The organism is Kitasatospora sp. NPDC058492 (genome assembly GCF_042720685.1).
Classification (GTDB): domain Bacteria; phylum Actinomycetota; class Actinomycetes; order Streptomycetales; family Streptomycetaceae; genus Kitasatospora.
Map to the genome: position 1 here is coordinate 1 of NZ_JBHXMU010000076.1, position 40,985 is coordinate 40,985.

31 protein-coding genes, 1 pseudogene and 1 riboswitch are annotated in these 40,985 nt (G+C 72.3%); of the genes and pseudogenes, 8 read left to right on the forward strand and 24 right to left on the reverse strand.

Annotation, left to right across the window (positions count from 1 at the left end):
* The 15 genes and pseudogenes from ACFWPI_RS34260 to ACFWPI_RS34330 all read right to left on the reverse strand — a co-directional run.
* The coding region (locus ACFWPI_RS34260) for a thiamine pyrophosphate-binding protein (protein ID WP_380377638.1) at nt 1-224 on the reverse strand (224 nt) is incomplete at its 3' end.
* A gap of 333 nt (nt 225-557) precedes the next feature.
* Nucleotides 558-3,491 carry a putative bifunctional diguanylate cyclase/phosphodiesterase gene (locus ACFWPI_RS34265; RefSeq protein ID WP_380377640.1) on the reverse strand — a complete coding sequence of 978 codons (2,934 nt, stop codon included), beginning with the start codon at nt 3,489-3,491 and terminating at the stop codon, nt 558-560.
* 533 nt (nt 3,492-4,024) lie between these two features.
* Nucleotides 4,025-7,066, reverse strand: a complete 3,042-nt coding sequence (locus ACFWPI_RS34270) for a helix-turn-helix transcriptional regulator (RefSeq protein ID WP_380377637.1) — start codon at nt 7,064-7,066, stop codon at nt 4,025-4,027.
* Nucleotides 7,067-7,200: 134 nt separating this feature from the next.
* Nucleotides 7,201-7,359: a hypothetical protein gene (locus ACFWPI_RS34275; RefSeq protein ID WP_159398431.1), complete on the reverse strand. Its 159-nt coding sequence runs from the start codon at nt 7,357-7,359 to the stop codon at nt 7,201-7,203.
* A gap of 257 nt (nt 7,360-7,616) precedes the next feature.
* Nucleotides 7,617-9,128 carry an Asp-tRNA(Asn)/Glu-tRNA(Gln) amidotransferase subunit GatB gene (gene gatB, locus ACFWPI_RS34280; protein WP_380377634.1) on the reverse strand — a complete coding sequence of 504 codons (1,512 nt, stop codon included), beginning with the start codon at nt 9,126-9,128 and terminating at the stop codon, nt 7,617-7,619.
* A 77-nt stretch (nt 9,129-9,205) separates the two neighbouring features.
* The gene (locus ACFWPI_RS34285; RefSeq protein WP_350884604.1) at nt 9,206-9,481 is read right to left on the reverse strand and encodes a hypothetical protein; all 276 of its coding nucleotides are present in this window, start codon (nt 9,479-9,481) and stop codon (nt 9,206-9,208) included.
* Nucleotides 9,478-10,971, reverse strand: a complete 1,494-nt coding sequence (gatA, locus tag ACFWPI_RS34290; protein WP_063347731.1) for an Asp-tRNA(Asn)/Glu-tRNA(Gln) amidotransferase subunit GatA — start codon at nt 10,969-10,971, stop codon at nt 9,478-9,480. Before gatA ends, ACFWPI_RS34285 begins: the two co-directional genes overlap by 4 nt.
* A 5-nt stretch (nt 10,972-10,976) precedes the next feature.
* Nucleotides 10,977-11,273, reverse strand: a complete 297-nt coding sequence (gatC, locus tag ACFWPI_RS34295; RefSeq protein WP_030057414.1) for an Asp-tRNA(Asn)/Glu-tRNA(Gln) amidotransferase subunit GatC — start codon at nt 11,271-11,273, stop codon at nt 10,977-10,979.
* Between the two features lie 496 nt (nt 11,274-11,769).
* A pseudogene (locus ACFWPI_RS34300) lies at nt 11,770-13,257 on the reverse strand (putative bifunctional diguanylate cyclase/phosphodiesterase); the annotation flags it as partial.
* A 358-nt stretch (nt 13,258-13,615) separates the two neighbouring features.
* Nucleotides 13,616-15,910 carry an NAD-dependent DNA ligase LigA gene (gene ligA, locus ACFWPI_RS34305; protein WP_380377639.1) on the reverse strand — a complete coding sequence of 765 codons (2,295 nt, stop codon included), beginning with the start codon at nt 15,908-15,910 and terminating at the stop codon, nt 13,616-13,618.
* A gap of 22 nt (nt 15,911-15,932) precedes the next feature.
* On the reverse strand, nt 15,933-16,943 hold the full coding sequence (locus ACFWPI_RS34310) for a methionine synthase (RefSeq protein WP_380377632.1): 1,011 nt from the start codon (nt 16,941-16,943) through the stop codon (nt 15,933-15,935).
* Between the two features lie 35 nt (nt 16,944-16,978).
* Nucleotides 16,979-17,668: an SDR family oxidoreductase gene (locus ACFWPI_RS34315; RefSeq protein WP_380377630.1), complete on the reverse strand. Its 690-nt coding sequence runs from the start codon at nt 17,666-17,668 to the stop codon at nt 16,979-16,981.
* Nucleotides 17,669-17,681: 13 nt separating this feature from the next.
* Nucleotides 17,682-18,206 carry a TIGR00730 family Rossman fold protein gene (locus tag ACFWPI_RS34320; RefSeq protein ID WP_380377629.1) on the reverse strand — a complete coding sequence of 175 codons (525 nt, stop codon included), beginning with the start codon at nt 18,204-18,206 and terminating at the stop codon, nt 17,682-17,684.
* Nucleotides 18,207-18,253: 47 nt separating this feature from the next.
* A complete protein-coding gene (gene mnmA, locus ACFWPI_RS34325; RefSeq protein ID WP_380377627.1) occupies nt 18,254-19,390 on the reverse strand; it encodes a tRNA 2-thiouridine(34) synthase MnmA in 1,137 nt (378 codons plus the stop codon).
* A gap of 51 nt (nt 19,391-19,441) precedes the next feature.
* Entirely contained in the window at nt 19,442-20,623 is a 1,182-nt protein-coding gene (locus ACFWPI_RS34330; protein WP_380377625.1) for a cysteine desulfurase family protein, read from the reverse strand.
* Nucleotides 20,624-20,881: 258 nt separating this feature from the next.
* Here ACFWPI_RS34330 and ACFWPI_RS34335 point away from each other — a divergent pair, with 258 nt between their 5' ends.
* Entirely contained in the window at nt 20,882-21,670 is a 789-nt protein-coding gene (locus ACFWPI_RS34335; RefSeq protein ID WP_380377623.1) for an IclR family transcriptional regulator, read from the forward strand.
* Here the strand turns inward: ACFWPI_RS34335 and ACFWPI_RS34340 are convergent.
* Nucleotides 21,576-22,235, reverse strand: a complete 660-nt coding sequence (locus ACFWPI_RS34340; protein ID WP_063347738.1) for a trimeric intracellular cation channel family protein — start codon at nt 22,233-22,235, stop codon at nt 21,576-21,578. The two genes, ACFWPI_RS34335 and ACFWPI_RS34340, sit on opposite strands and share 95 nt — an antisense overlap.
* A gap of 601 nt (nt 22,236-22,836) precedes the next feature.
* Between ACFWPI_RS34340 and ACFWPI_RS34345 the strand changes: the two genes are divergently transcribed.
* The gene (locus ACFWPI_RS34345) at nt 22,837-24,042 is read left to right on the forward strand and encodes a cytochrome P450 (RefSeq protein ID WP_380377621.1); all 1,206 of its coding nucleotides are present in this window, start codon (nt 22,837-22,839) and stop codon (nt 24,040-24,042) included.
* Nucleotides 24,039-25,310: an MFS transporter gene (locus tag ACFWPI_RS34350; RefSeq protein ID WP_380377619.1), complete on the forward strand. Its 1,272-nt coding sequence runs from the start codon at nt 24,039-24,041 to the stop codon at nt 25,308-25,310. The genes ACFWPI_RS34345 and ACFWPI_RS34350 overlap by 4 nt, the downstream gene beginning before the upstream one ends.
* 145 nt (nt 25,311-25,455) lie before the next feature.
* Here the strand turns inward: ACFWPI_RS34350 and ACFWPI_RS34355 are convergent, their stop codons facing one another.
* From ACFWPI_RS34355 to ACFWPI_RS34385, 7 genes are all read right to left on the reverse strand, one after another.
* Nucleotides 25,456-26,502, reverse strand: a complete 1,047-nt coding sequence (locus tag ACFWPI_RS34355) for an ABC transporter ATP-binding protein (protein WP_063347740.1) — start codon at nt 26,500-26,502, stop codon at nt 25,456-25,458.
* A 34-nt stretch (nt 26,503-26,536) separates the two neighbouring features.
* Nucleotides 26,537-27,607 carry an ABC transporter ATP-binding protein gene (locus tag ACFWPI_RS34360; RefSeq protein WP_380377617.1) on the reverse strand — a complete coding sequence of 357 codons (1,071 nt, stop codon included), beginning with the start codon at nt 27,605-27,607 and terminating at the stop codon, nt 26,537-26,539.
* On the reverse strand, nt 27,604-28,614 hold the full coding sequence (locus tag ACFWPI_RS34365; RefSeq protein ID WP_063347742.1) for an ABC transporter permease: 1,011 nt from the start codon (nt 28,612-28,614) through the stop codon (nt 27,604-27,606). Before ACFWPI_RS34365 ends, ACFWPI_RS34360 begins: the two co-directional genes overlap by 4 nt.
* 100 nt (nt 28,615-28,714) lie before the next feature.
* Nucleotides 28,715-30,490 carry an ABC transporter substrate-binding protein gene (locus tag ACFWPI_RS34370; RefSeq protein WP_063347743.1) on the reverse strand — a complete coding sequence of 592 codons (1,776 nt, stop codon included), beginning with the start codon at nt 30,488-30,490 and terminating at the stop codon, nt 28,715-28,717.
* Nucleotides 30,491-30,541: 51 nt separating this feature from the next.
* Nucleotides 30,542-31,531 carry an ABC transporter permease gene (locus tag ACFWPI_RS34375; RefSeq protein ID WP_380377615.1) on the reverse strand — a complete coding sequence of 330 codons (990 nt, stop codon included), beginning with the start codon at nt 31,529-31,531 and terminating at the stop codon, nt 30,542-30,544.
* Between the two features lie 442 nt (nt 31,532-31,973).
* Nucleotides 31,974-32,897, reverse strand: a complete 924-nt coding sequence (locus ACFWPI_RS34380) for an enhanced serine sensitivity protein SseB C-terminal domain-containing protein (protein ID WP_380377613.1) — start codon at nt 32,895-32,897, stop codon at nt 31,974-31,976.
* 117 nt (nt 32,898-33,014) lie between these two features.
* Nucleotides 33,015-33,851, reverse strand: a complete 837-nt coding sequence (locus ACFWPI_RS34385; protein WP_380377612.1) for an enhanced serine sensitivity protein SseB C-terminal domain-containing protein — start codon at nt 33,849-33,851, stop codon at nt 33,015-33,017.
* 348 nt (nt 33,852-34,199) lie between these two features.
* Nucleotides 34,200-34,305: riboswitch (glycine riboswitch) on the forward strand.
* Nucleotides 34,306-34,506: 201 nt separating this feature from the next.
* On the opposite strand from ACFWPI_RS34385, the gene gcvT reads away from it, so the two are divergent.
* The 4 genes from gcvT to ACFWPI_RS34405 all read left to right on the forward strand — a co-directional run bounded on the left by gcvT (nt 34,507) and on the right by ACFWPI_RS34405 (nt 39,132).
* The gene (gene gcvT / locus ACFWPI_RS34390; RefSeq protein ID WP_380377611.1) at nt 34,507-35,658 is read left to right on the forward strand and encodes a glycine cleavage system aminomethyltransferase GcvT; all 1,152 of its coding nucleotides are present in this window, start codon (nt 34,507-34,509) and stop codon (nt 35,656-35,658) included.
* 211 nt (nt 35,659-35,869) lie between these two features.
* On the forward strand, nt 35,870-36,244 hold the full coding sequence (gcvH, locus tag ACFWPI_RS34395) for a glycine cleavage system protein GcvH (protein WP_063347747.1): 375 nt from the start codon (nt 35,870-35,872) through the stop codon (nt 36,242-36,244).
* A 93-nt stretch (nt 36,245-36,337) separates the two neighbouring features.
* On the forward strand, nt 36,338-37,606 hold the full coding sequence (glyA, locus tag ACFWPI_RS34400) for a serine hydroxymethyltransferase (protein WP_063347748.1): 1,269 nt from the start codon (nt 36,338-36,340) through the stop codon (nt 37,604-37,606).
* A 158-nt stretch (nt 37,607-37,764) separates the two neighbouring features.
* Nucleotides 37,765-39,132 (forward strand): L-serine ammonia-lyase, encoded by a 1,368-nt coding sequence (locus tag ACFWPI_RS34405; RefSeq protein ID WP_380336663.1) that lies wholly within the window; start codon nt 37,765-37,767, stop codon nt 39,130-39,132.
* Nucleotides 39,133-39,296: 164 nt separating this feature from the next.
* On the opposite strand, the gene ACFWPI_RS34410 is transcribed toward ACFWPI_RS34405, so the two are convergent.
* Nucleotides 39,297-39,899 (reverse strand): NADPH-dependent FMN reductase, encoded by a 603-nt coding sequence (locus tag ACFWPI_RS34410; protein WP_380336666.1) that lies wholly within the window; start codon nt 39,897-39,899, stop codon nt 39,297-39,299.
* Between the two features lie 140 nt (nt 39,900-40,039).
* On the opposite strand from ACFWPI_RS34410, the gene ACFWPI_RS34415 reads away from it, so the two are divergent.
* On the forward strand, nt 40,040-40,783 hold the full coding sequence (locus ACFWPI_RS34415; protein ID WP_380377608.1) for a TetR/AcrR family transcriptional regulator: 744 nt from the start codon (nt 40,040-40,042) through the stop codon (nt 40,781-40,783).
* The last annotated feature ends 202 nt before the right edge of the window (nt 40,784-40,985 follow it).

Consider the following 40,985-nt stretch of genomic DNA (forward strand, 5'->3'; position numbering starts at 1 on the left):
TCGTGGCGGACCAGGATGTGGCGCACCTTGGCCGAGTCCATCAGCGGGTCGTACGCGGGAAGGATGGCCCCGCCCGGGATGCCGAAGACGGTGTCGGCGCCCACGGCCTCCAGCGAGCGGATGAGCGACTGGGCGCCGGTCATGGTTTCGACGACGTGCTGGGGAGCGGGAGCGTGGGCGGCCGTGGTGTCCCCGCGGCGGGGGGATGCGGCGTGCTCAGTCATCTGCCTGTCTCTTCTCGGAATGTGCCGGCCCGGTGGTTTCGGGCCCCGGTGGTGCGAGGGTGGGGTCCCGGTTTCGGGCCGATCGCCGGCTCTGCCTCAATCGTCCCGCTTCCTCCCCGCGAATCGGGGCGGATCGGGCGGTCGGGGCCAGGGGTCTTGCGGTGGTGGAACAGCGTCAGTGCAACAAAAAACCCCTCGTGCCAAGGGCATGCGAGGGGTGGCGCGTCGGTCTGTCACAAGCGGGGGGTGTGAACCCGCTCAGCCGACGCGCCCGCCAAGTACGAGAATTCGGGTGCGCATGGCAACGACCCTCCTCCTGTCCGGGGGCACGTGTCAAGCAGGTGGGATGACCGTCTCGCCATGCGGACCTGGCCCTGGACCGGTCACCGCGCGGCGTTCGGGCAGGTCGGGGGCACCGTGGTGATGCACGACACGCCCCCCGCCGCCCTCCCCGCGGCCACCCGTCCGGGCCTCCGCGGCCAGGTACGCGCGCCGGGCCGAGACCGAGCCGAGCGGTCTGGGCAGCGGGTAGCCTCGGCGCACCAGCGCCCGGCGCAGCCGGGTCTCGTCCAGCGGCGGCGCGAAGGCCGAACCCTGGCCCTGCCGGCAGCCCAGCTCCTGGAGCGCGGCGACCTGGCGGGGCAGGTCCACCCCCTCGGCGCCGGTGACCAGGCCGAGGTCGTGGCCGAGCCGCAGGGCGTGCCCGGCGAGCGTGCGGCTGAGCGCGGACTCCCCGAGGTCCTGCACCAGCGTGCGGTCCAGCTTGAGGCCGTCCAGGGGCAGCCGGGCCAGCTCGCCGAGCGAACCGCTGCCGGCGCCGTAGCCGGCCAGCACGGTGGTGACCCCGAGCCGGCGCAACGCGGCCAGCCGGCGGCCGAGTTCGTCGGCGAGCGAGTCCGGGCCCATCCGGGCCACCTCGATCACCAGCTCGCCGGCCGGCAGCCGGCTGTCGCGCAGCGCCGCGGCCACCGTCTCGTACAGGCCGGGCGAGCACAGCCGCTCGGTGGAGAGCCGGACGGCGACCGGGACGGGCGCGGGGCCGCTGCGGCTGCGGCCGGACTGGCCGCGCCGGTTGGCCGCGGCCGTCACCGCCTCCTGGACCAGCCAGCGGGAGAACCGGGTGGCCGCGTCGCCGTGGTCGGCCGAGCGCAGGAACTCGGCCGGGGTGAGCAGCAGGCCGCCCGCCGAACGCCAGCGGGCCTGCGCCTCGACGCCGGTCACCGCGCCGCTGCCGAGGTCCACCACGGGCTGGTGGAGCAGGGTGAAGCCGCCCTCCCGGACGGCGGCCCGCAGCCGCTCCTCCAGTTCGGTGCGGCGCTCCAGATCGGCCCGCATCGCGGGGTTGTAGAGCACCACCCGGCCCTTGCCCTCGGACTTGGCCCGGTACATCGCGAGGTCGGCGTTGCGCATCAGCTCGTCGGTGGCCGCCCTCGGGTCGGCGGCCGGGCCGCGTTCGGGGGTGCCGAAGGCGATGCCGATGCTGGCGGCGACACCGAGTTCGGCGCCGCCGATCCAGTACGGCTCGGAGAGCGCGATCCGCAGCCGCTCGGCGAGCTCCTGGACCTGGAGCCGGCCGAGCGGGCCGCAGACCAGCGCGGCGAACTCGTCGCCGCCGAACCGGGCGACGGTGTCCCCGCAGCGGACGGCCCCCTGGAGCCGGCGGGCCGCCTGCACCAGCAGTTCGTCGCCCACCTGGTGGCCGGCCGTGTCGTTGACCGCCTTGAAGCCGTCCAGGTCGAGGAAGAGCACCGCGACCCCGGCGCCGCCCTCGCCCTGCTGGCCGCGGGCGCCGAGGGCGGCCCGCAGCCGCTGGGCGAACAGCGCCCGGTTGGGCAGGTCGGTGAGCGGGTCGTGGAAGGCGTTGTGCTGCAACTGGGCCTGGAGTATCACGCGTTCGGTCACGTCCCGGCTGTTGAGGATCAGGCCGTCACGGTGCCGGCTGACCGTCGACTCGACGTGCAGCCACTCGCCGCCGCCGGAGCTGATCCGGCACTCCACCCGGGCGGACGGCTCGGCGGTGCCCGGGGAGCGGTGGGCGGTGAGCCGGACCCTCGCCAGGTAGCGGCGGACCTCGGCGAGCACCCGGTCCACGTCCTCCGGGTGGACCAGGTCCAGCAGGTTGCCGCCGACCAGTTCCTCCGGGTCCCGCCCGTAGACGCCGAGTGCGGCCGGGGAGACGTAGGAGAGCACGCCGTTGGCGCCGGCGATCATGATGACGTCGCTGGAGCCCTGCACCAGGGAGCGGAAGTGCGCCTCCTTGTGGGCGAGTTCCTGGGCGAGCGAGAGGTTGTCGAGCAGCATCACGCCCTGGCGCAGGATGAGCGCCAGGCCGACGGTGCAGGCCGCCGCGGCCACCACCCGGTCCAATTCCCGCCCGCCGAGGGCGTTGTAGAGGATCCCGGCGGTGCACACCGCGGCGGCCGCGTACGGGGTGAGCGCGCTGAAGGTGGTGGCCACCCGGCGGCGCGGCAGGCCTCCGGCCGAGGGGTGCTCGCGCAGCGGGCGGCGCCAGCGCGGCGACCACGGCGCCCAGGCCAGCAGCAGGCTGCCGGAGAACCATCCGGCGTCCAGCAGTTCGCCCGATCGGTAGCTGCTGCGCAGCTCCGGGGAGGTGAACAGGGCGTCGCACAGGACGGTGACGGCCAGCGCCACCATCGCGGTGTGCACGGCCGCCCGATTGCCGTCCCGGCCGCCGAAGCGCAGCCCGACGACCAGGCTGACCAGCAGGATGTCCAGCACCGGGTAGGCCAGGTTGAGGGCCAGCCGCAGTGGCGAGCCGACCTCGCCGGCGGCGATCCGGCCGAGCGCCAGGCTCCAGCTGAGGGTGAACAGCGAGCCGGCGATCAGCCAGCCGTCGAGCAGCAGGCAGAGCCAGCCGGCGGCCGAGCGCGGGCGCTGGGCGAGCACCAGGACACCGGTGATGGCGAGCGGGGAGAACAGCAGGAAGGCGTACTCGGCGAGCGAGTCCTGCGGCAGCGGGCTGCGGGCGACCAGTTCGTACCAGCCCCAGGTGCCGTTGCCGCAGGCCACCATGAGCGAGGAGAGGCCGAACAGCAGCCAGGCCGGGCGGGCGCGCCCGCCGGCTGTGCAGCCGTACACCAGGCAGGACAGCGCGGCCGCGAGCGCCGCCGCGGCCAGGCCGAAGTCGCCCATGAAGATGGAGAGTTGGAAGGATCCCCAGCCGGTGGCGGCGCCCAGGGCGTAGGCCAGGCAGAGCGCGCCGAGGACGAGGCCGGGCAGCGTCCGGCTCTCCCGGAGCCGGTTCAGCGGGCCGCGCCGGCCGGGGGCGGGCGGGCCGGCTGCGGCTGCGCCGGGCGCGGACGTGTCGGGCTCGGACGCGTCGGCGGGTGGCACGCCCGGCCGTCCGGCCCCGGGCAGCACCGTATCGGTGGAGCTCACTCGGCCTCTCCCCCTCCGGCCCGGGGCCTGGCGCCCCGGCCACGGGCCACCGGCCGCGCGCCTCTCGGTCGTACGCGGTGGCCTGGCGCCCCGTCAGGACGGAGGCCCAGGGGGTGGGCGGCCTTCCGGTCACCACACCGCACCGATGTTCCCGATCGGGACCCTACACCAAATCCGTCACTCAATGACACATGCACTCAACTTAGAGTAATGGCGAGGGGGTGGGGAAATGCACCCGATTCCGGCGGATCGGCCCGGTTGGCGGCGGCGCGCGACCAGGGGCTCACGCGGCGCGCACGGGAGCACGCGACGGCGCCCGGCCCCGAGCCGCCCGGACCGGAGACGGTCAGGAGGCCCGGCGCCGGGCGCTCGGGTCAGCGGGAGGCCCGGGGGGACAGGGCCTACGCCGGATCGTCCGGGAACAGCCGCAGCCGGTGCGCCAGCGCTGCCGCCTCACCCCGGCCGGTGACCGCGAGCTTGCCCAGGATGTTGGAAACGTGCACGCTCGCGGTCTTCGGAGAGATGTACAACTCCTCCGCGATCTGCCGGTTGCTCCAGCCGCGCGCCAGCAACCGGAGCACGTCCCGCTCACGGGGGGTGAGGCCGAAGGACTCCCCGGCGGGCGGGGTCGCGGCCGGCCCGGCGGCCGGGCGCGCGGCCGCCGCCGGGGTCAGCGTCAGCCCGGCCCGGTCGGCCAGGCCCGCGACCTCCGCCAGCAGCGGACGGTCGCCCCGGACGGTGGCCAGCTCCCGCGCCTCGCGCAGCAGTTCGGCCCCGGCCTCGCGCCGCCCGGCCAGCACCTCGGCCTCGCCGGCCCGCAGCAGGGCGACCGCCAGCGGGTACGGCAGCCCGGTCGGCCGCAGCGCGGCGACCGCGGCGGCCCACTGCTCCGGGGTGTCGGCGGCCTCGGCGCGGGCCAGTTCGCCCTCCAGCAGCCGGGCCCAGCCGTGGTGCATCGGCGCCCGCGGCCGCAGCCGGGCCGCCCGCGCGGCGATCGCGGCCAGTGCCTCGGCCCGGCCCGCCGCGGCCTCCGGCAGGCCCCGGCTGTCCGCCTCCACCGTGGCGGCCTCGACCAGCAGCGGGTACACGTCGGACTCGTGGCCGAGCCGCCCCTCCTCCGCCAGCGCGGTGAGCAGTTCCTCCCGGGCCTCCAGCGGCCGACCGGCGAGCGCGGCGATCCGCACCGCCAGCCGGCTGATCGGCACGCTGTGCTGGAGCTGGCCGACCCGGTTGGCCGACCGGGCCTGCGCCAGCATGGTCGCCGCGCCGGCCAGGTCCCCGCGCAGCAGCGCGAGGTCGCCGCGCATCCGGTCCAGGAACTCGGCGTGGGTGCCGGTCAGGCTGGTCAGCTCGCAGGCGTCGAGTACCTCGGCGGCCTCCCGGATCCGCCCCAGGTCGGTCAGCGCCTCGGCCAGGTTGCCGGTCAGGATGGTGCCGATGTTGCGCAGCAGGCCGTTGCCGTCCGCGTAGACCAGGCCCTCGCGGGCCAGCACCACCGCCTCCTCGGCCCGGCCCACCCCGCGCTGCATGCTGGCCAGGTTGTTGACGCCGCGCAGCAGCAGGTCGGGCACGCCCAGCCGGCGGGCCGCCTCGACCGCCCCGGCCAGTTCGGCCAGCCCGCCGTCGGCGTCGCCGTGCACGTCGTAGCGCAGGCCGCCGAGCGTCATCCGGGCGTGCACCTCGACGGAGTGCGCGCCGACCTCCTGGGCGATCCGGATCGCCCGCTCGGCCAGCTCGATGTGCTCGGGGCCGGGCTTCTTGAGCATCGCCACCCCGGCGCCGAGCGCGAACACCTCGGCCTGGACGGCGGACGGCGGCAGGTGGTCGACCAGCCGGTGCGCGTGCAGGATCTCCTCGTCGTCGCCGGAGCGGCGCAGATTGCCCAGCATCCGGGCCCGGTTGATCCGGAACCAGGCCGCGCGCACCGGGTGCACCGCCTCGTCGACCAGCCGCAGCCCCCGCCTGGCGAGGCTCAGGCCGCGCTCGCGGTCGCCGCAGCGCCGGGCCGCGACCACCGCCTCGGCCAGCACGTCGACCAGCTGGATCCGGTCGCAGTCCCCGTCGGCGGTGCTGTGGTCGCAGGAGCCCGGCGGGTAGGTCTCGGCCCAGTCGTACGGGCGCAGGGTGTGCGCCAGCACCTCCTCGGAGACCATGTCCCACAGTTCCAGGGCCCGTTCCAGCATGCCCAGTTGCTCGGCGAAGGCGTTGCGGCGGCGGGCCGCCCGGGCGGCGTCCAGGGCGGTCGGCAGGGCGCGGGCCGGGTCGTGCGCGTGGTACCAGTAGTTGGCCAGCCGGGCGGGCAGGGCGTCGCAGGAGACCAGCTGCGGCTGCGCCTCCACCGCGAGTGCGAACTTGCGGTTGATCCGGTGCCGTTCACCGGGCAGCAGGTCGTCCGAGACCGCCTCGCGGACCAGCGCGTGCCGGAAGCGGTAGCCCTCGCCCTCGCCGTCCGGGCGCAGGATGTTGGCGCCGACGGCCGCCCGCAGCGCCTCGATCAGCGCCTCCTCGTCGTCGTCCAGGACGGCCGCCAGCAGGGCGTGCTCGACGTGCGAGCCGCCCTCGGCGGCGATCCGCACCACCCGCTGGGCCTCCTCGACCAGGCTCTCCACCCGGACCAGCAGGATGTCGCGCAGCGAGTCGGTGAGCCCTGCGCCGCAGCCGTCCTCGAAGGCGGTGGCCAGCTCCTCGACGAAGAACGGGTTCCCCTCGGAGCGGCGGTGGATGCGGTCCACCAGCTTCCGGTCGGGGTCGGCGGTGCCGAGGATGCCGGCCAGCTGGGCGGCGACCTCGCCGCGGCCGAACCGTTCCAGCTCCAGCCGCTGGACGGTGCGCAGCCGTTCGAGCTCGGCCAGGAAGGGGCGCAGCGGGTGGCGGCGGTGCAGGTCGTCGGAGCGGTAGGTGGCGACCAGCAGCACCCGGGACCGGTGCAGGGTGCGGACCAGGAAGGCGAGCAGTTCGCGGGTGGAGCGGTCGGACCAGTGCAGGTCCTCGACGGCGAACACGAGGGTACGCTCCGCGCCGAGCCGCTCGAACAGCCTCGCGGTGTGCTCGAACAGCCGGGCCCGGCCGTACTCGTCGTTGGGTTCGCCGTCGGCCTCGCCGAACTCGGGCAGCAGCCGGGCCAGGTGCCCCTCGCTGCCGACCGCCGCGGCCTCCAGCTCGGCGCCCAGCGAGCGGTGCAGCCGGCGCAGCGCGGCGGCCAGCGGGGCGTACGGCAGGCCCTCGGCGCCGATCTCCAGGCAGCCGCCGAGCGTGGTGACCGCTCCCCCGGCGGCGGCCCGCTCCAGGAACTCCTCCAGCAGCCGGGTCTTGCCGACGCCCGCCTCGCCGCCGATCAGCACGGCCTGCGGGCTGCCGGAGCCGGCCCGGCGCAGCGCGTCGGTCAGTTCGGTGATCTCGCTGCCGCGGCCGACGAAGACGGGACTCACCGATATCTGCTGCATGGAGGCGAGCATGCCATAGCCGGAGGTGGCGGGCCGAGGGGTTATCTCCCCTGGCGAACGCCCGGAGGGGGAGGCGCTCCCCTGCTGCGCCTCCCCCTCCGAAACTCCCTCGGCACCGTCGTGGTGCCGGTCCGTCAGCATTCGCGCTGGCGCGCGGGGCGCCGCTGGAAGCGGGCGGCCACCGGACGCTGCCGCAGGCGGCGCCCCTCCTTGGCCTCCCGGACCAGGCGCTCGTGCTCGGCGCGGACGGCCAGCTCGTGGGCGTGCTGCTGGATGAGCTCGTACTCGATCACTTCGGTTCCCCCTGTGGGTTTCACTGCGTTTCGCTGTCGAGTAAGACTTTCCTCTCCCAGCGGGGGGTGCCGCATCGGAAGCCCTACCGATCTTCCGGGCCCCAGGTGCCTTAGATCGGGGCCCCGGGAACGACAAAGGCCCGGTCTTACCTCGATTTAGAGGTGAGACCGGGCCTTAGGCCTTACTTAGAGGGCCTTAGATGCCTTAGGCGCCTTAGGAAGCTCAGGCGGAGACGCCCAGCTTCCCCGGGCTGCGCCTACTGCCCCTCGACGGCGAGCCGCTCCAGGATCAGGTCCTTGACGCGGGCCGCGTCGGCCTGGCCGCGGGTGGCCTTCATGACCGCACCGACCAGCGCGCCGACCGCGGCGACCTTGCCGTCGCGGATCTTGGCGGCGATCGCCTCGTTCTCGGCGATGGCCTGGTCGACGGCCGCACCGAGCGCGGAGTCGTCCGAGACGACGGCCAGGCCGCGCTTCTCGACGACCTCGTCCGGCTCGCCCTCGCCGGCCAGCACGGCCTCGATGACCTGGCGGGCCAGCTTGTCGTTCAGCTTGCCCTCGGCGACCAGCGCGGTGACCCGGGCGACCTGCGCCGGGGTGATCGGCTGCTCGCTCAGCTCGGTGCCGGTCTCGTTGGCCCGGCGGGCCAGCTCGCCCATCCACCACTTGCGGGCCTGGTCGGCCGGGGCGCCGGCGGCGATGGTCTCCTGGATCGGCTCGACGGCGCCGGCGTTCAGCACCGACTGCATGTCCTTGTCGGACAGGCCCCACTCGGCCTGCAGCCGGGCCCGGCGTACCCGCGGCAGCTCGGGCAGGCCTGCGCGCAGCTCCTCGACCCAGGCGCGGGCGGGGGCGATCGGCACCAGGTCCGGCTCGGGGAAGTAGCGGTAGTCCTCGGCGTTGTCCTTGATCCGGCCCGAGGTGGTGCTGCCGTCCTCCTCGTGGAAGTGCCGGGTCTCCTGGATGATCGTGCCGCCGTCGGTCAGCACGGTGGCGTGCCGCTGGATCTCGAACCGGGCGGCCCGCTCCACGCTGCGCAGCGAGTTGACGTTCTTGGTCTCCGAACGGGTGCCGAAGGTCTCGGTGCCGTTGGGGCGCAGCGACAGGTTGACGTCGCAGCGCATCTGGCCCTTGTCCATCCGCGCCTCGGAGACGCCCAGCGCCTTGATCAGCTCGCGCAGCTCGGCGACGTACGCCTTGGCGACCTCGGGGGCGCGCACGCCGGCGCCGGTGATCGGCTTGGTGACGATCTCGATCAGCGGGATGCCGGCCCGGTTGTAGTCGAGCAGCGAGTGGGTGGCGCCGTGGATGCGGCCGGTGGCGCCACCGACGTGGCTGGACTTGCCGGTGTCCTCCTCCATGTGGGCGCGCTCGATCTCCACGCGGAAGGTCGAGCCGTCCTCCAGCTGCACGTCGAGGTAGCCGTTGAAGGCGATCGGCTCGTCGTACTGCGAGGTCTGGAAGTTCTTGGGCATGTCCGGGTAGAAGTAGTTCTTCCGCGCGAACCGGCACCACTCGGCGATCTCGCAGTTCAGCGCCAGGCCGATCTTGACGGCCGACTCCACGCCGATCGCGTTGACCACCGGCAGCGAGCCGGGCAGGCCCAGGCAGGTCGGGCAGGTCTGGCTGTTCGGCTCGGCACCCAGCTCGGTCGAGCAACCGCAGAACATCTTGGTCTTGGTGCCCAGTTCGACGTGGACCTCAAGGCCCATCACCGGGTCGTACGACGCGAGAGCGTCCTCGTAGGAGACCAGGTTCATGACGCTCACAGCGTCCCCTTCACTAAAAGACTTGGGAGGTACGGGCCCGGCCGCCGCTCGCGCGGGGCCGGGCCGGGGCGCTCAGCTCAGCCCAGCAGGACGTCGTCGGAGCCGAGCTGGCGCAGCTCGCGCACCAGCAGGGCGGTACCGGTGATCAGCGCGGCGGCGCCGACCAGGGCGTTGACCAGCTTGAGGGTGTCGCTCTCCTCGCGGGCCTTGCGGACGTCCTTGACGACCGAGACCGCGCCGAAGGCGCTGGTGCCGATGGACAGCCAGAGGCCCGGCTTGCTGTGCTTGAAGCCCTTCAGGGACGACGGGGCCTTGAGGGACGACGGGGCCTTGGCCTTCTCGATCTTGCTCACAGTGCCGGTGCCTCCTCCAGCAGGGTGTGCCCCCACTTGTCGTTGAGTGCGGCCTCGACGGCGCCGCCCACCCGGTACAGGCGGTCGTCCGCCATCGCGGGTGCGATGATCTGCAGGCCGACCGGGAGATTGTCCTCCGGGGCCAGACCGCAGGGCAGCGACATGGCCGCGTTGCCCGCGAGGTTCGACGGAATCGTGCAGAGGTCGGCCAGGTACATCGCCATCGGGTCGTCGGCGCGCTCGCCGATCGGGAAGGCGGTGGTCGGCGTGGTCGGCGAGACCAGCACGTCCACGCCCGCGAAGGCGGCGTCGAAGTCGCGCGAGATGAGCGTGCGGACCTTCTGGGCCGAGCCGTAGTAGGCGTCGTAGTAGCCCGAGGAGAGGGCGTAGGTGCCGAGGATGATGCGGCGCTTGACCTCGGGGCCGAAGCCGGCCTCGCGGGTCAGGGCGGTGACGTCCTCGGCCGAGCGGGAGCCGTCGTCGCCGACCCGCAGGCCGTAGCGCATCGCGTCGAAGCGGGCCAGATTGGACGAGGCCTCGCTGGGCGCGATCAGGTAGTACGCCGGCAGCGCCAGGGTGAAGGACGGGCAGGAGACCTCGACGACCTCGGCGCCCAGCTCGCGCAGCAGCTCCACCGACTCGTTGAAGCGCTCCATCACGCCGGCCTGGTAGCCCTCGCCGGCGAACTCCTTGACCACGCCGATCCGCATGCCGCGCACGTCGCGCAGCTTGGCGGCCTCGACCACGGCCGGGACGGGCGCGTCGATCGAGGTGGAGTCCAGCGGGTCGTACCCGGCGATGGCCTCGTGCAGCAGCGCCGCGTCCAGCACGGTGCGGGCGCACGGGCCGCCCTGGTCCAGCGAGGACGAGAAGGCGACCAGGCCGTAGCGGGAGACCGAGCCGTAGGTCGGCTTGACGCCGACGGTGCCGGTGACGGCGCCGGGCTGGCGGATCGAGCCGCCGGTGTCGGTGCCGATCGCCAGCGGGGCCTCGAAGGCGGCCAGCGCGGCGGCCGAGCCGCCGCCGGAGCCGCCGGGGATGCGGGAGAGGTCCCACGGGTTGCCGGTCGTGCCGTAGGCGGAGTTCTCGGTGGAGGAGCCCATCGCGAACTCGTCCATGTTGGTCTTGCCGAGGATGACCACGCCGGCGTCCTTGAGACGGGTGGTCAGCGTGGCGTCGTACGGCGGGATCCAGCCTTCGAGGATCTTGGAGCCGCAGGTGGTCGGCACGCCCTTGGTGGTGAAGACGTCCTTCAGCGCGAGCGGGACGCCGGCCAGCGGGCCCAGCTCCTCGCCCTTGGCGCGCTTCTCGTCGACGGCCTTGGCGGCGTTCAGCGCGCCCTCGGTGTCGACGTGCAGGAAGGCGTTGACCTTCTTGTCGACGGCGCCGATGCGGTCCAGGTGCGCCTGCGCCACCTCGACGGCGGACACCTCGCCCTTGGCGATGGCGGAAGCCGTCTCAGCGGCGGTGTACTTGATCAACTCGGTCATCTCGGTCAGTCCTCCCCGAGGATCTGGGGCACGCGGAAACGCTGCTCCTCGGCGGCGGGGGCGCCGGACAGCGCCTGCTCCGGGGTGAGCGACGGCCGCACCTCGTCCGCGCGCATCACGTTGGTCAGCGGGAGCGGGTGGGAGGTCGGCGGGACGTCCTGTCCGGCGACCTCGGAAACGCGGGCGACCGCGCCGATGATCACGTCGAGCTGCTCGGCGAAGTGGTCCAGCTCTTCGGGCTTCAGCTCAAGACGCGACAGCCGGGCGAGGTGGGCGACCTCCTCGCGCGTGATGCCAGGCATGCAGCGATCCTCAGGGTGAGTTCTGGTGAGGCCCGGCGCCGCGCGCAGGCGGTGCCGGGCCCGGGCAGGAGCAACCGGTCCGGTGCTCCGTCCTCGTGGTCTTTGGACCCCATCCTATGGGGCCCGGCCCGGCCACCGGCCAACGAGTAAGCGTGTGCGCCCGTCACTGCGGCCTGGTGCGGGCCCAACTCTGCGTGCCCGGCGCCTTGATCTCGATCTGCGCGGCCGACACGGGCTGGGGCGCGGGCGCGGCCTGGACCGTCTGAACGGCCTGCACAGCCTGCGGGAGCGTCGGGGGCAGCACGGGGGGCAGCACCGGCGGGAGGGTCGACGGCAGCACCGGCGCGATGGCCTGCTGGACCACCGGCTGGACGGCCGGCGGCAGCACCGGCTGGACCGGCAGGCCCTGGCCCCCCTGCACCGCGTGGAGCGCCGACGGCAGCCGGCCCGGCGGGGGGACCAGCCGCTCCACCGGCGGGGCGCCGGTACGGTGCACCCGCAGCCAGGCGGTGGCCTGCTCGGCCGGCAGCGCGGCCGACACCAGCCAGCCCTGGACGGCGTCCACGCCCATGCAGTGCAGCCGCTCCCAGGTCTCGTCGTCCTCGACGCCCTCGGCGACCACGGTCAGGCCCAGCGAGTGGGCGAGCTCCACCGAGCAGCGCACCACCGCCGCGTCGTGGTCGTCGATGACCATCCGGGAGACGAAGGAGCGGTCGATCTTCAGCTCGCCGACCGGCAGGCTGCGCAGCCGCACCAGCGAGGAGTGGCCGGTGCCGAAGTCGTCCAGGGACATCCCGACGCCGTAGCCGCGCAGTTCGGCGAGGGTGTCGGCGGCCCGGCGGGAGTCGTCCAGCAGCAGCCGTTCGGTGATCTCCAGCTGGAGCGCGTGGGCCGGCACCTGGTGGCGGACGAGGTGGCCGGCGACGCGCTGGGCGAAGCCGGGGTTGAGCACGTCGCGCGGGGAGACGTTGACCGCGACCTGCACCTGGAGGCCCTGCTCCCGCCAGTAGGCGAGCTGCCCGACGGCGGCCTCCAGCACGTAGTCGGTGAGCCGGGGCATCAGGCCGCTGGACTCGGCGAGCCCGACGAACTCGTCCGGCGAGACCCGGCCCTGGCCGGGGCGCTCCCAGCGCAGCAGCGCCTCCAGGCCGACCACCCGGCCGTCGAAGGCCACCTTGGGCTGGTAGTGCAGCTGCACCTCGCCGGTCTCCAGGGCCCGCCGCAGGTCGCCGAGCAGCCCTATCCGGTACGGCGTGTCGGCGTCCTGGGTCTCGTCGTACTGCGCGACGCCGCTGCAACCGCGCTGGGCGTGGCCCATCGCCACGTCGGCGCGGCGCAGCAGCGCCTCGGCGTCCTGGGCGTGCTGCGGGTAGACGCAGACGCCGGCGCTGGCCTCCAGCACGAGCAGCAGCCCGTCCAGCCGGATCGGCGCGGCGAGTTCGGCGATCAGCGCCTTGGCAACCCGCTCCAGGCTGTCCGGGCAGTTGATGCCGGGCAGCAGCACGGCGAACTCGTCGCCGCCCATCCGGGCCACCATCGGGCGGCCGCGCCGGTAGTTCCGGGGCAGGCCGGCGAAGACGTCGTCGATGGACTCCCGGGTGGCGCTGCCGGCCGGGCCTCCGGAGCGCAGCGCGCGGTGCAGCCGACGGGCGATGTGCACCAGCAGCCGGTCGCCGGCGGTGTGACCGAGGGTGTCGTTGAGCGATCGGAAACGATCGAGATCGAGCAGGATGAGACCGACGCTGTAACCTTCCGCACGCTCCGCGATCGCCTCCTGGGCAGCCATCAACAGGGCCTGACGGTTGGGCAGATCCGTCAGCGGGTCGGTCAGCTGGTCACGGGCGCGGTCGCGGGCGATCCGCCAGGCGGCGACCAGCACCGCCAGCGGCACCGCGAACAGCGGCAGCAGTTCGGGCTCGTACCGGTAGACCAGGACGGCCAGCGGGATGAGCGGCGCGGCACCGGCCAGCAGCACGCCGAGCAGCAGGACCGCACCTGCCACCCCCTGCGGCGGGCGTGTGGGCGCACCGCCGGTCGTACGATCCATAAGCCCTGTCCTCCGTCGGGCCCGCCCCGTCAGGCCGCCTTACGGTGAGGCACCGTGCCGGTACCGACAGCTGCCGGGCATGGAGCGACCCCGCGGAGCACCGGCTCAGCCGGTGCCCCCACCCCTGCTGACACTCTGTTGCGCTCCAGGGTATGCCGGGGTCCACCCGGTGGGCAGACTTTCGGACAACCGGAAACGCGCCACCGCGCCCGGGTGTCGCACAGTGACACAATGCCCGCTTTCACGGTGCGACACCCGGTGACGTTGCATCAGGACGATAACAAGACGGGTTCGGTCACGCTCCGCTCGGGTCGGCCTCCGGGGCGGCCTCGGCGGGGGCCTTCCCGACCTCGGGCAGGCCGAGGTGGGCGCGGGCCGCGGCCGCTCCGTCGGCGAGCAGCACGGCGAAGCCGGCGTCGTCCAGGACCGGCAGCCCGAGCTGAACGGCCTTGTCGTACTTGGACCCTGGGTTGTCACCGGCCACGACAAAATCTGTCTTCTTCGATACCGAACCGGTCACCTTCGCGCCGCGCGAGGTCAGCGCCTCCTTGGCCCCGTCCCGGGTGTGCCCGGCCAGGGTGCCGGTGACCACGACGGTCAGGCCCTCCAGCGGGCGCTCCGCCTCCTCCTCGTCGGCGGGCTCCTCGGTGAAGCGGACGCCGGCCGCGCGCCACTTCTCCAGGATCCCCCGGTGCCACTCCTCCTGGTACCACTCGACGACGGAACGGGCGATGATCGGCCCGACCCCCTCGACGGCGGCCAGGTCCTCCTCGGTGGCCGAGAAGATCCGGTCGAGGTCCCGGAACTCCCGCGCCAGCTCCTGCGCCGCGACCGGCCCGACGTGCCGGATCGAGAGGCCGTTGAGGAACCGCCACAGCGGACGTTCCTTCACCCTCTCCAGATTCTCCAGCAGCACGCCCGCCGTCTTCTTGGGCTCGCCCTTCTGGTTCGCGAAGAAGGTGGCCTTCTTCTCCTTGCCGGTGCGGTCGTCCAGCTTGGGCATGCCCGTCTTCTGGTCGCGGACCAGCACCTCGATCGGCAGCAACTGCTCCATCGTCAGGCCGAAGATGTCGCCCTCGTCCCGCACCGGCGCCTCGGCCGGCTCCAGCGGCTGGGTCAGCGCGGTCGCCGCGACATAGCCCAGGCCCTCGATGTCCAGCGAGGAACGGCCGCCCAGGAAGGCGATCCGCTCGCGGATCTGCGCCGGGCAGAACTGCGCGTTGGGGCAGCGCAGATCGATGTCCCCCTCGGACATCGGGCGCAGCTCGGCCCCGCACTCGTGGCAGTGCGAGGGCATCACGAACTCCTGCTCGGTGCCGTCCCGCAGGCTCTCCACCGGGCCGAGGATCTCCGGGATGACGTCGCCGGCCTTGCGCAGCACGATGGTGTCGCCGAGCAGCACGCCCTTGGCCTTGACGACCTGCTGGTTGTGCAGCGTCGCGTACTGCACCATCGAGCCGGCCACCTTCACCGGCTCGGCCAGCACCGCGTACGGGGTGGCCCGGCCGGTGCGGCCGATGCCGACCTTGATCGCGGCCAGCCTGCCGGTGACCTCCTCCGGCGGGTACTTCCAGGCGATCGCCCAGCGCGGCGACTTGGAGGTGGAACCGAGCCGCCCTTGCAGGGCGATCTCGTCCACCTTGACCACGACGCCGTCGATCTCGTGCTCGACCGAGTGCCGCTGCTCGCCGAAGTGCCCGATGAACGCCCGCACCTCGTCGAGCGTCCCGACCACCTTGTTGTGCCGGGCCGTCGGCAGGCCCCACGCGCGCAGCAGGTCGTAGGCGTGCGACTGGCAGTCGATGTCGAAGCCGACCCGGGCGCCGATGCCGTGCACCACCATGTGCAGCGGACGGGACGCGGTGACCAGCGGGTCCTTCTGGCGCAGCGAACCGGCGGCGGCGTTGCGCGGGTTGGCGAACAGGTGGAGCAGCGCCTGCGGACGCCTGCCCTCCTTGGCGCGCTCCTCGTTCTCCGCCCGGCGGCGCTCGTTCTCCGCCGCCAGCGAGGCGTTCAGTTCCTCGAAGGCCTCGGTGGGCAGGTAGACCTCGCCGCGGATCTCGACCAGCTCGGGCAGGTCGTCGCCGGTGAGCTGCTGCGGGATCTCCTTGATGGTGCGGACGTTGGCGGTGATGTCCTCGCCGACCCGGCCGGTGCCCCGGGTCGCGGCCAGGACCAACTGGCCGCGCTCGTAGGTGAGGTTGACGGCCAGGCCGTCCACCTTGAGCTCGCACAGGTAGTGGTAGTCGATGCCGTCCAGCTCGCGGGCGACCCGGTCCGCCCAGGCCGCCAGCTCCTCGTCGTCCATGGCGTTGTCGAGGCTGAGCAGCCGCTCGCGGTGCTCGACCTTGGTGAAGCCCTCCGCGACGTCGCCGCCGACCTCCTGCGTCGGCGAGTCCGGCGTCACCAGGGCCGGGTGCGCGGCCTCGACCGCCTCCAGCTCGCGCATCAGGACGTCGAACTCGGCGTCGCTGACGACCGGGGCGTCCTGCACGTAGTACCGGGCGCGGTGCTCGGTGATCTCCACGACCAGCTCGGCGTGCCGCCTGCGCACCTCCGCAGGGACGTCCTCCCAGCCCTCGACAGCCACCACCGCAAGCCCTCCTACGTTCTCATTCCGGGTTGTCCACCAGGCTCTGCGCCGCCCGCGCCGCAAGCGACAGCGCCTTGCGCGCGTACGCCGGGGACGCCCCGGCCAGCCCGCAGGTCGGCGTCACCAGCACGCGGCAGCCCAGCAGCTCCGGGGCGAACCCGAGCCTGCGCCACAAGGTCCTGACACCCTGGACACTACCGGCCGGGTCGGACACCTCCTGGTCAGTGGAGGGCACGACACCAGCGAGGATCGCCGTGCCCGCCTCGACCGCCTCGCCGAGGTCGTCGTCCTCCCGCTCGGTGAGGAGGGAGAAGTCGAGGGAGACCCCGGCCACCCCGGCCCGACGCAGCAGCGGGATCGGGACCTGCGGGGCGCAGCAGTGCACCACGACCGGCACGTCCAGGCCGCGGATCGTCTCGCGCAGCACCTCCTCGGCGACCTGCCGGTCCACCGAGCGCAGCCGCTGGAAGCCGCTGGCGGTCTTCACCGAACCGGCCAGCACGGCGGGCAGCGAGGGCTCGTCGAGCTGGAGGACCAGCTGCGCGCCGGGCACCCGCCGGCGGACGTCCGCCAGGTGGCGGCGCAGGCCCTCGGTGAGCGAGCCGGCGATGTCCCGGCAGGCGCCGTGGTCGGAGAGCGCCTTCTCGCCGTGCCTGAGCTCGATGCTCGCCGCCAGCGTCCACGGGCCCACGGCCTGGAGTTTGAGCGCGCCCTGGTAGCCCTGGGTGAACTCCTCCAGCGCGTCCAGGTCCTCGCCCAACCAGGAGTGCGCGCGCCGGGTGTCCCGGCCGGGGCGGTCGGCGAACCGCCAGCCGGACGGTTCGGTCTGTGCGAACAGCTCGACCAGCAGGCCGGCGCCGCGGCCGATCATGTCGGCGCCCGGCCCCCGGGCGGGGAGTTCGGGCAGGAACGGCAGCTGCTCCAACGCGCCGGTGGAGGTCTTGGCGGCCTCCCGCGCGTCGGTGCCGGGCAGCGAACCGACGCCGGTGGCGGCGCCGCGCAGGTCGGGGAAGGTGTCTCCGGTGCTCACCCGCCCGAGCCTAGTGCGCCGCCGCCCCGGCGAGGTCAGCGCCCGGGGCGGACGGTGATGTCGGTGAGCTCCGCGTCGCGGGAGGCGTCCAGGGCGGCGAGGATCGCCTTCACCACCGACTCCGGGGCGATGAAGCGGTCCTCGTCGTAGGCCTTGCCCTCCTGCTGGTGCACCTTGGCCTGCATCGCGGTGGCGGTGCGGCCCGGGTAGACCGAGGTGACCCGGACGCCGTTCGCGTGCTCCTCCTGGCGCAGCGCGTCGGCGAGCGCCTTGAGGCCGTGCTTGCTCGCCGCGTAGGCCGACCACTCGGCGGAGGCGCTCAGGCCCGCACCGGAGTTGACGAACACCACGTGCCCCTTGACCAGGCGCAGCGAGGGCAGCAGGAGCCGGGTCAGCTCGGCGGGGGCGACCAGGTTGACGGCCAGGGTGCTCTGCCAGGCCTTGACCGGCAGCTCGCCGACCGCACCCAGCTCCACCATGCCCGCGACGTGCAGGAGGGAGTCGAGCTCGACGGGCAGCGCCTGGTGGCCGAGGGCCCAGGAGAGCTTGGCCGGGTCGCCGAGGTCGCCGACCAGGGTCTGCGCCCCGGGGAAGCGCTCGCGCAGTTCGGCGGCGCGGCGGACGTCGCGGGCGAACAGCCAGAGGTCGTCGCCGCGCTCGGCGAGACGCTCGGCCAGGACGGCGCCGATGCCGGAGCCGGCGCCGGTGATCAGATGTGCAGCCATGGTGCTGATCTAATCAGGCCTTGAGCTGCTCAAACACCTGAGCCGGGGTGTCGGCGAAGCTGATCAGCTCGGCGAGCGGGCGCGGCAGGAAGCCCTCGGTGTCCATCCGCTCCATCTGCGCGCGCAGGCCCGCGTAGAAGCCCTCGGTGTCCAGGACGATCACCGGCTTGTCGAACATGCCGTGCTTCTTGAGCTCCAGCACCTCGGTCACCTCGTCGAGGGTGCCCAGCCCACCGACCAGCACGACGATCGCGTCGGCCCGGGCGGCCAGCTCCGCCTTCCGCTCGGCGAGGTCCTCGGTCATCACCAACTCGTCGGCGCCGACGTACCCCTTGTGCCTCAGCATCTCGACGAGCACCCCGACCAGCCTGCCGCCCGCCGCCTTCACCTCATCGGCCAGCAGCCCCATCAGCCCGGCGTTCGAGCCGCCCCACACCAGGGTGTGCCCGCCCTCGCCGAGGAGCCGCGCGAACTCGGCGGCGGGAGCGGAGTAGCGGTCGTCGAGCGAGTACGCGGAGCAGAAGACGCAGATATTCATAGTGCTACCTGGTCTATCACGCGGGCCGGGCCTCGCTCACCCCGGTTTCAGGCGCGGACGGCCGGGCGCTCGGTGGCGGCGATGGTGGCGGAGCCGACGACGCGGGTGCCGTCGTACAGGACGACGGCCTGGCCGGGGGCGATGCCGCGGACGGGGGTGTCCAACTGCACCCGCAGCTCGCCGTCCACGACCGACGCGCTCACCGGCACCTCCTCGCCGTGGGCGCGCAGTTGGGCGGTGTACCGGCCGTCGGCGAGCGGCTCGGTGCCGCACCAGCGCGGCCGGATCGCGGTGAGCGCGGTGACGTCCAAACCCTCCAGCGGGCCGACGGTCACGGTGTTGTCGACCGGCGAGATGTCGAGGACGTAGCGGGGCTTGCCGTCCGCGGCGGGCCGGCCGATCCGCAGGCCCTTGCGCTGGCCGATGGTGAAGCCGTACGCGCCGTCGTGCTCGCCGAGCTTGGTGCCGTCGGCGTCGAGGATGTCGCCGGTGGCGGTGCCGAGGTGCTTGGCCAGGAAGCCCTGGGTGTCGCCGTCGGCGATGAAGCAGATGTCGTGGCTGTCCGGCTTCTTGGCGACGGCCAGGCCGCGGCGCTCGGCCTCCTCGCGGATGGCGTCCTTGGTGGTGTCGCCGAGCGGGAAGAGGGAGTGGGCGAGCTGGTCCGCGTCCAGCACACCGAGCACGTAGGACTGGTCCTTGGCGGCGTCGACGGCGCGGTGCAGCTGGCGCTCCCCGGACGGCAGGTCGACGATCCGGGCGTAGTGGCCGGTGCAGACCGCGTCGAAGCCGAGCGCGATCGCCTTGTCGAGCAGCGCGGCGAACTTGATCTTCTCGTTGCAGCGCAGGCAGGGATTGGGGGTGCGGCCGGCCGCGTACTCGGCGACGAAGTCGTCGATGACGTCCTCGCGGAAGCGCTCGGCGAGGTCCCAGACGTAGAACGGGATGCCGATCACGTCGGCCGCGCGCCACGCGTCCCGGGAGTCCTCGATGGTGCAGCAGCCGCGGGCCCCGGTGCGGAAGGACTGCGGGTTGGCGGACAGCGCCAGGTGGACGCCCGTCACCTCGTGCCCCGCCTCGGCGGCGCGGGCGGCGGCGACGGCGGAGTCGACGCCGCCGGACATCGCCGCGAGCACGCGCAGACGGCCGGTGGACGGAGCGGTCGGGGCACCCGGGAAGTCAGTCATGGTGACTACAAGAGTACGGGGCCGCCGTACATGCCCGACCGCCCGGAGGAACTACCGCCGCACCGCCGCCAGACCCGCGTTGCGGGCCCGCTGGACGGCCGGGGCGATGGCCGCGACCAGCGCCGTCACGTCCTCGCGCACCGAGGTGTGCCCGAGCGAGAACCGCAGCGAGGCCCGGGCCAGCGCCGGGTCGACGCCCATCGCGAGCAGCACGTGGCTGGGCTGCGGCACCCCGGCCGAGCAGGCCGAGCCGGTGGAGCACTCGATGCCCTGGGCGTCGAGCAGCATCAGCAGCGCGTCGCCCTCGCAGCCGGGGAAGGAGAAGTGCGCGTTGGCGGGCAGCCGCCCCTCGGCGGCCGGGTCGCCGTTGAGCACCGCGGCGGGGACGGCGGCCAGCACGGCGGCGATCAGCTCGTCGCGCAGCGCGCCGAGCACGACCGCGTGCTCCGGCTGGCGCTCGACCGCGAGGGCCGCGGCGGTGGCGAAGCCGGCGGCGGCGGGCGCGTCCAGGGTGCCGGAGCGGACGTCGCGCTCCTGGCCGCCGCCGTGCAGCAGCGGGACGGGCGCGGCGCCGCGCGAGAGCAGCAGCGCGCCGATGCCGAACGGGCCGCCGATCTTGTGCCCGGTGACGGTGAGCGCGGTGAGCCCAGACTCGGCGAAGGAGACCGGGACCTGCCCGAGCGCCTGCACCGCGTCGGCGTGCATCGGGATGCCGTACTCGGCCGCGACGGCGGCGAGTTCGCGCACCGGCTGGACGGTGCCGACCTCGTTGTTGGCCCACATCACGGTGACCAGCGCGACCGAGTACGGGTCCCGCTCGATCGCCTCGCGCAGCGCCTGCGGGTGCACCCGGCCGAGCGGGTCGACCGGCAGGTACTCGACGTCGGCGCCCTCGTGCTCGGAGAGCCAGTGCACCGCGTCCAGCACCGCGTGGTGCTCGACCGGGCTGCACAGCACCCGGGTGCGGGCCGGGTCGGCGCCCCGGCGGGCCCAGTACAGGCCCTTGACGGCGAGGTTGTCGGACTCGGTGCCCCCGCCGGTGAGCACGATCTCGCTCGGGCGGGCGCCCAGCGAGTCGGCCAGCGACTCGCGGGCCTCCTCGACCACCCGGCGGGCCCGGCGGCCGGCCGCGTGCAGGGACGAGGCGTTGCCGACCACCCCCAGGTGCGCCGACATCGCGGCGATCGCCTCGGGCAGCATCGGCGTGGTCGCCGCATGGTCCAGGTATGGCATAACCATCCGATTGTAGAGGGCGCTCCCCGGGCCCCGTCCCGGTGTGCGCACCGATCCGGCCACCGGACGACTCCCGGACGTTACCCGGAGCGCGCGCCCACCGGACACCGGTGTCCGGCACCCGTTTGACCCGTCGCGCGGCCGAGCGGTTAGCCTGACGGACGCTTCCCGCGGACGGGCCCCGGCCCGGCCCGCGGGCACGGCCCGGGATCACGTCCCACTCTCACTTCCCATCGGCGTGGACAGGAGCGGTGCGCCATGTCGCAGTCGGTCGACCGCGCCCTGACCCTGCTCGGGTCGCTCGGCGACGGGCCGGTCACCCTGGAGCAGGCCGCGACCAGCATCGGGGTGCACAAGTCCACCGCGCTGCGGCTGCTGCGCACCCTGGAGGAGCACGGCTTCGCGCAGCGCCAGCCCGATCTGCGCTACCGCCTCGGCGGCCGGGTGCTCTCCCTGGCCCACCGGGCGCTGGAGGAGATCGACGTCCGGCAGGTCGCCGCGCCGTACCTGGCGGCGCTCAACGCGCGCTGCGGCTACACCGTCCAGCTGGCCGTGCTCCAGGACGGCGAGGTGCTGTACCTGGACGAGGTGGCCGGCAGCTGGGCCGGGCCGGGCACCGCCCGGGCGTCCCGGATCGGGCGGCGGGCGCCGGCCGGCGGGACGGCGATCGGCCGGGTGCTGCTGGCCGGGCTGCCCGAGGACGGCACCCCCGACGGGGAGTTGCCGGCCGAACTGGCGGCGGTGCGGCTGCGGGGCTGGGCGGTGGAGTCGGCCGAGCACCGGGAGCCGGTGACGTGCGTGGCCGCGCCGGTGGCGGGCAGCGGCGGCCGGACGGTCGCGGCCTGCGCGCTGAGCGCCCCGGCGAGCCAGGTGCCGCCGGCCGAACTCGCCCGGATGGTGCCGGAACTGCTCTGCACGGCGGAGGCGATCTCGCTCGCGTACGGCGGCTCGCCTACTCCTCGCTGGTGCGAGAACCGTTGCGGCGCCAGGCCCGCGGGGCGCGCCAGCCGTACTTCAGCGCGAGCATCCGCAGCCCGAAGGCGGTGAGCGCGGCGGCGGTGCCGGTGGCGCCGGTCAGCCGGTCGACGCCGATCAGCACCGCTACCAGGGCGGCGCCGACCAGGGCCGGGACGGCGTAGATCTCCCGGTCCCAGCGCAGCAGCGAGGGGATCTCGCCGGCCAGCACGTCGCGGATCACCCCGCCGCCGGCCGCGGTGACCATGCCGAGGGCGACGGCCGACACCGCGCCGAGCCCGTAGTCGTGCGCCTTGGCGGTGCCGGTGACGCAGAACAGGCCGAGGCCGAGGGCGTCCAGGGTCTGCACCGCCCGGTTGATCCGCTCGACCTCGGGGTGCAGGAAGAACACCACCAGCGCGGCGACCAGCGGGGTGATGAAGTACCCGAGGTTGCTGAACGCCGCGACGGGCGTCGCCCCGATCACCAGGTCCCGGATCACACCGCCGCCGAGCGCGGTGACCTCGGCCAGCACCGCGATGCCGAAGATGTCCATGTTCTTGCGGACGGCGAGCAGCCCTCCGGAGAGGGCGAAGACGAAGATGCCGACGAGGTCCAGCGACTGCTGCACGTCGGAGGGGAAGATCTGCGAGGTCACCGAACAACTATGACCCGTACGGACCCCTCCCCCCCTCCGCGTACGGCCGCGGGCCCGGGCGACAACCACCACCGGTCCGGACACTCTGCGCAGAGTTGACGTGAACACCAAATTTCGACATATTCGCGAAATAATGCAGGTCGTACGGTATGGGGAATACAATTCGCATTTCCCTCCCGAATTCGATGCACGCTTTGCCCGGGTTGGCTGGTTTGGGAAATTGATCCCGGAATTAACTCATGGACGGAGCCGAATGGCGGTGGTAGTTTCATTTCCATCGAGAGAAGCACCAGGGCTTCGAACATGAACAACCGGAGAGGAGACTCCCGTGCGCTACAACGACTGAAATCCCTGATGCCGATTGCACCGGCATCCCCGATGTCCGAACGTCGACAGTCCGCGCCAATGGCCGGGCGATTCAGCTCGGGTAGGTGAATTTCCATGCGTTACAACGACTAATTATATTGCCCGAACCGCGGCAGAGCCCGGTATCGTCGGCGAGAATTGGCGCCGGACCCGGATTCGTCCGGGTCCGGCGCACGCTCTTGGCCCAGCGAGAACATGGGCCTCATAGGCCGTTCAAGAATCCTAGGAATTGTCCATGAAACTCCCGGTCCGCTATGACCCCCTCGACAGCTCGACTCTCGCCGATCCCTATGCGGTCTACGCGGAGCTGCGCGCGTCGGAGCCCGTGCACTGGCACGAGAAGATGCAGAGCTGGGTGCTGACCCGGTACCGCGACTGCCAGATGGTCCTGCAGGACCCCGCGGTGTTCGCGACGGACTGGCGGCGGGCCGGCGAGTCGGTCTCCGAACCGTGGCTGAGCCTGCAGACCCTCGACCCGCCGGACCACGGCCCGCTCCGCAGCCTCTTCATGAACGCCCTGCGCGCCCAGGACCTGGAGGCCGTCGGCGAGCAGGGCAAGGCTCTCGTCGGGTCGCTGCTCGACGGACTGGAGGGCAGGGCGGAGTTCGACCTCATGTCGGAGGTCGTCGAACCGCTCGCACTGGCGACCATCTCGGAGCTCATGGGCATCGAGCAGCCGGACGTCAGGACCTTCGCCGCGATATCGGATGCCATCGTGCGGAGCATGGACGCCGGATTGGCGCCCGAGACCGCCGGGGACGGAATCGAGACCGGTGCGGAACTCAGGAAACTCGGCATCGAGGCGCGCGGCCGACTGAGCGAAATGGTCGAGTCCTGGTTCACGGCCAATCCGCGCCCCGGACTGCTGGCCCATGTCGCCGGCAACCGCGCCGAGGTGGATGTCGCCGACGCCTTTGTCCGGAACACGGTGCGGGTCGTCTTCCAGTCCGGCTACAGCTCGATCGTCGCCGGTGCCGGAAATGCCATGCTGGCCCTGCTGGAGAACCCCGACAAATTCGAGGCGATGCGCGACCCGGCACTGCTGTCGAGTGGTTTCGACGAACTCATGCGCTATGACGCCTCGGTTCAGGGGACCAGCCGCATCGTCACCGAGCCCGTCACCATCGGATCCGTCCAGCTCAAGCGTGGAGACGTCGTCGTGGTGCTTTTCGGCGCCGCAAACCGCGATCCCGAAAAATTCACCAGCCCCGACGAAATCATTCTGGACCGGACACCGAATCAGCACATGGCATTCGGCCGGGGCCCGCACACCTGCGTCGGGAACCTGTTCACCCAGGTCACGCTGCAGGCGCTGATCAAGGCCATTCTGCGGCGCCCCACACGCCTGCGGATGGCCGGGGAGCCGCTGCGCCAGCGCACCGCGACCATGCGCTACCTGGCGACGCTGCCGGTCACCTTCCAGGCGGCTGCCGCCACGTGACGAAAACGGATACGGCAGCTCCCCCGTCCCGGACGAGCGCTGCCCGGCTGGCCCTCGCCAGGGCGGTCCCGCCGGCCGGGCCGGTGCGCGGACTGACGCTGTCCACGTTCCTGACCACCCTCGGGGACGGGCTGTTCGCCACCGTCAGCGTGCTGTTCTTCACCCGGGTGGTGGGTCTGCGGATGGTGGACGTGGGCATCGGGCTCACGGTTGCCAGCCTGGCCGGCCTGCTGGCAGCCCTGCCGATCGGACACCTCTCCGACCGCATCGGGCCGCGGCGGGTCCTGCTCGTCCTCACCGTCGCCGCGGGGCCGGCGGTGCTGTGCTACCTGGTCGTCGGCTCCTTCTGGCCGTTCGCCGTCACGGCATGCGCGGTGGGCGTCGTGCAGCGGGGCTGCCGCACGGTCCTGCCCGCCCTGGTCTCCCTGATCGCCTCGGCCGAGGAGCGGGTGACCGCACGCGCACACCAGCAGGTCGTGAGCAACATCGGGATCTCACTCGGTGCGGGAGCCGCCGGCCTGGCCCTGTACCTGGACACCCGGGCCGCGTACGAGGCGATGGTGGTCGTCGCGGCGCTGGCCTACGCGGGGTCGGCCCTCGTGCTGAACCGGATGCCCGTGCGGCATCCGCCTCCCGCGCACAGCGAGAAGCAGCCGCTGGGGGCAGCGCTCAAGGACCTCCGGTACCTGCGGTTCACCGGGCTGAACGCCGTGCTGTCGCTGAACGGCGCCCTCATGGAGATCGCCATTCCGCTGTGGCTGGTCACCCACACCAAGGCGCCCGCCTGGCTGTTCAGCGCCCTGATCGTCCTGAACACGATCCTGGTGGTGGTCTTCCAGGTCCAGGTGAGCTCCAAGGGCAACGACACCACCCCGGGCCTGTGGGGGCGGATCTCCCGCCTCGGCGGATTCTTCCTCGGCTGCGCCTGCCTGCTGTACGGCGCCGCCGGCTGGGGGAACACCCTGGTCGCGACCGCCGTCCTCGGCCTGGGGATGATCGCCCACACGTGGGGCGAGATGTACCAGGTCTCCGGCGAATGGGGGCTCAGCTTCCAGCTCGCGCCCGAGCACGCCACCGGCCAGTACCAGGGCGTCCTGGCCATCGGCCGTGGAGCCGCCAACGTGGCCGCGCCCGTCGCCCTGGTCGCGGTCGTCGGGGCCGGTCAGTACGGGTGGGTGGCGCTGGCGGCCGTCTTCCTCGCGGCCGGGCTCGCGATGCCCGCGGCGACCCGGCTGCCCGCCGGCAAGGGCCCAGTTTCTGACACATAATCAACACTGCACCGCCCCAGCCGGGTTGTAAGCCCTGACACCACGATGCGCCGCACCGAACGACCGAGAGGCCGTTCGGTGCGGCGCATCGCTTCGCTGTGAGGAACGCGGCGCCGGCCAGTACCAGCGCGTCCTGAAACACGCCCTAGCCGTTCCCCTCGCCCAGCTCGGGGAAGTGGCACGCCACCTCGTGCCCGGTCTTCAGCGCGGCCAGCGGCGGCTCCTGGCTGGCGCAGACGTCCTGGGCCTTCCAGCAGCGGGTGCGGAAGCGGCAGCCGCTGGGCGGGTTGATCGGCGAGGGGACGTCGCCCTTGAGCAGGATCCGCTCGCGGCCGGCCCGCTGGCGCCGGCGCGGGTCGGGCACCGGCACCGCGGACATCAGCGCGTTGGTGTACGGGTGCAGCGGGCTCGCGTAGAGGGAGTCGCGGTCGGCGATCTCGACGATCTTGCCGAGGTACATCACCGCGACCCGGTCCGAGACGTGCCGGACCACCGAGAGGTCGTGCGCGATGATCAGGTAGGTCAGGCCGAGTTCGCGCTGGAGGTCGTCCAGCAGGTTGACCACCTGGGCCTGGATGGAGACGTCCAGGGCGGAGACCGGCTCGTCCGCGATGATCATCTTCGGCCGGAGGGCGAGCGCCCGGGCGATGCCGATGCGCTGGCGCTGGCCGCCGGAGAACTCGTGCGGGTAGCGGTTGTAGTGCTCGGGGCTGAGCCCGCACAGTTCCAGCAGTTCCTGGACGGCCTTCTTGGTGCCGCCCTCGGGCTCCACCTTCTGCAGCCGGAACGGCGCGCCGACGATGGTGCCGACGGTGTGCCGCGGGTTGAGCGAGGAGTACGGGTCCTGGAAGATCATCTGGATGTCGCGGCGCAGCGGCCGCATCGCACCGACGCCCAGGTGGGTGATGTCGGTGCCCTCGAACTCGACCTTCCCGCCGGTCGGTTCGTCGAGCCGGGTGACCAGTCGGCCCATCGTCGACTTGCCGCAGCCGGACTCGCCGACGACCCCGAGCGTCTCACCGGCGTTGACGGTGAAGTCGATGCCGTCGACGGCCCGCACCGCGCCGGTCTGGCGGCGCAGCAGTCCGCCGCGGATCGGGAAGTGCCGGGTCAGGCCGGTCACCCGGAGCAGCGGCTCGCGGTCGGGGGCGGGCGCGGGCGCGGGGGCCGTTGCCGCCTGAGTGTCCGTCATCGGTTCTCTCCAGAAAGGTGGTACGAGGCCGGGCTCACAGCCGGGGCGCGATCTCTTCGGCGAAGATGCGGTGCCGTTCGGCGGCCGGGAGGTGGCAGGCCGCGTAGTGGCCGGGCGAGGCTTCGGCCAGCACCGGGAGCTCGCTCGTGGAGCGCCCGCCGGTCCGGTCGGCGTACGGGCAGCGCGGGTGGAAGGCGCAGCCGGACGGCACGTTGATCAGGCTGGGCGGGGTGCCCTTGACCGGGACGAGGCGGTCCTGGAGCTCGCGGTCCAGGCGCGGCATGGAGCCCAGCAGGCCCCAGGTGTAGGGGTGTTCGGGCGCGTCGAAGAGGGTCTCGGCGGGGCCGCGCTCGATGCACTTGCCGCCGTACATGACCAGGATGTCGTCGGCCAGTTCGGCGACCACCCCGAGGTCGTGGGTGATGATGATGACGGCCGAGCCGAACTCGCCCTGGAGGTCGCGGATGAGGTCCAGGATCTGCGCCTGGACGGTGACGTCCAGGGCGGTGGTGGGCTCGTCGGCAATCAGCAGCGAGGGGTCGTTGACCAGCGCCATGGCGATCATGGCGCGCTGGCGCATGCCGCCGGAGAACTGGTGCGGGTAGTCGTCCACCCGGCGGTCGGGCTGCGGGATGCCGACCCGGTCGAGCATCTCGACCGCGCGGGCCCGGGCCTGCTTCTTGGACGCCTGGGGGTGGTGCACCCGGTACGCCTCGACGATCTGCGCGCCGACGGTGTAGTAGGGGTGCATCGCGGTCAGCGGGTCCTGGAAGATCATCGCCATCTCGCGGCCGCGCAGTTGGCGCACCCGTTCGGGGCCGGCCGCGATCAGGTCCTCGCCGTCCAGCCGGATCTCGCCGGTGATCCGGGCCCGCTTGGTGCGGTGCAGGCCCATGATGCCGAGCGAGGTGACGGACTTGCCGGAGCCGGACTCGCCGACGATGCCGAGGGTGCGGCCCTTGTGCAGGTCGAAGCTGACCCCGTCCACCGAGCGGACCAGGCCGTCGTCGGTGTCGAAGTGGATCCGCAGGTCGCGGACGGAGAGGAAGGGGTCGCCGGACGGGGCCTGGGCGGCGACCGCCTCGGTCTTCTGGAGCTCGGTCACGAGAGCCTCACCCGGGGGTCGACGAGTGCGTACAGGAGGTCGACCACGAGGTTGCAGGCGACGATGAAGAAGGCGGCGAGCAGGGTGACGCCGAGGATCTTGGGCAGGTCGTTGTCGGCGATCGCCTGGACGGCGAAGGCGCCGACGCCCTGGAGCGAGAAGACCTGCTCGGTGATGAGGGCGCCGCCGAGGAGCAGTCCGAGGTCCATGCCGAAGATGGTGATGACGGGTGTCAGCGCGGCGCGCAGTCCGTGCCGGGCGACGACCTTGCGCTCGACCAGGCCCTTGGCCCGGGCGGTGCGGATGTAGTCCTCGCTCATGGTCTCCAGCATTCCGGCGCGGGTGAGCCGGGCGTAGAGCGCGGAGTAGAGGAAGGCCAGCGAGATCCACGGGAGGATCAGGTTGCGGGCCCACATCAGCGGGTCGTCGGCGAAGTCGACGTACTGGAGGTTGTCCAGGATCGGCCACTCGTAGCTGAACAGCGTGAGCAGCAGCGCGCCGGTGAAGAAGACCGGCAGCGAGACGCCGGCGAGGGAGATGCCCATGGCGATCCGGTCGAAGACCGAGCGCGGCTTGAGCGCGGAGACGACGCCGGTGGCGACGCCCGAGACCAGCCAGAGCACGGCCGCGCCGACGGCGAGCGAGAGGGTGATCGGGACGCGCTTGATCAGCTCGGGCCAGACCTCCAGGTGGTTCTTGAAGGAGTAGCCGAAGCACGGTACGTGGCAGGTGACCGGGTCCGGGCCGAACTTGTACTCGGCGCCGCTGACCAGGGCCTTGAGGAAGTGCCAGTACTGGGTGTACAGCGGCTGGTCGAACCCGAGGTTCTTCTTGACCGCGGCGATCGCCTCGGGGGAGGGGTTCTTCCCGACGTACTGCGTGGCCAGCTGGTCGGCGGTCTCGCCGGCGATGCGCGGGAGCAGGAAGAAGATCGCGAAGGTGACCGCGCTGACCACCAGCAGCAGTACGACGGCCGCGAAGATCCTGCGGATGATGTAGGCAAACACAGTTGGGCGGCTCCGGCGGCCCGCCGCCGTCCGGGATCTTCCGGACGGCGGCGGGCGGCCGCTGCCTTCACCTGCCTTCAGGGATGCGGAGCCAGGCTCTTTACTTGGTGGTGCCGATGTTCAGGTAGTCGTACTCACCCGAGAAGCCCGAGGTGGACACCAGGTTGGTGGCGCTGTCCGGGCGGTACAGGAAGACCTTGAAGTAGGTCAGCGGGACGTAGACCGCCTGGTCCATGATCTTCTTGTCGATCTGGCCGTAGATCTTCTCGCGCGCCGACTGGTCGGTGTTGGTGATGGCGTCGTCGAGCAGCTTGTTGACCTCGGGGTCGTTCAGCTGGGCCAGGTTGCTGTTGCCGGAGGCCTTGATGGCGCGGCCGTCGGAGATCTGCTGCAGGAAGCCGTAGCCGGTCGGCCAGTCGGCGCTCCACTGCATCATCATCAGACCGATGTTGTGGTCCTGGGTGAACTGCGGGACACCGGCGGCGTCCGAGAAGTACTTGCCCTGCGCGTACTTCTGGATCTCGACGTTGATGTTGATCTTCTTCAGCGCGGCCTGGATCGCGGTCGCGGCCTGGATCTCCGGGTCGCGCTCGGTACGGGCGGTGATCACCGTGCTGAAGCCGTCGGCCTTGCCGCAGGCCTTGAGGGCGTCCTTGGCCTTGGCCTCGTCACCCTTGTTGCCGTTGGTCGCCCAGGTGTTGAAGTCCTGGTGGCCCGGGACGTCCGGCGGGATCACCGTGTTGGCGACCTGGCCGCGGATCGGGCCGCCGAGCGTGGTCTGCACGGAGACCTTGTCGATCGCGTACTGGACGGCCTTGCGGCACTCCAGGTTGTCGAACGGCGCGACCTTGGTGTTGATCGCGACGTACGCCAGGCGGCCGCCGTAGGCGTTGTCGGTGTTCGCCTTGAGCTTCTGGTTCTGCAGGATCTGCGCCTGGGTCTGCGGGTCGACGCCGCTGCCGACCAGGTCCACCTGGGCGTTGCCGGCGATCAGGTCCTTGTCGATGGTGGACTGCTCCATGCCCATCCGGACCACGATCTTGTCCGCGAGCTGCTTGCGGATCGGGTCGGTGCTCGGGTCCCAGTTGGTGTTCGGCACCAGGGTGAGCTGCTTGCCGTCCTCGTAGGACTCGAACTTGTAGGCACCGGAGGCGACCACGTGCTTCACGTAGCCGGCGCCGTCGTCCTTGGCCTGCGGGACCGGGACGGTCTGCGGGGAGCCGACCAGGTAGTCGAAGTCCGCGAACGGCTGCTTCAGGTGGAAGACGATGGTCAGGTCGTCCGGCGTCTCGATCGAGTTCAGGCCACCGGTCTTGTCCTTGTACGGGCCCTGGTACGGCGTCTCGTTGTCGACCAGCAGCTCCTGGAAGTACGTCGGGCCGTTGGAGTTGACGTCCCGCGCGAAGTTGGAGCGCTCGACGGCGTACTTGACGTCCTTCGAGGTGATCGCGGTGCCGTCGTCGAACTTCAGGCCCGCGCGCAGCTTGTACGTCCAGGTCAGGCCGTCCGCGCTGGCCTTGCCCAGGCTCTCGGCGAGGTCCGGGACCAGCTTCTCGCCGTCCGTGCCGGCGCCCGGGGCGAAGGTGGTCAGCGGACGCCCGTACAGGCGCGAGAAGTTGTAGATGTAGGCGTAGTACGTGTTGCCCGGGTCGAAGGAGTCCGGGGAGCCCTTCATCTCGTAGGTGACCGTCCCGCCCTTCTTGTCCGAGGCGTTGACGATGCCCTTGGTGGCGGCGTCGGCACCGCCGCCACCGGCGCTGCTGCCGCTGGCGGAGGAGGACGAGCCGGAGCCCTTGCTGCCGGAGGTGCAGCCGGTCACGATCAGGACCGCGGCGGCTGCCGCCGCGGTCAGGGCGACGGTACGGGACCTGCGCATGGGTGAGATCAACCCCTTGAGGATGGGAAGGAGGGAGAGCCTGACGTTGCGTCAGTTGCTCTTGGGATCGAGGGCGTCACGCAGCCCGTCGCCGAGCAGGTTGAAGGCGAGCACGGTGAGGAAGATCGCCAGACCGGGAACCACCATGTACTGGGGGTCCACCTGGTAGTACTTGATCGCGTCCTGGAGGATCCCGCCCCAGGAGGCCTGCGGCGGCTGGATACCGACGCCGAGGAAGCTGAGGCCGGCCTCGAAGAGGATGTTGGTCGGGATCAGCAGGGTCGAGTAGACCAGGATCGGACCGACCAGGTTCGGCAGCAGTTCCTTGAACAGGATGAACGGGCCTCGGGCGCCCAGGCTGCGGGCCGCGTGGACGAACTCCCGCTCGCGCAGCGACAGCGTCTGTCCGCGCACGATCCGGCCCATGTAGGGCCAGTTGAAGAAGCCGATCACGAAGATCAGCACCAAGATGTGCAGCGGGAGGCCGTGCAGGCCGAACGCGCCGCCCTGCAGCGAGGTCGAGATCGCGATGGCGAAGAGCAGCAGCGGGAAGGCGAGGAAGACGTCCATGATGCGGCTGATCACGGTGTCCACCCAGCCGCCGTAGTAGCCGGCCATGACGCCGAGCACGGTGCCGATCGTGTTCGACAGCAGGGTCGCGCCGAAGGCGACCAGCAGCGAGACCCAGGAGCCCTCGATCACGCGGGAGAGCAGGTCACGGCCCTGGAGCGGGTCGACGCCGAGCGGGTGGTCCCAGCTCATCCCGCCCCAGTCACCGAGCGGGATGCCGCCCAGGTTGGCGTCGAGCAGGTCCTGGTTCAGGGCGTCCGGGTCGAGGCCGAACAGGGCCTCGATGGGCTTGGCCAGTACGGCCAGCAGGATCAGCAGGATCACCACGACGCCGCCGGCGACGGCGAGTTTGTCGCGCTTGAAGCGGGTCCAGGCGATCTGGCCGAGGGAGCGGCCCTCGATCTTCTTGGCCGGGCTCGCGGGGGCGGGTGCCTCCGGTTCGTTCCCGGTGGTTGTGATGGGTGCGGTCATGGTCAGTTGGTCCCCTCGCCGACGGTGGCCGGCCCACGGGCGCCGGTCACCGGTTCGGCGGTACGGCTGCGGACGTGCGGAGGTGCTTGGAACGGGTGTTCGCGGCAGTACGTCGTGCACGGGTACTGCCCCAACGCGGGATGGGCTTCGCGTGGTTCTGGCGGTCGGCGTGCGCGTTCACCTTCGTGGGGTTCCCAGTACGCGCGGTGCGTTGCGCAGAACTCTCTGCCATCCGAACTCGCTTGCGCCAGCCCTGACAACCGACAGATGCCCAACTGTGATCTGTGCGCATGCACCTCCTACGCCTTCGGCATATCCCTCTTCACACGGCTGCAACAGGCATGTCAAGGTGATCGACGGTACCGGCCGGAAGTTCGCCCGGAAAGCACCGAAGCCGACCTGATGCAAGATCAAGTCGGCTTCTGGAGAAAGGTTTTGGTTGTCAGCGCCCCTGGTATCCGGGCCACGGCTGCTGCGGCTGCCCGGTCCAGCCCTGCGCGGGCTGCTGCGTGCCGTAGCCGTAGCCCGGCCCCTGCTGCGCGGGGTACGGCGGAGGCGGCACCGGCGGGTACGGGCCGGTCGGCGGCCGTCCCGCCTCCCGGTCGAAGAACGGGCGCGCGTGCGCCCGCATCCACAGCGCCACCGGGTCGTACTCGTCCGCCATCGCCACCGTGGACACCGCCAGCCCCTCCGGGGCCACCGCGATCGCCCGCTGCATCAGCGCCCGCACCGCCTCCACCGCCGGCGGCGAACTCTCGTACAGCTCCAGGCCGATCGCCAGGTACGGCTCCCCCACGGCCGGCTGCACCCAGGCCCGGCGCAGCGCCCGCACCGCGCGCACCTCACCGGCCTGCCGCTCCAGCAGCGCGAAGAACGGCTGGGCGTTCAGCTGCGGCTCGCTCAGCTTCAACGGCCCGGCCGGCAGCCGCTCCAGGCCCGCGGCGATCCGCCGCAGATCCGCCCAGGGCACCCCGACCCCGCCGCCGGGCGCGTGCGGGTTGAGCCACAGCCCCCAGCGGGTCCGGTACAGCGAAGCGGCGATCTCCCGCCCGGAGATGACCTCGTGGGCCCGCGCCCAGCCGGACGACGCCAGCTGCTCGGACGAGGTGACGGCCGGCGCGTAGCCGTGGCCGCTGATCTCCATGTTCCCGTACTGGGCGTCCGCGCTGCCCGGCGTGCCGTGCCACAGCAGCATCCAGACCTGGCCGTCGGCCAGTGCGTGCAGCAGTTGCTCGTACGCCTCGTAGCGCTCCGGCGCGACCTCGCGCAGGGTGCGCTCCAGCGCGCCCGGATCCGCTCCGGGGCGCCCGGCGGGCGCCTGGCCCCAGGGCCCCGGTGCACCGCCCGCTACCGCTCCCGCACTCATGCGCCCACCTCGCCGCGCCTCTTTCCTCAAGCCTGCCGGCCCGTCGGCCGTCTGCACGCACCCTATGGCGCGGCACCGGCCACCGCCACGGCGACGTGCCTCCGATACGAACCCCGCTCAACCCCGCGCGTAGAAAGGGAGTACCCGGGTGAGCAGCCACTCGACCACCGGGTCATCGGCGAGATCGAGCAGTACGAGGTGGACGCCCCCCGGCAGCGGCGCGGTTCCCAGCGCACGGCCGAGCGCCTCGTTCACCGCGCCCGGCTCGGCCGGGGCCGCCTGGTCCAGCTGGACGCCCACGAACATCACGGTCGGCTCGCCCTCGATGCTGGCGAGCGCCCGCCGCGCGGACAACACTCCGGGCAGGGCGGACAGTTCGGCCCGGCAGGCGGCCAGGAAGTGCTCCGGATCCTCCCCCGGCACCGGCTCGCGCAGCGCCACCCGGCCACCGGTCGGCGCCTCCGGCCCCTGGCCCTGGTTCTGCTCCTGGTTCCGGCCCTGCTCCTGGTCGGCCAGGCGCTCCTCGCGCGGGCCGCGCCGAAGCTCCGCCACACCCTGCGGCGGCACCGGGATGCCCACCGCCGCCTCCGGGTTGACCGCGATGCCCACGCCCAGCGGCAGCCCGCGGGCGAACTCCCAGACCGGCGCCACCGCGAAGGCCATCCCCGGCGCCTGCCGCAGGAACACCTCCTGCGAGGAGAACACCGGTACGTACGGCTCGCCGGCCAGCTCGATGGTCGGCAGGTCCAGCGCGGGCCCCTGCGGGTCGCCGCCGGTCGGCAGCGGGATCCACACCTGGCTGCGGGCCAGCACCTCGATCACCCGCGGCGTCGCACCCGGGTCGCCCAGCGCGGCGGTCAGCACCTGCTCCAGCTCGTTGGCCGGCCACCCGCCGCCCGGCGGCGCCGACTCCGGCCCGCCCCACCCCTGCTGCTGCTCCACCGGGTACCCCATGCGCGCCTGATCCGCCCTCTGCCGGTCGGCCGCCCTCTGCTGCGCCGACGCGCAGCAGTCTAGGGCGTGCCTTGTGGACCAGGTCGGACCGGACCGCGGCGTCAGGGTGCGTGCATCGCAAGGCGGAGGAGGGAGTCCATGCGGAGTATCGGCGACCGACGACAACGCCGCGAGGCGCGTGCCCTGGCGTCGCGGACCCGGCCCGGTCCACAAGGCACGCCCCCGGGCTGCGTCCGTGGTGGCGGGGTGTGACCGGGTCCCCTCTCCCGTCGTCGGCGCGGACGTGCCATGATGTGCGCGTTCGACGGCGCGGCGCGCCGGCGGACCGACAACTCCATACCGGCCGCTCGAACCCGCGCGGGAGAGCCCGGAGTGCCCCGTCAGGCGGCACAGCCGGCGCCGAAGGAGCAACTCCTCCCCGGAATCTCTCAGGCCCCCCTACCGCACGGGTTAGGCACATCTGGAAAGTGGCGCACGGCCCTGTCGCGCGCCCACCCACGGTGCAAGCCACCATGCTGTCCTGGATGCTGGAAACAGCTGCGGGCAGGTGGGCGGTGAAGCTCTCAGGTTCGACGACAGATGGGGAGACCCACGCCGCCGCATGCCCGCGCGCAGGGTCGGCCCCCGAGCGGGTCCGGTTCCGGCGCGTGCACCCATGAGTGCCCAGACCGAGGAGTTCCAGGCCATGTCGTCCCTCCGCCTCACCGCGCTCGACGCGCTGCACCGCGCCCTCGGCGCGACCATGACCGACTTCGCCGGCTGGGACATGCCGCTGCGCTACGGCAGCGAGCGCGAGGAACACCTCGCCGTCCGCACCCGGGCCGGGCTGTTCGACCTCTCCCACATGGGCGAGATCACCGTCACCGGCCCGCAGGCCGGCGAGATGCTGGACCACGCGCTGGTCGGCTTCGTCTCCGCGCTGGGCGTGCTGCGTGCCCGCTACACCATGATCTGCGCCGAGGACGGCGGCATCCTCGACGACCTGATCGTCTACCGCCTGCGCGAGGACGCCTTCCTGGTCGTCGCCAACGCCTCCAACGCCCAGCTGGTGCTGGACGAGCTGATCGCCCGCGCCAAGGGCTTCGACGCCGTCGTCACGGACGACCGCGACACCTACGCGCTGATCGCCGTCCAGGGCCCGGAGGCCACCGCGATCCTGGCCGGGACCACCGACGCCGACCTGCCCGGCCTGAAGTACTACGCGATCCTCCCGGCCCAGGTCGCCGGCCGCGACGTACTGCTCGCCCGGACCGGCTACACCGGCGAGGACGGCTTCGAGATCTTCTGCAACCCGGGCGACGCCGAGGGGGTCTGGCAGGCGCTGACCGCCGCCGGCGAGGGCCGCGGCCTGGTCCCGTGCGGCCTGTCCTGCCGCGACACGCTGCGCCTGGAGGCCGGCATGCCGCTGTACGGGCACGAGCTCTCCACCGACCTGACCCCGTTCGACGCGGGCCTGGGCCGGGTCGTGCGCTTCGACAAGACCACCAACGAGGGCACCTTCATCGGCCGCAAGGCGCTGGAGAAGGCCGCCGCCGAGGCCGAGGCCAACCCGCCGCGGGTGCTGGTCGGCCTGGTCTCCGAGGGCAAGCGCGTCCCGCGCGCCGAGTACACCGTGGTCTCCGCCGACGGCGCCCCGATCGGCCGGATCACCTCGGGCGCCCCGTCGCCGACCCTGGGCCGGCCGATCGCGATCGCCTACGTGGACGCGGCCCACGCCGCCCCCGGCACCACCGTCGCGGTGGACGTGCGCGGCAAGCACGAGCCGGTCGAGGTCGTGGCACTGCCGTTCTACAAGCGCGCCCGCTGAGGCCGGGGGCCTCGCTCGCCGAGGCCCCGCCTTCCCCGTAGACCCGGGCCTGAACCACGCCCGACCCAGGCTTGAGCCACGCCTGATCCAGGTCCGACCCAGGTCCGACCCAGGTCCGATCCCATGCCTGAACCACGCCTGATCCGCGTCGAAGCCGTCCGTGCGGCGGCCCGCTTCGTCGTACCCGCTTCCCATCCTGGAGAATGACGCCATGAGCAACCCCCAGCACCTGCAGTACACCAAGGAGCACGAGTGGCTGACCGCCATCGAGGGCGGTGTCTCCACGGTCGGCATCACCGCCCACGCGGCCGACGCGCTCGGTGACATCGTCTACGTGCAGCTGCCCGAGGTCGGCGCCGACGTGACCGCGGGCGAGTCCTGTGGCGAGCTGGAGTCGACCAAGTCGGTCAGCGACCTGTTCTCCCCGGTGACCGGGAAGATCGTCGAGATCAACCAGGACGTCCTGGACGACAACAGCCTGGTCAACAGCGCCCCGTTCGAGGGCGGCTGGCTGTTCAAGGTCCAGGTGGAGTCCACCGACGAGCTGCTCAGCGCGGACGAGTACACCGCCTTCATCGGCGGCTGACCCGCTCGTGACGGGGCGGCCGCAGCGCGGCGGCCGCCCCGCCAGGCTCCCCCCTCTCTGCTCCCGTCTCTCTCCTCCCGGGAAGACCACACCATGACGGTTCTGAACCAGTCCCTGCACTCCCTCGACCCGGAGATCGCCGCCGCGGTCGACGCCGAGCTGCACCGCCAGCAGACCACCCTGGAGATGATCGCCTCCGAGAACTTCGCCCCGGTGGCGGTCATGGAGGCCCAGGGCTCGGTACTCACCAACAAGTACGCCGAGGGCTACCCCGGCCGCCGCTACTACGGCGGCTGCGAGCACGTCGACGTGGTCGAGCAGATCGCGATCGACCGCATCAAGGCCCTGTTCGGCGCCGAGCACGCCAACGTCCAGCCGCACTCGGGCGCGCAGGCCAACGCCGCCGCGATGTTCGCGCTGATCAAGCCGGGCGACACCATCCTGGGCCTGAACCTGGCCCACGGCGGTCACCTGACCCACGGCATGAAGATCAACTTCTCCGGCAAGCTCTACAACGTGGTCGCGTACCACGTGGACGAGAAGACCGGCCAGGTCGACATGGCCGAGGTCGAGCGCCTGGCCAAGGAGCACCAGCCGAAGCTGATCATCGCCGGCTGGTCCGCCTACCCGCGCCAGCTGGACTTCGCCGCGTTCCGCCGGGTCGCCGACGAGGTCGGCGCGCTGCTGATGGTGGACATGGCGCACTTCGCCGGCCTGGTCGCCGCCGGCCTGCACCCCAACCCGGTGCCGTACGCGGACGTGGTCACCACCACCACCCACAAGACCCTGGGCGGCCCGCGCGGCGGTGTCATCCTGTCCAAGGCCGAGTACGCCAAGAAGATCAACTCCGCGGTGTTCCCCGGCCAGCAGGGCGGCCCGCTGGAGCACGTGATCGCCGGCAAGGCCGTTGCCTTCAAGGTCGCCGCGTCCGAGGAGTTCAAGGAGCGCCAGCAGCGCACCCTGGAGGGCGCCAAGATCCTCGCCGAGCGCCTGCTCCAGGCCGACGTCGCCGAGGCCGGCGCCTCGGTGCTGTCCGGCGGCACCGACGTGCACCTGGTCCTGGTCGACCTGCGCAACAGCCAGCTCGACGGCCAGCAGGCCGAGGACCGCCTGCACGAGGTCGGCATCACGGTCAACCGCAACGCCGTCCCGAACGACCCTCGGCCGCCGATGGTCACCTCCGGCCTGCGCATCGGCACCCCCGCGCTCGCCACCCGCGGCTTCCAGGCCGAGGACTTCCGCGAGGTCGCCGACATCATCGCCGAGGCGCTCAAGCCCGCCTTCGACGAGGACGCCGCCACCGCGCTCAAGGCCCGCGTCACCGCGCTGGCCGAGAAGTACCCGCTCTACCCGAACCTCTGATCACTGCGGTGATCGTTCGGGCGGGGTGACCGGCCTCACCCCGCCGCGGCACCTGGGATCCCGGGGCACCGCGCACACTGGACAGTGCGCGCGGTGCCCCGACCCGTGTCGTCCCCCGCCCGCCAGTCCTTCCACGAGACCAGACAAGGACGTCCCCCGTGGCCATCAGCGTCTTCGACCTCTTCTCCATCGGCATCGGCCCGTCGAGTTCCCACACCGTCGGCCCGATGCGCGCCGCCCGGATGTTCGCCCGGCGCCTGCGGTCCGAGGACCTGCTCGCCCAGGTGGCGAGCGTGCGCGCCGAGCTGTACGGCTCGCTGGGCGCCACCGGCCACGGCCACGGCACCCCGAAGGCCGTCCTGCTCGGCCTGGAGGACAACTCCCCCCGCACGGTCGACGTCGACCAGGCGGACAAGGACGTCGAGCGGATCACCACCGAGAAGCGGCTCAACCTCCTCGGCACCCACCCCATCGACTTCGACCCGGGCACCCAGCTGGTCCTGCACCGCCGCCGCTCGCTGCCGTACCACGCCAACGGCATGACCATCTGGGCGTACGCGGCGGACGGCTCCACCCTGCTGGAGAAGACCTACTACTCGGTCGGCGGCGGCTTCGTCGTCGACGAGGACGCCATCGGCGCGGACCGGGTCAAGCCCGACGACACCTCGCTGCGCTACCCCTTCCGCACCGGCGAGGAGCTGCTGCGGCTCACCCGGGAGACCGGGCTGTCGATCTCCGGCCTGATGCTGGAGAACGAGAAGGCCTGGCGCTCCGAGGAGGAGATCCGGACCGGGCTGCTGGAGATCTGGCAGGTCATGCAGGAGTGCGTGCGGGCCGGCATGTCCCGCGAGGGCATCCTGCCCGGTGGCCTCAAGGTCCGCCGCCGCGCCGCCGCGGCCGCCCGCGCGATGCGCGCCGAGGGCATCGGCCCGGCCAACGCGATGGAGTGGGTGACCCTCTACGCGATGGCGGTCAACGAGGAGAACGCCTCCGGCCGCCGGGTGGTCACCGCTCCGACCAACGGCGCGGCCGGGATCATCCCCGCCGTCCTGCACTACTACCTGAACTTCATCCCGGGCGCCGACGAGGACGGCATCGTCCGCTTCCTCCTCGCGGCCGGCGCCATCGGCATGCTCTTCAAGGAGAACGCCTCCATCTCCGGCGCCGAGGTCGGCTGCCAGGGGGAGGTCGGATCCGCCTGCTCGATGGCCGCCGGCGGCCTCGCCGAGGTCCTCGGCGGCACCCCCGAACAGGTCGAGAACGCCGCCGAGATCGGCATCGAGCACAACCTCGGCCTCACCTGCGACCCGGTCGGCGGGCTCGTCCAGATCCCCTGCATCGAGCGCAACGGCATGGCCTCCGTCAAGGCCGTCACCGCCGCCCGGATGGCCCTGCGCGGCGACGGCCGGCACCACGTCTCGCTCGACAAGGCGATCAAGACGATGAAGGAGACCGGCGCCGACATGAAGATCAAGTACAAGGAGACCTCGCGCGGCGGCCTCGCCGTCAACGTCATCGAGTGCTGATCACACCCGCTGTCGCCTGAGCCCCCGGACCCGTCCGGGGGCTCTCGGCGTTCCGGAGCGCCCTGGGCGGCGGGGCCACCGCCGGCCCCACCCCGGCCCCGCTTCCCGGCGCCACCCGACGCGCCCGCTCGGGCCGCTCAGGCCACTCAGGCCACTCAGGCCACTCAGGCCGCGAACGGGCGGACTCGCCGGGCGTCGCGCAACGCCTCAGCCCACCAGGCGAGTTGGTCGAGCATGGTCTTGGCGGCGACGTCGGCGGCCGGGTCGAGCGGCTGGCCGTCGGCGCCGAAGCACTGGGCGGCGCCGTGGAAGCTGACCGTGTTGCGAATCGTCATGGCGTTCAACTCGGCCAGCACCACTCGCAGTTGCTCGACGGCGCGCAGACCGCCGGAGAGGCCGCCGTAGGAGACGAAGCCGACCGGCTTGCCGTGCCACTGGCTGTTGTGCCAGTCGATGGCGTTCTTCAGCGGGGCCGGGAAGCTGTGGTTGTACTCGGGCGTGACGACCACGAAGGCGTCGGCGGCCTCCAGGCGGGGCGTGACGGCGGCGAGCAACTCGGCGGCGCCCGGCTCCAGTTCACCACCGAAGGACGGGAAGGTGGTCGGCAGCGGGGTCTCGACCAGATCGATCAGGTCTGCGGTCATGTCGCCGCGCGCGCCGAGGTGGCCGAGCAGCCAGTCGGCGACGACCGGCGCGAACCGGCCGCTCCGGGTGCTGCCGACGACGACCGCGACCTTCAGGCTCTTCTCCGAAACGTCCTTGGCCATGGACATCCCCCTCCGGGACGATGTGTACAACGTATCTGCCGGATACAACGTACACATCGGCGCGTACGCCGTCCACTTCCGATACGTCGTACACTCCGGTGGTACGGTGAGAGGACCCCAGCCGGAAGGAGCCCGCCGTCATGCCCGCCCAGCAGGCCCCCGCCGGGGGCGACGACCAGACCAAGCCCCAGGCCTCACTCTGGGAGCGCCTCGCCCGCCCGGCCCCCGCGCCGCGCACCACCCTCACCCCGCAGCGGATCGCCGAGGCCGCGATCGCGATCGCCGACGCCGAAGGCCTCGACGCCGTCACCATGCGCCGGCTCGCCACCACCCTCGGCGTCGCCCCGATGGCCGCCTACCGGTACGTCTCCGGCAAGGACGAACTCATCGACCTGATGGTCGACTTCGTCTACGGCGAACTCCCCCGGGGCACCCCCGCCACCGGCTGGCGCGACACCATGCGCACCCTGGCGCTCCACCTGCGCGCCATGAACCTGGCCCACCCGTGGATCGTCCGCGCCGGCGCCGTCCCCCTCACCCCCAACCAGCTCGCCATCCCCGAACGCGCCTTCGCCGCCCTCGCCGACCACGGCCTGGACGCCGACACCACCATGGCGGTCTTCCGCACCGTCACCGGCTACGTCCACGGGTCCGTCGCCGCCGAGCTCGCCCTGCGCACCCTCCAGCGCGAGCACGGCTGGTCCGACGGCGACGAGACCCGCGCCGGCCTCGCCCCCCGGATGTCCTTCCTGATGGACACCGGCCGCTACCCCACCTACCAGCGCTACCTCCACGAGGCCACCCGCAAGGACGACCCCACCTGGCAGTTCGAAACCGGCCTCGACTGCGTCCTCACCGGCATCGCCACCCACCTCGGCATCTGAGCACGACCCGGCCCTCAGGTGGGTGGGGGAAATTATGTAGCCCGGTCTACCTCTTCAGCGCTCCCCCACCCACCTCCTGCACAGGAAGTCGGCCCCGCCGACTTCCTGGCGGTTTCTAGGGGTCGTTGCAACACGTGGTCGGTTTGATCAGGCCGCGAGCAGTTTATGCAGGCGCTCGGCTGGGGTTTCCCAGTCGAGCGTT

Excerpts from the sequence above, each read along its gene's own strand:
- ACFWPI_RS34270 (WP_380377637.1), bottom strand. The coding sequence starts at position 7,066 with ATGCAGCAGATATCGGTGAGTCCCGTCTTCGTCGGCCGCGGCAGCGAG.
- gatA (WP_063347731.1), bottom strand. The coding sequence starts at position 10,971 with ATGACCGAGTTGATCAAGTACACCGCCGCTGAGACGGCTTCCGCCATC.
- gatC (WP_030057414.1), bottom strand. The coding sequence starts at position 11,273 with ATGCCTGGCATCACGCGCGAGGAGGTCGCCCACCTCGCCCGGCTGTCG.
- ACFWPI_RS34315 (WP_380377630.1), bottom strand. The coding sequence starts at position 17,668 with ATGGCTGCACATCTGATCACCGGCGCCGGCTCCGGCATCGGCGCCGTC.
- ACFWPI_RS34320 (WP_380377629.1), bottom strand. The coding sequence starts at position 18,206 with ATGAATATCTGCGTCTTCTGCTCCGCGTACTCGCTCGACGACCGCTAC.
- mnmA (WP_380377627.1), bottom strand. The coding sequence starts at position 19,390 with ATGACTGACTTCCCGGGTGCCCCGACCGCTCCGTCCACCGGCCGTCTG.
- ACFWPI_RS34330 (WP_380377625.1), bottom strand. The coding sequence starts at position 20,623 with ATGCCATACCTGGACCATGCGGCGACCACGCCGATGCTGCCCGAGGCG.
- ACFWPI_RS34335 (WP_380377623.1), top strand. The coding sequence starts at position 20,882 with ATGTCGCAGTCGGTCGACCGCGCCCTGACCCTGCTCGGGTCGCTCGGC.
- ACFWPI_RS34345 (WP_380377621.1), top strand. The coding sequence starts at position 22,837 with ATGAAACTCCCGGTCCGCTATGACCCCCTCGACAGCTCGACTCTCGCC.
- ACFWPI_RS34355 (WP_063347740.1), bottom strand. The coding sequence starts at position 26,502 with ATGACGGACACTCAGGCGGCAACGGCCCCCGCGCCCGCGCCCGCCCCC.
- ACFWPI_RS34370 (WP_063347743.1), bottom strand. The coding sequence starts at position 30,490 with ATGCGCAGGTCCCGTACCGTCGCCCTGACCGCGGCGGCAGCCGCCGCG.
- ACFWPI_RS34375 (WP_380377615.1), bottom strand. The coding sequence starts at position 31,531 with ATGACCGCACCCATCACAACCACCGGGAACGAACCGGAGGCACCCGCC.
- ACFWPI_RS34380 (WP_380377613.1), bottom strand. The coding sequence starts at position 32,897 with ATGAGTGCGGGAGCGGTAGCGGGCGGTGCACCGGGGCCCTGGGGCCAG.
- ACFWPI_RS34385 (WP_380377612.1), bottom strand. The coding sequence starts at position 33,851 with ATGGGGTACCCGGTGGAGCAGCAGCAGGGGTGGGGCGGGCCGGAGTCG.
- gcvT (WP_380377611.1), top strand. The coding sequence starts at position 34,507 with ATGAGTGCCCAGACCGAGGAGTTCCAGGCCATGTCGTCCCTCCGCCTC.
- gcvH (WP_063347747.1), top strand. The coding sequence starts at position 35,870 with ATGAGCAACCCCCAGCACCTGCAGTACACCAAGGAGCACGAGTGGCTG.
- glyA (WP_063347748.1), top strand. The coding sequence starts at position 36,338 with ATGACGGTTCTGAACCAGTCCCTGCACTCCCTCGACCCGGAGATCGCC.
- ACFWPI_RS34410 (WP_380336666.1), bottom strand. The coding sequence starts at position 39,899 with ATGGCCAAGGACGTTTCGGAGAAGAGCCTGAAGGTCGCGGTCGTCGTC.
- ACFWPI_RS34415 (WP_380377608.1), top strand. The coding sequence starts at position 40,040 with ATGCCCGCCCAGCAGGCCCCCGCCGGGGGCGACGACCAGACCAAGCCC.